The sequence below is a fragment of the Pseudomonas sp. yb_5 genome, from assembly GCF_043103865.1.
Classification (GTDB): Bacteria; Pseudomonadota; Gammaproteobacteria; order Pseudomonadales; family Pseudomonadaceae; genus Aquipseudomonas; species Aquipseudomonas putida_Y.
Genome location: NZ_JBICKE010000100.1, coordinates 1 through 53,999, shown reverse-complemented (window position 1 = coordinate 53,999; position 53,999 = coordinate 1). Strand labels below are relative to the sequence as shown.

Here is a 53,999-nt window from a genome sequence, read left to right as displayed (position 1 = left end):
GATCACCCTGGCAGTGTGCTCGGGGCCGACCTGGCTGATGCCCCAGCTCAAGGTGGCCACGCCGATCAGCCCTTGGGCGACGCCCAGCAGCAAACGTCCACCGAGCAGCAGTGCCAGGCTCAGCAGCGGTAAGGTGAGGGTCCAGGCTGACAGCAACGTCAACACCCCACAACCGGCAATCCCAAGCAGGCCAAAGCGGATGGCCTGTTTCCCTCCCAAGGTGTCCGCCACCCTCCCTGCAAACGGGCGGCTCAGCAGCGTGGCCAGGTACTGCAGGCCAATCGTTACACCGGCGATTACTGCGCCAAAGCCGAGTTGGTCGTGCACATAGCCGGGCAGTACCGCAATCGGCAGGCCGATGCAGAGGAAGGCAATGAAGGTATAGAAAACGATCGACAGGATCTGCAGGGTGATGTGCAGCGTGTTGCTGGCGGGGGCAGGTTGTTGCGCGGTCATGGGCTCTTTCGCGGGCGGGCGGTTGGGCGTGAACCCATCATGGCCGTTGCGCGAAGGAAAAGAAAGCAGGCTAACGAATTATTCGTCGGGTCGTGGCAGTCGGTGGGAGGGGGCTTCGCGGGCGAGCCCGCGAAGAAGCCTGGCCACACAAGGTGGCCAAACCTTGGCCTTCAATCAGACCAGCACACCCTGGCTACGCAGGTAGTCATCGTAGGTACCGCTGAAGTCCACCACACCATCGGCCGACAGCTCGATGATGCGCGTGGCCAGCGACGACACGAACTCGCGGTCGTGGCTGACGAACAGCAGGGTACCCGGGTAGTTTTCCAGCGCCAGGTTCAGCGCTTCGATCGATTCCATGTCCAGGTGGTTGGTCGGCTCGTCCATCACCAGCACGTTCGGCTTCTGCAGGATCAGCTTGCCGAACAGCATGCGACCTTGCTCACCACCGGAAATTACCTTCACCGACTTGAGGATCTCGTCGTTGGAGAACAGCATGCGCCCCAGGGTGCCGCGGATCACCTGCTCGCCAGAGGTCCACTGGCCCATCCAGTCGAACAGGCTCATGTCGTCTTCGAAGTCGTGGGCGTGGTCCTGGGCGTAGTAGCCCACTTCGGCGCTGTCGGTCCACTTTACCGAGCCGGCATCCGGGGTCATCTCGCCGACCAGGGTGCGCAGCAGGGTGGTCTTGCCAATACCGTTGGGGCCGATGATCGCAACGCGCTCGCCCGCTTCGACGGTGATGTCGAAGTTCTTGAACAGCACCTTGTCGTCGAAGGCTTTGGCCATTTTCTCGACGACTACGGCCTGGCGGTGCAGTTTTTTCGTCTGTTCGAAGCGAATGAACGGGCTGACGCGGCTGGACGGCTTGACCTCGGCCAGCTGGATCTTGTCGATCTGCTTGGCACGTGAAGTGGCCTGCTTGGCTTTGGAGGCGTTGGCCGAGAAGCGGCTGACGAAGGTTTGCAGCTCGGCGATCTGGGCTTTCTTCTTGGCGTTGTCCGACAGCAGCTGCTCACGCGACTGGGTGGCTGCGGTCATGTACTCGTCATAGTTGCCCGGGAACAGGCGCAGCTCACCGTAATCCAGGTCAGCCATGTGGGTGCAGACGCTGTTGAGGAAGTGCCGGTCGTGGGAAATGATGATCATGGTGCTGTTACGCGCCGTGAGGATCGTTTCCAGCCAGCGGATGGTGTTGATGTCCAGGTGGTTGGTCGGTTCGTCGAGCAGCAGCACGTCCGGGTCCGAGAACAGCGCCTGGGCCAGCAGGACACGCAGCTTCCAGCCCGGTGCCACTTCGCTCATCGGGCCGAAGTGCTGGTCCAGCGGAATACCCAGGCCCAGCAGCAGTTCACCGGCACGGGACTCGGCGGTGTAGCCGTCCATTTCGGCGAATTCGGTTTCCAGCTCGGCGACGGCCATGCCGTCTTCTTCGGTCATTTCCGGCAGCGAGTAGATACGGTCACGCTCGGCTTTGACTTTCCACAGCTGCCCGTGGCCCATGATCACCGTGTCGATCACGGTGAATTCCTCGTAGGCGAACTGGTCCTGGCGCAGCTTGCCCAGGCGGGTATTCGGCTCGAGCATGACCTGGCCCGCGGACGGCTCCAGATCGCCGCCGAGGATTTTCATGAAGGTCGACTTGCCGCAACCATTGGCGCCGATCAGGCCGTAGCGGTTGCCATTGTTGAATTTGACGGAAACGTTTTCGAACAGCGGCTTGGAGCCGAACTGCATGGTGATGTTAGCGGTGGAGATCAAGGAGCTTACCTATCAATAACTTACGTGGCTTCTTCGCAGCTACGGACCAATTTCGGACCAATTTGAAGCTTTTCCAGCTCCTGCCAGTCGTTGGACGAGTTAATCCAGCGCGCATAAGTCGATAAGAGCATCTGCACGCTATGCCCGAGCTGTTGGGCGATAAATGCGGGGTTGAGACCAGACATTGAGCATATTGTCGCATAGGTGTGGCGGCAGTTATACGGGGGCGGTACCTGATGCCCAAACCTTTCAGGATTGGCCGCCACTGGTGGTGCAGGTCCGACGTCTGCTTGACGTGCTCCCCATTCTTACCGGGCGGCAAGACGAACGGCGATTCCCGTGCAGCGCGGTAGTGCGCCTCTGCGTGAACGTGCGGATCGCCGATCCCGTAGAACTGGACACCCAGCGCCAAACGACCGCGCGTGTGATTTCGTTTACCGACCGCCCCTTTAACAGGGGTGGAGGCAGCTCGCGCACAGCACAGTACGGTGCTTTAGTCGTCGTAGTGGTAGCGGCATTGCAGAACGGTGAGCATACCGGCCTCGAAGAAGTAGACCAGACGGTGCTCACGGGTGATGCGGCGGGACCACAAGCCAGATAAATCGCCTTTCAGCGGCTCAGGCTTGCCAATACCTGTGAAGGGGGTGCGCAGACACACGTCAATCAGGCGGTTGACGTTGCCAAGTATGGTGAGGTCAGCACTCTGCCAGTGACAGTAATCCTCCCAGCCCTCTTTGGTGAACTTCACGCTTACCTTGTCGCGGGCTTCATCCTTGTTCCGCTGCTTCTGGTTCTTGCTCATTGAGGTCCAGTTCCTTCGTCAAGGCCTGGCCGTCCCGGAGCTGAGCGATGGATGAGCGCAAGCGCGAAGCGTTTTTTGACGATCCCAACAGGTGAATGGTCTCGTTCATCCCGTTGTAGTCCTCCAGGGACATCATCACTACGGGTTCGCCACGCTGTCGCGTGATTACGGCGGGCTCATGGTCCCGGCAAACATCATCCATTGTCTGCTTCAGTTCGGCGCGAGCCTGGCTAAACGTCAGTACGTGCATTTGTCCATCCTCCGGGCTCTGCCCGGGTAAGGGTTGCTCTTTGGACCGCCACAGGCGACGCCCAAAGTTCTAAGAAAGTGAAGCCAGTCGGCCCGCACAGCGGCTCCGTAGTGACTCACAGTGTTCTCTCATCTGGATCAGAATCGTCATTCCAGTAGCCACGGGCCACAGGTGTCCAGATGGATCCAGCCGTCGCTGGCAACCGCAGCCATTGTACCTAACGTTGTACAAGGCAGTAAACCGGTAGAAGCAACAGGAGCTTTTAAGATGATCTGCAATGGGTGGGGAAAGGAACACGCCAGCGATGACATTGAGCTTGTTTTCCTACGCCCAGACCCGGTAGCAGCCCTTCCTACTGACATCAGGGCTGCTGAAGTTCAAGAGAGTCCTCTGAATCACCGTTTGCCGTAACCCTTGCCAACGCCATACCGACTTTTGGTTACACCAACGGCCTTCATGCTCAATAGCGGCTGACAGGGCCGACTACTCAGGCCCCAGGTAGCCCTGACCCTAGGCGATCATGCACTGGTGGTTGAGCAGGCCTTCGGAATCTCGATTCACAGAGCACATGAGTACAGCGCCCTAGCAAGCCACGGCGTTTACAGCAGTCCTCACTGAGCGACCACAATGGGTCGGTTAGCGACAGTTGTATGGGGGCGACGCCTGATCCCCAAACCAATCAGCACAGGCACCCACTGTTTATGGAGATCGGAGGTCTGTTTCAGGTACTCCGCATTCCTCGACGGCGGGGGCGGGAACGGTGTTTCGATCACTGCTCCCTTTCCCTCTCTGCGGCGATTCGCGTGCAGGACGAGGAGTGGGGCCTACACAGGCGCTACATGAAATTGGAGGCTTTCGAGGCGGTCAGGGATAATCCTCAAGCCAAGCTTTCGGCCGTAATCCCCCAAACGGCGAACTCAGTGGCCAGCGCCATGATGAGTTACACCACTTGAGGAGTGATCCACTGCCGACTTGTGGCGGACGCCCAGAGCATGAGTGCGCTTGCAGTTGACTGCGTCGCCCATTGCCGTAGAATCGCGCGCCCAAAATTCAGCAGGCATGGCGAGAGGGAGCTTGAATGCAGCGGGTGATGATCATTGGTCAGCCAGGGGCTGGGAAAAGTACCCTGGCGCGCAAGCTCGGTGAACGTACAGGCTTGCCGGTCGTGCATATCGACACGATTCATTGGCAGCCAGGGTGGGTCGAGCGGAGCCGGGACGAGAAGACGCGTCTTTGTCATGAGGTCGAGGCCCGTGAGCGCTGGATCTTCGAAGGCGGGCATTCGACCACATGGAACAACCGGCTGGCCCGCGCTGACATGTTGATATGGATTGATCGCTCGGCTCCGCTTCGATTCTGGCGCGTGCTCCTCAGAACGGTGTTGAACCGCGGTCGATCCCGGCCTGACTTGCCGGACAACTGTCCGGAGTTGCTGGCCAACCTGCCGGAGTTTTTCAGGTTCATGTGGCGGACGAAAACCTCGTCTCGGGAGGCGATAAAGCGATTCGTGGCGACGGCCCCGTCGGGCTGTCGCGTGGTCTGCCTACGAACCAATCGGGATACCGATGTTTTTCTCGCGAGTATGGGCACGCAGCCTGATCAGGTTGTGCAAGGTCATTAGATGCCAGATCGCGCTTGAGTGGCGGCAGGCGCCTGCCGTGTAGGCGCATCAGGACATTTTCACTTGCCCAAGGAGGCCCCCATGGCGCTGACCAGCAAGATCACGGCTTACGATTCCGCATGGCCGCAACGGTATGAGGCGGTCAAAGTGCTGCTCGCCTCGGTATTCGGCGATGAGCTTCTCGCCATTCACCATGTAGGCAGCACGGCTGTACCGCAACTTGCAGCCAAGCCTGAGATCGATGTGCTGGTCGAGGTTTCAGAGCATCGCAATGAGGCAGCGCGAGACGAGGTGTTGCTGACGCTGGGTTATGTGCGCGGCAGTGACCTGTCGGAAGGGCACCACTTTTACCGCCGCAATGTTGGCGGGCTGCGGACCCACAAGATTCACATTTGCAGCCGTGGTCACCACTCAGTCATCCAGATGCTGACGTTCAGAGATCTGCTCAGGAACGACGCCTCCCTTCGGAAGCGATATCAAGACCTCAAGATTGAACTGGAAGCCACCAATATCGGCGGTATGGCTGAGTATCTGGAGAAAAAGGGGCCGTTCATTGTTGCGGCGTTGCTTGAGGTCGCTAATAGACGAGGGTGATGGTGCGCTCTGGGTCGGTAGCGGCCCAAATCCGCACTAGAGATCGTCAATGTCGGTGAGTTTTAATCTGAAGCCCTTCATCCTTATGTGGCGCTCGAAAGTAGCTAGTGATCAGATCGAACTCCGCGTCAGTCGCCGCGAACTCATGCTCACCACGGTGGTTGCGAAGATGCAACCTGTCTCGACAGGTGTCATCGTCCACCTCGATGTAGTGGACGCAATGTGAAACCTCGGCTGCGTCAGCCAGGTTGCGCAGCCATAGTCGATCTTGAGGAGTATTTGCAGGAAAATCCAAAACGACAGTCACTCCAGCCCGAAGGATATCGATGACGAGCGGGCCCAGCACCTGCCGAACCTGGTGCGCAAGACGCACATAGTCGTTTACTGACTTGATCTGTTCAGGGTATAGCCGTGAGAGCCAATGATCCTCACTCAGCAGAACCGTCGATCCTTCAACTGCCAAGCTTTTGGCTAGCGTTGACTTACCGGATGCAATTTTTCCTGAGATGAGATGCAGCACTGGTTTGGGCATAGAGACGTCTCCTTGTCGAACCCCGATGATGCTCATTGAAAAGCACCGAAGCAATCACCGAGCATTCAAAGGTTCGCTATGGGTCGGTTAGCGCCTCTGGATTGGGTTGACCATCCTTGTCCTACCTCACATGGAGGACAAGCCATGAACGCCATTACGACCAGCAGCCATCAGCCTTGGAACAAAGGAAAATTGGTCGGGCAGAAAGCTCCTCTACGACTGAAAGATATCTGGGCCATTCGGGTAAGCCTCCAAATCGCGGAGGAAACTCGTGATTTAGCCAAGCTACGAGCCAGCGATCTGACCAAGCTTCGCGTACGCGACGTTGCTCATGGGGAGCACGTGTCATCGCGGGCGATAGTGATGCAGTAGAAAACCCAACGTCCCGTGCAGTTAGAAATTACAGAGCAAACGCGGCTGGCCCTACAGGCCTGGATACATCAAGCCCAACTCCACAGCGAGGATTGTCTTTTCCCAAGCCGGCTACACGCCTCAGTGCATCTCTCCACCCGGCAGTACGCCCGAATCGTCAAAGCGTGGATAAAGTCTATTGGGCTAGATCCTGCTATGTACGGCACCCACACGATGAGACGTACAAAGGCATCGCTGATCTATCGCAGGACAAAGAACCTGAGAGCAGTTCAGCTCCTGCTCGGCCATACAAAGCTTGAAAGCACGGTGCGATACCTGGACATTGAAGTCGATGACGCATTGGAGATGGCAGAGCAGACGGAGGTCTGACAGCGTCCAGCGACGGTCGAGGTATGACCGTCGCGATTCGACCCATAGCTGCCGGTGGCACCAGACGTAGAATGGCTGAAAAGATCAATCAGGGACTGATGGAATGACGCTACGACTAAGACAAGCATGCGTGACCGATCTCCCGGCCATTTACCGAGGCGAGGAGAGCTATATCCGTACTTGGGAGCCTGTGCATGAAGCTTCGTGGCGCCGTGACCTGGAGAGGCATCTCACGCGATGGGTCGATAACTTCGACCATCTGACAGTCGCTGTCATCGACGATGCTTTCGCAGGCAATTCATTGTGGATTCCAGAGGGCGTCTACGCAGAACTCTGTACCCTCCACGTAACGCCAAGCTGTCGTCGCAGTGGCGTTGGAGCGACGCTGCTAGATGCGTATATGTTCGATGCCGCATTTCAGGGGTTTACTCAGTTACGGTTGAGTGTGCGACCTGACAATCCCGCAAGCGTGATGTACCAGAAAGCAGGTTTTTCATGCACTGGTACCGGTGCGAATGGCTATTTAACATTCGAGCGTCGAATTTAAGAGCTTTCTGGCGTGCGGTGGCTTCTGGCCGTTTGCTGCTCTGCAACCAAGGCCGCTTTGAGGCGAAATCCGCCTCTTGTGACTGTCTGGTTCGAAAGCAACCGGTGACCGTGCGTCAAAACGGATCGAGCCACACGTCGATATCGGCTTGCTTGGCCAGCGCAATCAGGTATTCGACACAATCGCGCATCAATGATGCAGCCCACATAATTGGGGCCGCCCGTGCCTGCATGCGTAAAGCTTTTCCGAACCCAGCCAGTCATTGATTGAAATCGGCCAGCGCCTGCATCACTTTGGGCTTGCCGTCCGGCGTGTAGACATACATCAGTTCACTGCCGCTGGCTTCAGCCATTTTCGGTGCCAAGTACTCGAAATCATGGAGGCTGCCGTGATTTAATGAGACTGATTAGCATTAATACCGAAATGGAAGCTTCGGCATGCCCGCTACGCCCCCTATCGAACAGCTCTACGTTGAGCACCACAGCTGGTTGCAAGGCTGGCTGCGCACCCGCCTGAACAACGTGACGGATGCCGCAGATCTTGCCCATGACACGTTCCTGCGCATCTTGCAGCGTCGACAAGCGCCCATCATGCTGGAGCCACGTGCGTACCTGCGCACTATCGCTCGCGGCCTGGTAATCGATCTTTGGCGGCATCGCGACATTGAACAAGCATGGCTGGAAACCATGGCTGGGCTGCCTGAAGCACAGATGCCTTCACCGGAGGTCAGTGCTTTGGCCATCGAGGCGCTGATTAGTATTGACCGTATGTTGGATACGCTCCCTGAACGGATGCGCACCATCTTCCTGATGGCCCAACTCGATGGGCTGCCATGTCCGCGTATCGCCGAACAACTGGGCGTGTCGCTGTCGACCATCGAGCGCGATCTGGCTAAGGCATTGCGCCATTGCTACCAGCTAGCCTTCGAGCCCCAACAATGAATAACTCTGGGTTGCAAAGTCTGCCGGATGAGACGCTCGAACAGGCCATCCAGTGGTCCATCCGGATGGTCTACAATCGGCCCGACCCGGCTACGTGCGAGGCTTTCGAGGTTTGGCTGAGCCGTGACGAATCTCACCAGCTGGCCTGGACCCGTTTGCAGAGCTTAGGTAGCAGCCTCGATGGCATGCCCGCCGGAATGGGGCGCCGGGCGCTTGAAAAACTACCGGAGACCCGGCTTCGACGCAGGCAGATGCTCAACTTGCTGGCGCTGTGCGGCGTATCCGCGACGACAGCGTGGAGTGCCCGCGACGCCGCACCTTGGCAACGACTGGTTGCCGACTACAGTACCCGTGTTGGCGAGCATCGGCGCTGGACTCTGAGCGATGGCAGCGTGCTGGAACTCAACACCGACACGGCGGTACGCCTGCATTTCAACGCAGATGCACGTGTGATCGAGCTGTTGCGTGGAGAGCTTTACCTGACCAGTGGTGCCGATGGCGCCAGCCCCCGTCACCGCCCCCTGCGAGTTATCAACGCCTTCGGTAGCGTCGAAGCGCTCGGCACCCGGTTCGGTGTGCGCCAGTACCCGCACAGTTGCAACCTGGGGGTGAATGAGGGCGCCGTGCAGCTGATACCCCGGAGCGGCAAGGGCGGCATTGCCCAAGCGGGCGAAAGCTGGGCAATGGTGGACAACGGCGTGCAGCGCCTACCCGCCAGAGCACAGGAACCAGCCTGGTGCGATGGGTTGTTGATCGCTCGCTCGATGCCGCTGGGGACTCTGGTTGGTGAGCTTGGCCGCTACCGTAACGGTTATCTGGGGTGCGATCAACGCATAGCGCAACGCAAAATCAGTGGCAATTTTAACCTCGATGATACGGACGCAACGCTGGCCTTCATCGCTCAGACGCACAATCTTCGCTTGCAGACCCTGACTCGCTATTGGATGCGTTTCAGCGTTTGACACGCTCTGGAAGGACGGTTTTTACATCTACAGAAAAAAATTGCGTGATGTGAAGGGATTTCCTTTCTCGCCCGGCATACCCCTCAGAACAACTCTATTGCCAACGAGACTTTCACGTGACCCAACTGTCCCCCATTCGCATCGCCATCCGCCATGCCGTACTCTGTGCCAGCCTCGGACTCGGAGCAATTCCCTGCCTGACTCAGGCGGCCGAAGCTGGCCAGACCGATATGATCCATGATCTGACTTTGCCAGCCGGATCGCTGGATACCGCGCTGACCGCCCTCAGCCGTGCCACTGGCCTGAACATCACGTTCGCCCAAGGTGACTTGACTGGCAAGTACACGCCGGGGCTGCAAGGCCGCTTCAGCAACGACCAGGCACTGCGACAGCTGCTGGCCAGCAACGGCCTACATGCCGTACCGCAGCACAATGGCGGCTATCACCTGGTACCGATCCCGGATGCACCTGACAACGCCGCCGTGGCACTGGACCCGACAGATGTGGTGGGCGCTCGACTCGGCACCACCACTGAAGGCACAGGCTCTTACACCACCGGCACCACCAGCATCGGCGGCAAAACTCAGAAGACCCTGCGTGAGACACCACAGTCGGTCTCGGTCATGACCAAGCAGCGCATGGAAGACCAGAATCTCACCAGCCTGACCCAAGTGCTGGACCAGACCACCGGCATCACCGTAGTGGGCGGCAATGATTCGAAAAACGAGTTCTACTCGCGCGGCTTCGTCATTCGCAGCATCCAGACCGACGGGGGTGCGCCGATGTTCCGCAACGAGACCTACGACTCCCTGCCGGACATGACGGCTTACGACCATGTCGAAGTCCTGCGTGGTTCCGACGGCCTGTACGGCGGCACTGGCGATCCGGGCGGCAGCATCAACCTGGTGCGCAAGCGTGCACTGCCATACAACCAGTTGAAGGTCAGCCAATCCGCCGGCAGTTGGGACAATTACCGCACCGAGGTGGACGTCACCGGTCCGTTGGGCTTCGACGGCGCGCTACGCGGTCGCGTGGCCATGTCCTACGAGGACAAGGACTACTTCTATGATCGCGCCGACAGCGAAAAACACGTCATCTTCGGCACCCTTGAAGCCGACCTGACGCCCGACACGCTACTGGCCGTGGGTGGCAGCTATGAGTGGCGTGACATGGACGGCTACTGGGATCGCGGCCTGGTGCGCTACAAGGATGGGCGCGAGATCAGCACGTCGCGCAGCAAATCGCTCGCAGCAGATTGGTCGTCGAACAACTACAAACGTACCGAGTACTTCGCCAAGGTCGAACACGCCCTGGATGAGAACTGGAGGGTCAACAGCAGCTACACCAAGACCAAGTTCGACTCCACCCAGGATATTGGCGAAGTGGCCTGGGCCGCCGATCCTGAGAACCCGCGCTCGGCCGACGGCTCGGTTTTCGGCCGCCTGATACGCGGCTACACCAACGAACAGAACTTGTTTGATGTGAACCTCGCCGGGAAGTTCGAAGCCTTCGGCCTGACCCACGAACTGCTGGTCGGCGCCGACTATTCCGAAGTAATGCGCACCTACTCCGACCACAGCGATGCCACGGTGCCCTTCGATGTCATCAATGATGATGCGGGCTCCATTGCCAAGCCTGCCAAGCCGGACATCTACTACTACAACCCCGACTGGAACCAGCGCAAAAGCGGTGCTTACGCCACGTTCAAGGCCCAACTGGCCGAACCACTGCACCTGACCCTTGGCGCCCGTTACTCGGACTACCGCGACTACGTACGAACCGTCGTGCCGCGCTTCAACATGGATACGCCGGTCAAGGAAAGCAATCGCGGCGAAGTCACGCCGTTTGGCGCATTGGTGCTGGATGTAACAGACGAGTGGTCGCTATACACCAGCTACGCCGAGATTTTCAACCCGCAGACCGCTTACAAGTCGATCGACGCTCACCCGCTGGACCCGATCGAGGGTGAGACCTACGAGTTCGGCACCAAGGGCGAGCTGTTCGGAGGCCGCCTTAACATTTCCTCGGCGCTCTACTACACCAAGCGCGAGAACGAAGCGGTGAGCGTTGGCGGTGGTTACTACGCGGCCACCGGCGAAGTGGTGAGCAAAGGTATAGACACCGAGATCTCTGGTGAGCTGGCCCCTGGCTGGCAGGCTATCGTTGGCTATACCCTAAACATCAACAAGCAGCGCACCGCCGGTAACCCAAACAACACCGGCAAACCGATGAGTTCGCAGACGCCCAAGCATCTGTTCAAGTTCTTTACGACCTATCAACTGCCAGGTGAGTTTGAACGCTGGAAAGTTGGCCTGGGCGCGACTATCCAAAGCGACACCTACAAAAGCGGCACCGTCCAACGACGTTTGGGTGATGGCAGCCTGAGCGAAGGAGAAGCCTACTCCTTCGACCAAGCCGGCTATGCCGTGTGGAATAGCATGGTTGAGTACAAGATCGACGAGCACTGGACCGCACAGGTCAACGCCAACAATCTTTTCGACAAGACCTACTACCAGACAGTCGACGCCAGCGACGGCGGCAACTGGTACGGGGCTCCACGCAATTACATGCTGACCCTACGTGCAACGTTCTGAGAACAAAGGAACGGGGCACTACTTCGGAGTACGAATCACCCATTCGGGGCCGTTCAGGTCGCAAGCACCCCTTGTGCGGGAGGCTATCGGCCCTGGAGCGGTTCCCGACATGGGATAGTCAGTTTACTCGTGGCTCTCGCGAACGGCAGCTATGGGTCCAGGCTGTGTGAAAACGCAAATGGATCTCTGAAGAGCGCGAGCGTACGTGAAATCTGTAATGGCTTGGTTATTTAGCTAACCTAGATTTCGCGCAGAAGCGCGAAATTCTGGTCGTTTTCTAACCAGCCGGATCGCGCAGAAGGTTTTCACACAGCCTGGGTCGCAAGCGGTCATTCGAGGCTGACCCATTTCAACCCAAAGCTGCCGTTGGCGAAGGGCAGTTCACGGCCAGAAGCTGCCAGTCACTGGGCAGTTTTCGACCCTAAGCAGTCAATCAGATCTATCCGCCCCAGGTTGTCTCCCTTCAGCGGCGTGCTTGGGATCAGAATCTCAGGCGTGCTTATCTGGCGACGCCCCCGATTTAATCTGCCGCCGCATCCAGTCGACGAACGCCCGTACATGCGGTTGCCCCAGCTTCTCCTTGCGGGCAACCAGGTAGTAAGCAAAACGCGAAGGCCATGGTCGGTCCACAGCCACCACCAGCCTGCCATGACGCAGGTCTTCTTCGGCATGCTGTGACTGTACAAGCGCAATGCCCTGGCCACTGACCGCAGCGCGCAACAACAGTAGATCCTCGTCAAAACTGGGGCCTCGGCGACTGCGGTGGTCGGGCTCGACGCCGTGGGCTTGCAACCACAACGTCCAATCGGCGCGATCGGCGTCCTGCAACAGAGGGTAATGCAGGCAGTCCTGCGGCTCATCCAACGCTGAGCCGCAGGCAAGCAAGCCAGGGCTGGCGACCGGCAGCAATACGGGGGCGAACAGCGGTATCGACTCCACTCCAGGGTAATCACCCAAGCCATGGCGCAGAGCAATGTCGACCGGGTCACGCTGCAGGTCGGCAAGTTCGGCTGTGGACTGCACGCGGACGTCGATCTCAGGGTGCAGCGCACTGAAATCAGCCAGGCGTGGTACCAGCCAGTTGGAAGCGAACGAAGGTTGGGTGCTGATAGTAAGAGAATTGCCACGGGTCAGCACTTCAAGATCGAGCAGCGCGCTTTCGATCTGGCCAAACCCGCGTGATAGCCCGGGGTAAAGACTTTCACCTGCCTCGGTGAGCTGCACACCATAACGGCTTCGAGTCAGGAGAGTGACACCGAGACGGTCCTCCAGCAGGCGAATTTGCTGGCTGATAGCACCCGGCGTAACGCCCATGCGCTCAGCGGCGGCCTTGAGGCTACCTAGCCGTGTGGTTTCGGTGAAAGCGCGCAGCGCGAGCAAAGGCAACACGGAACCCATTAAAATCCAACCTTAGAAAAACTGATGTTATGGATAGCAATTATCGTTAGTAGGCCCTTAAAAGAGTATTTAGCATGGCCACCAGCAAACCTACCACGGATCAGTTTTACTAAGGTGAACACATGCAAGAACCTGCGCTTGTACTTTATACCGATAGTTCCCCTAACGGTTTCAAGATCACCATTGCGCTTGAAGAGTTGGAGCTGCCTTATCGCCTCGTCCACGTGAACATCGACCTGGGCGAGCATCGGCAGGCTGACTTCCTGGCACTCAACCCAGCGGGGCGGATTCCGGTCTTGGCGGACCACGAAGCGGGCATCGTGCTGTTCGAGTCGGCAGCAATTCTGTTGTATCTGGCGCAACACAGCGGCCAACTGCTCGAACAGGCCACGCAGCCGCGCTGGGAGGCGATTACGTGGTTGATGTACCACAGCGCGAGCATGGGCCCTTTGCTGGGGCAGCGTGTGCACTTTGAATGCTTCGAGGCCCAACCAGATCTTGTCGCGCAGAAGCGCTATCGCACCCTCACTGAAGATGCCTTCGCCCTTCTCGATGTGCAGCTCGCCACACGTCAATGGCTGGCCGGCGAAGCCTATTCGATTGCCGACATCGCCAGCTTCGCCTGGCTACACATTGCCGCGATCGTGGGTTTCGACTTCAGCGCCTACAGCAACCTCTGTCGCTGGTACCGCCAAGTCGAGCAGCGCCCGGCAGTACAGCGCGGCATTCGTCTTCCCGCTCCGGCCACGGGCCCCTGACAAAGGACTGTCTATGACGCTCAACAACATCAAAGGCGCTAACGCCGATGCCTTCGCTCTGCATCCCGGTTACCGCCGCATGTTTGCCCAGGGTCAGTTGACCCTCGGCATTTTCCTGCCACTTCGCTTCTATGACGGTGACATGGGTGTGCTTACCGGGCAGGCGCGAGTGGTCAGCGAAATCGACGAGCTGGGTTTTGCCGCAGTATGGGTACGTGATGTGCCCTTGTACGACCCGACTTTCGGCGACGCGGGCCAGGTTTTCGATCCTTTCACCTACTTGGCCTACCTGACAGCCCATACCCGAACTATCGCACTGGCAACCGGAAGCGCGATCTTCGCTCTGCGCCATCCCATCGATCTGGCCAAAGCTGCGGCCACTCTGGACTGCCTGTCAGGTGGCCGTCTGGTATTGGGCATTGCCTCAGGCGACCGCCCTGTAGAGTTTCCCGCCTATGGCCTGGACCATAACGAACGCGGGGAGCGTTTCGTGCAAAGCGTGGACTATTTCCGTCAGTTGTTGGCAGATAGTTCCTTGCCAATCGATATGCCGCTGGGGCAGCTTGATCGGGCCTACCTGCTCCCCAGGCCTGTCACTGGACGTATCCCATTATTGGTGACCGGCTCATCACGTCAATCCATGCCGTGGCTCGGCGAGCAAGCCGATGGCTGGATTACGTACCCGGACACCACCCACAGCGTCCTCGGTCCTAGGCGTCTGGCCGAAAAAATCCGGGCCTGGCGAGCGGCCATTCCTGGGGGAGGATTCCGACCGCATGTCACCAATGAATGGATCGATCTCGATGAAAACCCAGACTTCCCGCGAACACCGCTACAGGGTGGCTATGTATTGCGCACAGGCCGCAACGGGTTGATCGAACTGCTGCATGAGTGGCGCGAGGCTGGGGTCAATCACGCAGCTCTTGGCATTCAGATGGCACAGCGCCCAGCGCAAGAGGTCATCCGGGAGCTGGCGGAAGAAGTGCTGCCACTCTTTCCATCGTTAGCTGGGCCAGAGCCCCATGGGCAAAACTGGTAGCCACTACGGTGGCTGCCAGTTTAAACGGAACGCGAAGCAGCCAAGGCTAGTGTCCGCTTTGGGTCGAAAGCTGCCAGTCGCAAGTTACCGATTTCGACCCAGAGCGGCCGCTCGCCAGGGGCCCATTCGACCAAGAGCTGCCACTCAGCTCGCCGTCAGTCCGTATTCACTAGCCCGAGCATTATCAAATTTTCAGCAGAGTTAATGGGGGATCTCAAGGCGGTTCCATGTGCTGCTTGATTGTTCACACAGCCTGGGAAGGGTCTACTACCGCGTCACTGAAGCGGCTTCACCAGCTCGGCGCCTTGGTTGCGCACATTGCCAATGGCGGTGCTCACTCGATACCACTCGAAGGCCTCGGCTGGCTCGCCCAGGTTGAGCGCCATCTGCTCGGCCTGTTCGCCCGGCGTCGCGGTTTCCATCCACTCACGCGCAAGGTCCGGGGCCAAAACCACTGGCCTGCGGTCGTGCACATCAACCATTCCGCCTTGGGCATCGGCCGTAATGATGACGAACCCATCATGCTCGCCGCCAGCGAACTGGCCGATGCTGGCGCAAAGGGAAGGGCGCCCGTCCCGGCGTCGGATGTAGTACGGCTGTTTCTTCGGTCCGCCTTCATCGACCCATTCATACCAGCCGTCGATCGGCGTTATGCCTCGGTGCGGCCAGATCGCCCGGAAGAAGGGGCCGTGTGCCACCTTTTCGACCCTGGCGTTGATCGGCGCAGCACGGTCGGTCGCCCAATGTGGCCGCCAGCCCCATCTCACCAGGTCCGCCCGCGTGCCCGCCTCATCCATTCGCAGCACTGCCACCAGCGTGGTCGGCGCGACGTTGTACCGGCCAAGTGGCTGGTCGCCGACGTTGTTCCGCCAGGCCTCTGGCAGGCTCAGGGTTTCGACAAAATCGTGTATGCCTCGGTACTGACTCAACCTTCCACACATGCGCGGCCCTCCTGCCTGAGCAAGCATAGTGTTTGGGTGTATCGCCGGTGTGGAGGAGGGCGACGGCATGCTGTACGCGCAGTCCTGGTGGTGAAGGGTTGAATGACCGCCCCATCTCCATTCAGCACGGCGCCAAGTCTGATTTTCCAGATGTTATAGGGTCGTTCGCGGGAACCCGAACAAAAATGCAGTACTTGCCACCCTCCATCGATTCAAAGGCCACCAGTTTTTCCACCATCGCGGCGCTCAAAACCTTTCCAGCGTTAAGCAGCAACATGCCGTTGTCGGCGTTGAGGTTGCGCGCAAGCACCATTCCCGGCGCCAGGTCACGCGTGGTACACACCTGGACTTCAGGGTCCACCAAGGTGAGATCGCTGTGGAACGACGCGCAAACCTGGACGAAATCCTCCAGTAGTGCCGGGTCATACAACCGGCCGGCGTACTTGCGCAGGTAGAGCAAGGCCTCGTCACTGTTCATCTGCCGTTCAAGAATCAAACCCCGTTGCAGCTCAACGAAGTCCACGGCCAGCTTGAGCAAGCGGGCGCCGAGCGGGATGGCTTCACCCTTGAGCCGGTCGGGGAAACCGCTGCCGTCCCAGTGCTCCTGGTGATGCAGGATCAGGCGCGCGGCATCTTTCATGGGCTCAAGGGTCATCAGCAGCGCTTCACTTTGGCGTGGATAGTCGCGATATCGGTCGCGGTCGCTGTGCATCAGCTGGTCCGAAGGGGCAACGATCATGCTATCCGGCCAACTCAATTTGCCTATGTTGTATAGCGCCGCAGCCATGGCCAGATCGCGGCTTATCGCCTCGTCCAAGGCGTGGGCCCTACAGTAGCAACGCACCAGTTCGATGATCTGCCGATTGGTCTGCTTGGCTGGAGGCAGCCGCAGATTAGCCAACATCGAGAACACCTCAGTCCCGGTAACATAGCTGTGTTTAAGCTCTTCGTAGGCCAGATCGAGCATGTCAGCGGTCTGCTGCAGCTCCGCGGTACGGGCTGCAACGCGTTTCTCCAGGTCGTTATTGAGCAGTCTCAACTGGGCGTTCTGCCGACGTGCCAGCAGCTCCAGGCGTTGGCGCTCGCGTTCGGAATGCTGGTGCTCCAGGGCCTGGCGCAAGGTCAGCAACATCTCGTCGTCGTTCCAGGGCTTGCTGATGTAACGGTGGATATGACCGTCATTGACGGCCTTGATGATTGCGCTCGGATCGGCATAGCCGGTCAGCAAGATCCTGACGGTCGAGGGGTGATGCTGATTGATCTGCGCCAACAAGGTGGCGCCGTCCATACCTGGCATGCGCGCATCGCTCATCACCAGGTCTACCGGGCCCTCGGCCATTTGCGCCAGTGCCTGTTCGCCGCTGGTCGCCAGCTTCACGTCATAGGGTTGGCCACGCAATAGCCGACGCAGACTGCTAAGGATCGACTCCTCGTCGTCTACTAGCAACACGGTCGGCCGATAGGGTGAATTCGGGGGCTGTTGCACGTCCATGGCAGGCCTCACCTGGTCGATCGATGGAGGCACTCGAGCTCAACGAGCGCTTAGGTCAAAGGCTAGTTCATTTTTCCGCGACAGGTGTCGGGGCATGGTGTGGCGTGTGGCAGGCGAATTGTCTGGAAGGCATCTAACCTGACAGCAGGGCACCACCCATCTGCATATCCGTCAGCCCAGGGAAAAAGGATTCTCCCGGATGTCCGTGCACATAATCTGTCGTTATCGTTCCGTTCTTTACCTGCAGCGCTTGCGACGTTGTCTGAGCCTGTGGGTGCTACTGGTTCTGAGTGCGGGCAGCGGGGCCGAGCCGCTGGACGAGCCGCTCAAGCCGCTGCCTCCGATACCCACGCTGGCACCCGAGCGTGTGGAACTGGGGCGCCAGTTGTTCAACGATCCACGGTTGTCGCTCAACAGCACACTGTCCTGTGCCAGCTGTCACCGTCTGGACAAGTACGGGGCCGATGACCGGGCGTTTTCCATCGGTGCTGATGGCCAGCCGCTTGCGCTCAATACGCCAACGGTACTCAATGCCAGCCTTAATTTCCGACAGTTCTGGAATGGCCGGGTCGAGTCGCTCGAGGAGCAGGGGGATGCGGTGATCACCAGCGCTCACGAGATGGGCGGAGACTGGCGGGTGATCAAGCAGCGCATCGCCGCAGACGTGCGTTACCGTCAGGCGTTCAAGGATGCCTACCCGGACGCGGTGACAAAGGACAACATCCTCAGCGCGTTGGCCGATTACGAAAGGACGCTTCTTACCCCAGGTGCACGCTTCGATCGTTACCTGCAGGGCGATACCGAGGCGCTCACCCTGGAGGAAAAATACGGCTACCAGCGCTTCAAGGACTATGGCTGCATCGCCTGCCACCAAGGGGTGAATATTGGGGGCAACATGTTCCAGAAGTTTGGCGTGTTCGGCGACTACATCGCGGACCGCGGCAACCCCACCGAGGCGGATCAGGGCCGCTTCAACGTGACCGGAGAGGAGGCCGACCGGGGTGTGTTCAAAGTGCCGAGCCTGCGCAATGTGGCGATGACCGCGCCCTATTTCCACGATGGCTCGGCGCCTACGCTGGAGCGTGCGATCGACGTGATGTTCCAGTATCAGCTTGGACGAATCCCAAGCGATGAGGACCGCAGGCTCATCATGCTGTTCCTCAAGACCCTCACTGCTGAAAAGGCGGGTCAGCCATGAGGGTGATTTCTCGGCGCACAAGCCTGATTCTATTCAGTGGGTTGGTCCTTGTACTGGCGTCGATGCTGCTGTACTTGTACCTGAATTCCGGGTCAGAGCAGACCCAGACCTACAACGAATCCCGAGATCTCATCCGTCAGCTCAAGCAACAGGATGCTGTATGGGAAAACGAGGTGCTCAAGGCCCGGGTAGCCGTTTCCCATAACTACGATCCACTTGTGATCCCTCTCAAGGAGATGAAGCGGCTGTGGGCACGGTTCGACCGTCGGGAAGCCGAGCAAGGGCGCGATGACTCAGACCAGTGGCGCGATGCCCATGACGGTTTTCTTTCTGCGTTCGGGGAAAAGGCTCGGCTCGTGGAGCAATTCAAGTCGCACAATGCCTTGTTGCGAAATTCGTTGGCATTTCTACCCACAGCCGAGGACGGTATTCAGGCCCAGCTCAATACCATGCTGGCACCGAATCGGCAGGAGGTACAGGTATTCGTCACTGACACCTATGACCTCCTGCTAAGCGCCCTGGAGTTCGCACAGGTTACCTCTGTGGAAAGGGCTGCCGAGATAGAGGTGGGGTTAGGCAACTTGGCTGTTAACGCGGAGAACCTGCCCAAAGAATTCCAGACGCCCCTCAATCTGTTGAGCAATCACGTGGCGTTGATCCTGCGCGAGCAACCTGTCGTCAACCGCCTGCTCGAGCAGATCGAGGCGATTCCGGTTGCCGAGCGCCTGGATACGATCACCGGCCTCCTGGACAGGGATCAACAGCAGGTTGAAAGGATCAACCGTAAAAACCATCTCTACACGTTATGGCTATCAGGCTTGCTGATGTTCTCGGTCATTTGCCTGGCTGCGTTGCTGGTGCGCAGCTTCGCCGAGGTGAGACGGGTCAACAACGCATTGCAAAGCGCCAATGACGTTCTGGAACAGCGGGTCGAGGAACGCACCCTGGAGCTCCGGAACGCTCAGAGCGAGCTGTTCAACGCCGCGCGCCAGGCAGGTATGGCGGAGATCGCCACCAATGTGTTGCACAACGTGGGCAACGTGCTCAACAGCGTGAACACATCCTCTGATCTCATCGCTCGAACGTTGCGCAGCAGCAAAACCCAGGGTTTGGGCAAGGCCATGCAACTGTTCCGCGAGCATGCCACTGACATCGGTCGGTTTCTCGACGAGGATCCCAGAGGCCGGTTGCTTCCCGGCTACCTCAACCAGTTGACCGAGGCGATCGCCGATGAGCAGAAGGAGATGACGATCGAGCTGGAACGAATGAACAAGAGCATCGACCACATCAAGGAAGTGGTGGCCACCCAGCAATCCTATGCCGGCGCTAAAAATGTGCCTGAGCCGCTGTCGGTGAACGACCTGGTCGAGGACGCGCTGCGCATGAACGCAGGCGCGTTGACCCGGCATCAGGTGAGGGTAGTGCGCGACTTCGCAGATCTGCCTCTGGTGATGGGCGACCGGCATCGGCTGTTGCTGATTCTGATCAACCTGATCAGCAACGCCAAATACGCCATGTCCGGCCCCGGCAGCGACCCGCGGACGATGATCCTCAGGACGCGCATCGTTGAGGGGGGCTTCCTGGAAATGAGCGTGCTGGACGAAGGCGAAGGCATTGCCCCTGAAAACCTGCAGAAAATCTTTGCCCATGGCTTCACCACGCGCAAGGACGGGCATGGCTTCGGCTTGCACAGTTGCGCCTTGGCCGCCATCGAGATGAATGGTCACCTGACCGGACACAGCGACGGCCCTGGCCTGGGTGCTGTCTTTACCCTGAGGATCCCGCTGATCGCGGTGACGGAGCCTGCATGAGTGACATGATCAATCGCCGGATCCTGCTGATCGATGACATGCCGACTATCCACGAGGACTTTCGCAAGATCCTTGCCCCGGCCAGATCGCAGAACTCTGAGCTGGACGAGATGGAAGGGTTGTTGTTCGGCGAGCAGGTCAAGAACGAACGACCGGTATTCGAACTCGATTCAGCCTATGGCGGTGAGGAAGGTCTCGGCCTGCTGAAGCGTGCGCTGCAGGCCAGCAAGCCCTACGCGTTGGCCTTCGTCGACATGCGAATGCCAGGTGGATGGGATGGCGCTCAGACCATTGAGCACCTGTGGGAAGAGGACCCGCTGTTGCAGGTAGTCGTCTGCACCGCCTACTCGGACTATTCCTGGGATGAGTTGCTCGACCGGCTGCAGGCCCACGACCGCCTGCTGATCCTGAAAAAGCCGTTCGACAACATCGAGGTCCAGCAAATGGCCAGCACCTTGCTGACCAAGTGGGAAATGACCCAACGAGCCTCGCTGAAAATGCACCAGCTTGAACAGCGGGTAGAGCGGCGTACCCAGCAACTGACCCAGGCCAGCGAGGCGCTGCAGCAGGAGATCGAGGAGCGCAAGCAGCTGGAAAGCCAACTGGTGCAATCGGAGAAACTCGCCTCGTTGGGGCAGATGGCTGCCGGCGTGGCGCACGAGATCAACAATCCGATCGGTTTCGTGTCCTCCAACCTGGGCACTCTGGGAGGGTACTTCCAGCAACTGGTAGCGATGCTCGACGCCTATCGCGAGGCCGAACTGATGCTTGGCGCAAACGAAACCACTGGGCGCTTGCAAAGGCTTCGTGAGCAGACGGAGCTGGAATTCCTCATGGAAGACATCCCGATCCTCATCAAGGAGTCCAAGGACGGAATCGGTCGAGTGGCGCATATCGTCAAGGATCTCAAAGACTTCTCGCGGGTTGACAGCGCTCAGCAGTGGCAATTAGCCGATTTGCAGCAGGGCATTGACTCCACGCTTAACATCGTCGCGAGCGAGCTGAAACATAAAGCCGACCTGGTAAAACGGTACCAGCCGTTACCCCCTGTCGAATGCCTGCCGTCGCAGATCAACCAAGTGATAATGAACCTTGTGCTCAATGCCGCCCAAGCCATGGGCCCTGAGCGGGGGACCATCACATTGGGCACTGTTCATCAAGGCACCTGGGTGTGCATCGAAGTTGCGGATACAGGCGCAGGGATAGCACCGGAGAACATCAGGAAAATCTTCGACCCTTTCTTCACCACCAAGCCCGTCGGCCAAGGAACCGGGCTAGGCCTGTCCCTTTCCTACGGCATTGTGAAGAAACACAGTGGCGAGATAACCGTATCAAGCCAGGTCGGAGTCGGCACAACGTTTCGTGTACAACTGCCGGTAAAGCAGAGCGCAACGCTGTGATAGCGCCCGTGTCATGCTGCTGACGGGTGGGTATACCGCAATCCAAAAAGGGCAGGGTGCGTGCCCCGGCGATCCAGCCAACACGTCAATGTTTTGCAGTGGCGAGTAGCCGATAGCGCGAGAAGGGCGTGCCGTCGATATCCACCTCTCCGTCAAGGCGAAACCCCAGGCGAAGAATACCCTTGATTCGTGTTCTGGTTGGTGGAAGCAGTAGGGTGATCGACTCAAGCCCCATCTCCTGGAACGCGCGCCGTACGATCTCATCGAAAATCACCTTGCCAAGCCCCCAGTAGTCTGGATGAAGCACCAAGGCAAGATCAGCGTCACCGCCTTCCTGCTGCAGGCCGCCCCAGCCGGCGAATTCATCTTCAACGAAAAATGCCCAGGGGCCATAGCCATTCAGTGCCCATTGGGCCTCTTTTTGGGCAACCCATACCTTGCATTTGCTTTCGTCAAAATCGGGACGACCCAAGGGCATTTGGCGTAAGACATCGGGATTGTTGTTGAGCGCGATGATGTCAGCGATGGAGGCGTCGCTGAGAGGTCGGAAATGCAGCTGCATGATGTGCCTTGTCGAACTGCTGTAAACCTGATTTATAGCGCCTGCTATTCCCCGTTTCAATGAATCCTTGCACAACGTGGATTGGTCTGGCGACTAAGCACTCAGAGCCCGTTTCAACACGTCGTAAATTCTGGCATCAGCCGATTGGGCAACGTTGAAACGGATGAAATCACCCGCAGTCATGGACTGGCTAAACGCATTTCCGGGCGCCAGCACTACACCTTCATTCAAGCAGGCCCGGGCCAGCGTGGCTGCATCCGTGCCTTGAGGGAGTTGGCACCAGACATACATGCCTGACTGGGGCGTTATCCAGGGTTTGATACCAACGGCCCTTAGTTTCGCTACCGTTCTCTCCATGGCCTCGGCCAGCCTGAGGCGAACGCTTTCCATGTGTTTGCGGTACCCGCTATCGGTAATCGCCAGATGGATGATGTCCGCGGCCAGGCGGCCACCCCCGAATGTGGTCGCAATCTTGAGATCGACCAGGCTCTGGATCCAGTCAGTGCGAGCCGCGATGTAGCCGCATCGAATCGACGCGGAGATGGTCTTGGAAAAGCTGCCGATCTGGATGACACGAGAAAGGCCATCGAAGGCAGACAGCCGTGGTGCTGGAGCATTCTCGAAATCCCCGAATATGTCGTCCTCTACAATCACCAGGCTGGAGTTGTCGGCCAGCTTCAGCAGCCTGTGCGCCGTGACCGGAGACAGGGTGGCGCCGGTTGGGTTATGGATGCCTGCATTTGTTATGTACAACCGGGGAGCATGCGCTAGCAGGGCAGCGCCAAAAGCATCGATGTCCGGGCCCGTTGCCGTATAGGGTACGCCTACGATGTTCACCCTGTGCGCTTTGAGCAGTGCGTGAAAATTGAAATAGCAGGGGTCGTCGACCAGCACGGTGTCCCCCGGTTCCAGCAGAAAACGGCAGATCAGGTCGATGGCGTGGGTGCCGGACTCCGTGAGCATGATCTGCTCGAGAGGGGCTTCGATCCCGATGCCTGTCAGCCTTCGTGACAAGAATTGCCTGAGCGGCAGATGCCCAAGCGGTGAGGCGTACTCAGTCAGTTTCAGCGTGTCAGAACGGGCAACGGTTCGAAGCGCTTTCCGCAAGCCCGCTTCGAACATCCAGGAGGGAGGTAGCCACCCGCATCCCGGTTTCAACGCATCGCTAGCGGTTTCAAGCGACTGGCGGGAGATCCACAGCGGGTCCACTTCACGATCAAGCCTGGGGCCTAGTTCGGTGAGTACCAAGGGCGCCACTGGTCCGGCTACGTAGAAGCCAGAGCCAGGGCGAGAGTTGAGTACACCCTCTGCCATCAACCTTTCATAGGCCTCAAGAACCGTGGAAACCGACACTTGCATGGTCTGCGCCATAGCGCGGACCGAGGGAATTCTCGCGCCCGGTGTGTAGGTTCGAGAGGCGATCCGCGACTGGATTTCACCCATGACAGCTCGAATTCGCGTTCCGTCCCGTTTCATCGCGCCCTCAACTGTGCTGGAGTCATATGCATAACAGTTTGGTTTAAGTGTATTGGATTGTACATGGCCTGGGTGAGCCTGTCGGTGATGTACTGAGCCTTGGCTTATCGAGGACTTACCGATGGAAAAATCAGCAAGCGGGTGGATCAACGGCTTCATAGGCGTCGCCATCTTTGCGGGTTCGTTGCCGGCAACCCGAGTGGCAGTGGCCGACTTCGAACCGACGTTCCTCACCTGTGCCCGGGCAACAATTGCTGCCATGCTGGGCGCGCTTTTTCTGATCGTGCTACGCCAGCCTCGACCCAGACGGGAGGACTTGTCGCCCTTGGCCATAACAGCGCTCGGCGTTGTTATCGGTTTCCCGCTACTGACAGCATTTGCCCTTCAGCACATCAGCTCTGCTCACTCCATTGTCTTTGTCGGGCTCCTGCCATTGTGTACCGCAGGCTTTGCCGTTTTGCGGGGCGGTGAGCGACCTCGGCCTTTGTTCTGGCTGTTCTCGTTGACAGGTGCCGGGTTGGTCGCTGGCTATGCCTTGATGAACGGAGGCGAGGCGTCGGCGGTGGGCGATCTGCTGATGTTGGCTGCGGTTGCGGTCTGTGGGTTGGGCTATGCCGAAGGCGCGCGTCTGTCGCGGACATTGGGGGGATGGCAGGTGATCAGCTGGGCATTGCTGGTAGCGTTGCCGTTCATGCTGCTGCTGACGGTGGTCAATCTTCCTGCCCCTGATGACTTTGCCAGGGTAAGTACCCCTGCGTGGTTCAGCTTTGGCTACGTTTCACTGTTCAGTATGCTGATCGGGTTTGTGTTCTGGTACCGAGGGCTCGTCCAGGGTGGGATTGCGGCTGTGGGCCAACTGCAACTCTTTCAGCCGTTCATGGGGCTTGGGCTGGCAGCGGTGCTTCTGCACGAGCATGTCAGCTGGGCCATGCTTTTCGTGACGCTGGGTGCTGTGATCTGCGTTTACGGGGCTAAGAAATATGCGTAAGCACATGGCAGTGCCCAGTCAAAAAGGCTGGGTGTGGCCCGGCGTCGTCCGCCCTCGGTCTGAGTTGCATCAGCCGACATTCACGATCTATCTGGTGGGGCCGCTGATCGAGGCCTTCCCCTTACTGAGCGAGCAAGTGCGGATGGAGGTCAATGCCCTTGGCGCAGTGATTGAAATCGTTCGCCGGACGAACCTGTCGACTTTACTGCCTGCCAAAACTGCATTGGCCCATGACGATCTGCTGGCCATCCCGCTGGAGCCAGAACGCTGCAGCGAACGGCCGTACTCATGCGGCGAAAGAAGCCTTTCTGAGTGCAGCCGTGCGAGTGTTCATTGAGCTGGCTAAAGAAGAATCCAGCGATCTTGAGGCGTGAGGCTGCGTACTTGCAACGCGATGCCCGCCAGTGCAATTAACCCGGTGAAAAAAACCTGATCCTTTATGTAAAAGGATCAGGTTTAGCAGTACTTACAGGCCCAGTTCAGTCAGGCCTGGGTGATCATCCGGCCGGCGACCCAGTGGCCAGTGGAACTTGCGCTCGCTTTCCTTGATGGGCATGTCGTTGATGCAGGCGAAACGGCGGTGCATCAAGCCATCGGCTTCAAACTCCCAGTTTTCGTTACCGTAGGAGCGGAACCAGTTGCCCGAATCGTCGTGCCACTCATAGGCGTAACGGACGGCGATGCGGTTGTCTGTGAAGGCCCAGAGCTCTTTGATCAAGCGGTAGTCCAACTCTTTCTTCCACTTGCGAGTGAGGAAGTCGCGAGCTTCTTCACGATTGTTTGCAAACTCGGTACGGTTACGCCATTGGGTGTTTGGCGTATAGGCCAGTGCAATCTTTTCCGGCTCACGGGTATTCCAGCCATCCTCGGCGAGTCGGACTTTTTCAATCGCCGATTCGCGCGTGAAAGGAGGAAGTGGCGGACGCGTGTGTTCGTTGGACATGGTGGTGCCTCCAATCTTCTGGATGGTCAAGTTGAGTGGGTGTTGCTTTAACGTCAAGCGCTTGCGTGCTGTACGTCCTTGAGTAATATCTTTGCGATTTCTCTTGCACTATCGAGAACGGTGTAGTCACCCATGATGTGGGCCACGGTTATCGTGCCCTCTATCATCAAAAAAAGTTGCTTGGCCAAGCCAGCCGGATCTTTGACACCTAATTCGCTGGTCAGCTCTAGCGTGTAGTCCAGTAGCTTTTGTTTATGCAGTTTTGCGATCTGTCGAACAGGATCGTCTGCGTCACCAACTTCTCCGGCTGTGTTGATGAACGCACATCCGCGAAAACCGTCAGACTCGAACCAACTTTTGAGTACATCAAAAATTCCAAGGATGCGCGCTTCTGGCGTTTGCGCTTTTTCGCATTCACTTCTAAACCATTTCATCCAGCGTATATCGCGTGCATTGAGTGCCGCTGCGGCTACGTCGTCTTTATTCGCAAAATAGCGATAAATACTTTTGCGTGCTACGCCCGAGGTCTTTACCAGGAGGTCCATGCCCGTGGCATGAATCCCGTTTTCGTAAATCAGCTTCTCGGCAGTCGCCAGGATTTTTTCGCGTGTGTCGGTCATTGGCTTATCCATGTGGCCAGAGTAGAACGACCGTTCTCCCTGGTCAAGCATCTCTCGAAATTATTCGATTGCGCGCAAGCGGGGCGCCGGCATGCTTTCGATCAGGGTGGCTGGCTTCCCGCTGATCAGTCGCGCTCCAGTTCGGCGAAGCGGCTGGACAGCCAGGCGTGCAGCGTTTATTCCCGGCGCTACGCCCGATGAAACTCATGCACACATTCAAGCAGGCAGTACCGCGCCTGCTCCTTGCCACTGACCAGAAGCTTGATATGAACCGACAAGATTACCCCCTCGTTTCCCTCGCCATCCTCAAGGCCAAGCCAGACCAAGATTGTTCAACGTCGATTTCGTCAGGGGTAATGCCCTTGCTCGACAGCAGTCGCTTGGCGTTCACGCAGTAAGGGCAGTGCTGGGTGGTGTAGATAGTCACGTGGCTCATGGTGGTTACCCTCCTAGCTTGCCGATGGCGGAAAGTCGATATCGGTAGCGACGATGTTGTTCAGGTAGTTGGTCAGGGTCAACAGCGTGACCTGCGCCACTACCTCCACGATCTTGCTATCCGTAAGGCCCGCCTCACGCGCAGCAGCGATCTGCTCGTCACTCAACTGGCCGCGACTTGCGGTGATCTGTTGCGCCAGTGCGGCAACCGCGCTGAGTGTGCCGGCTCGGGCTTGCCTGACGGCCTCATCGCTCAGCCCAGCCTTGCCACCAAAGAAGGTGTGTGCCGCCAGGCAGTAGTCGCAACCGTTGATTTGCGAGGTGGCGAGGGCAACGACTTCACGCCCGGCGGCGCTCAGTGAGCCTTTACCCAAGGCTTGGGCGAGGCCCAGGTGTACCGTTGAGTGCGACCGGAGAGTGAGCCAGGGTCTTGAATGCATTGGGAATGAAGCCGAGACCTTTTTGAATGCCTTCGAGGGCTGCGCGCGAGCCAGTAGGGGCCTGGTCCAGCGAGAGAGTAGCGATGCGAGTCATGGTAGTTCTCCACTAGGTTGATTAAACGGCTTGTCTATCAAGCCTGGAGTCCATACTAGGGAGGCAGACTTTCCTTTCGGCTTCAGATCGTCGAAGGTATGCAACAGATCGTCTAAACCTGAGCGGGCTATGGACCGACTATCGACTTTGCTCAAGCACTTCAACCTGCACGCGTCCACGTTTCACCAGGGTGGCTTCTGTGGAACAACCCACCTGTATGGGCAGCACAGTGTCGGCCACGCCCACCTGCTGCGCTCGGGGCGTCTGGCCTTCAGGGGCAAGCGTGGCCAACTGATCGAGTTGACCGAACCCAGCCTGATTCTGGCGGTGCGCCCGCAGGAGCACCACTTGCTGGCGACCGAAGCCGATGAAGCGGAATTGGTGTGCGCCACCCTGCATTTCGATGGCGGCGCCAACAACCCGCTGACCCTGGCTTTGCCGGACTTCATCATCAAGCCCCTCGGCGAACTGGCGCATCAGCCTGACGCAGAAACGCCTTCGCGAAGGGCGCCCCATTGCCCTGATCGCCGATGAGGTCGGCTACGAAAGCCCTTCTGCGCTGGCCCGAACCTTTCGCCGCAAGGTGGGCGCAAGCCCGACGCAATGGCTGCAGCAGGATGCGGTATAACGCCTGCTCGACAGATTTGCGCGCGAGGCAATGAGCGAGGTGGCCGAGGCGCAGGAAGGGCAGACCGGGCGTCACTTGGACGCAGTGAAAAGTTCGCGACCGAGGGCTCGTGCAGTGTCCATATGATCAGTCGGATCTTGCGTTTCCGATTCGAGCAGGAGCTCGGACGTGACGACAGATGCGCCGCAATAATCGAAGATCCCATGATCAATCTGCGTCTTCATGGCATCGGCATAGCCGTGCCGCTCATAGGTTCCCCCGTCCGCGCCGCCGACGCCGACAAGATGAACCCGCAGGTGGCGAAGCTTCTTCACCAGCTTGGCATCCGAACTGAAATCGAAGGCCCAGCCATTGGCGAACACGCGATCGATCCAACCCTTGAGAAGCGCTGGCATCGACCACCAGTAGACGGGATAGACCAGCACAAGGGCATCGGCACGATCGATCCGCGCCTGCTCGGCGGCAACATCGGCGGGGGGCGGTGCTTCCCTGTGATGGACAGCGAGATCAGCCGCAGTGAACCGCGGATCGAACGCTTGCGCTGATAGGTCTGCGATTTCGAAGGAGTTGCCGGGATCGGCCAGGGATAAGCCTTCGGCGACTTGCGCAGCAAGGCTATGGGTGAGGGACTGGGGATCGTGATGAGCGACAACGATGAGTGCGTGCATGTCGAAAACACCTGCTACTGATTGAGGGCGAGAGGGCGAACCTTATATACTCTTGGTAAGTTACGCTTAGTAAGTTACTTTTGGTATATAGCCATGTCAAGCATCGAGACAAGAGAGCAGGGTTCCAGTCCGCAGCCGCGTCGGCGCATGTCAAGGGAAGAGAGATACCGCCAGTTGCTGGACGTCGCCTGGCGGCTAGTCAGGGAAGAAGGCACGGAAGCCTTGACGCTTGGACGGCTGGCCGAGCAAGCGGGTGTGACAAAACCCGTGGTTTATGACCATTTCAGCACGCGGCCCGGGTTGCTGGCAGCGCTCTATCAGGAGTTCGATGCACGCCAGACCGCACTCATGGATGCCGCGCTTCAGACGAGCGAAGCCACCTTGCCGGGTACGGCGACGGTCATCGCATCGTCTTACGTCGACTGCGTGCTTCTCCAGGGCAACGAGATACCCGGCGTGATCGCGGCATTGGCCAGTTCACCGGAGCTCGAAAAGATCAAGCGCGAATACGAAGCGATCTTCATGAACAAGTGCCGGTCGGCTCTCTCTCCCTTCACCAGAGGGGGGGCTATCGCCCCCGCGAGTCTTCGGGCGATGCTTGGTGCGGCCGAGGCCCTGTCCCATGCCGCCGCCGCCGGAGAAATCACACCCGAGCAGGCGCGGGAGGAACTGTTCGAAACGATCATCGCAATGGTCGACAGAAGCGCGCGGTAGTACGCAGAGTGTCGAGGAGGGCGGTGAGCTGAACGGCAAATGAGTCGGAACGCCAGATAGCCGCTATCCAATGTTGCACCGACCGCCTGAAAAGGGGCGAAAGCCACCGCTGCAATTGGCCGTAGCCGACCCCGATTCGCCGCGAGGCCAGCTCCCACCAGCCCAGCCCGGGCTGGGCGAGGGGTGATAGGCAGTATCTACAACCCCCGAAGCATCTCCCAGAACGATGCCGCCACCCCCATGATGCTCTCACCGGCAATCAACCCCGCCGCCGCGGTAATCGCAAACCGCTCCGTCACCCTCGGCCACCGGCAACTGACCAGCCAGGTCACCACGGCACCAAACCCCATCATCAGGCTGATCGATGCAGGCAGGATGAACGCCAGCCCCAGCGCCGCCGTACTCGGCAGCCAGCGGGCTGCCCGTTGCGGCAACAGGCTGTCCAGTGCCCCCAGCAGTACGCCAACAGCACTCCCTGTCGCAATCGCCCAGCGCGACTCCAGCGACAGCGCCCCCAGCCCCTGGGTCAGCGTCTGCGCGACCGCTTTCCAGGTCGCCGCGGCCGGTGCCGGCCACTGCTCGGTGAGCAACAAGGCCTGCGGATCGGGAATCAGCACTCGATACACCAGCACGCCGACCACACTACCGATGAAAATACCCACGCACTGAGCAATCAGCTGTTTGTGCGGCGTAGCGCCGATCGCCAGGCCAACCTTGAAGTCGTTCATCAGGTCGGTGGATTGCCCGGCCGCGCCACCCGCTGTGTTGGCGCTCATCAGGTTGATCGCCACCTGGCCGGGGGCGATCAGGCCGAAGCTGAGCTGCGACAGTTTGCCGATGGCGCCAATAGGTGCGATGCCAGTGGCACCGACCACGCGCGCCGCGACCACCGCAAGGCACACAGCCAACGGAATGCTCAGCAGCGCCATCCACCAGTCGATGCCGAACAACAACACCTGCAGGGTAATGATCAGCGCCATGGATAGCAGCAGCCCCGACGCTGGCCATGGGCTAAAACGCATCCTGGCGCGCGGCGTTCGCTGTTCAGCGGGCGATCGCCGGGGCACTTGGAACAGGCGAACCAACAATGAAGTCAGCGTCGCGCAGACCATCAGGCTCACGCCCGGCCACAACAGCCATTCCACCAGCGCGGCGAACTGTGGGCCGCTGGCGTTCGGAGCAAGCACCACCAGGGCCTGTTCGATCAACCAGGGCGCCAGTCCGCCCCAGGCCAGTGCGGCGCCGACCAGCAACGTCACGCCCACGCGAATGCCGATGATGCTGCCGAAGCCAATAAGCATCAGCGAAGGGTCGACCGTGAAGGTCAGGCGCTCGAGCGCCGGCGTGGGCGCCCAGCGCGGTATCGCCCAGACGAACCCGTCTACCCATTTGACCAGCCCTGAAAGCAGCGCGGCGCTGCATAGCACCTTGATCCGCGCCATGGCTTCGCGCCCATGGTTGTAGATCTGCTGCAGCGTTTCCAAGGTCGCCATGCCTTCGGGAAACTTCAGGCCATGGTCGTTGAGCAGGGCGGGGCGCAGGTACCAGGCGATCCAGATGCCCAGGAAGCTCACCGAGAACACCCAGGCCATCATCGGCAGCGGGTCCAGTTGGTGTCCGGTGAGCAGGGTATAGGCGGGGATCGGCGCGACCAGCCCGCCGGAGATGATGGAGGCGGCGGCTGACGCCACGGTCTGGTTGATGTTGCTTTCGTGCAACGTCCACGCGGAGCGGTTGTCGCGGCGCCCTGCCAGGCCCTGCCACAGTGCGAAACCGATCAGTAAGGCGATGATCGACATGTTGAATGACCAGCCGATCTTCAGCCCTGCGTACACATTCGAGGGCGTGAGCAAGATGCCCAGCACCGTGCCGGTGAGCACCGCCCGCAGGCTCAATTCACGTTCGATGCGAACCTGGGGGAGGGCGGTGGAGGAGGCATGTCCCATGGCAATCCTTTGTCGATGTCGCAAACGTGCTCTGGACAACTGAGCCCAGACAGCCACGAAGGTTCACTGCTGGCGCCAAAGACGAGCCTGAAGGCTGCAGCAGCCTTACGCGTGTGCGGCTTTATCTGATGTCTTAACTAAACGTCGCTTGTGATTTAGCCTGTTGGAGAATTCTGGTCTTATCTGGGCAATTATTTCCGAAGTGTCTGGAATGCTATTCAATAATGGAGACTGCGATGTACTCGTCTGAGCGACTGAAAGGTATTGATGTCTTTGTCGCTGTAGCTGATTTCGGTAGCTTCACCGCTGCTGCCGAACGACTGAGTCTCACAAGCTCGGCCGTAAGCAAAAGCGTGGCACGTTTGGAGAATCGCCTCGGGACTCGTCTGTTCAACCGCACGACCCGGACGCTGGCTCTTACCGAGGCCGGTATCGTCTTCTACAGGACGTGCACATCAGTTTTGACAGATCTCGAAGAAGTCGAGCATGTGATTACAGCCGAGGGTAATGAGCCGCATGGCAGGGTGCGGATCGACCTTCCTGCCTCCTATGGGCGGCTACACGTTCTCCCCTTGATCATGGACTTTGTCCGTCTTCACCCCATGCTGCAACCCCACATTTCTTTCACTGATCGGTTCATTGACCCTGTGTACGAGGGCATCGATATCGTCGTGCGGATTGGAGGCTCTGATGCCTGGCCAGCGAATCTTGGCCATCAGTATTTCGGGGCCCAGCGGCTGATCTTCTGCGCGTCCCCGGAGTACCTGGAGCGACATGGCACACCGCAATACGAGCGTGATCTCGACCACCATCATTGTGTTGGATACGGGCAAAGCGATGGATTCGTCAGCCCTTGGTTTTTTAAAGGGCGTCAGCCGGGCGAAATGGAGCGTCGAACGGTCTACACCCGCATTGCGGTTGGGGATGGCGAAGGCGAAGTAGCAGCGGTGCTTGCCGGACACGGTATAGGTCAATTACCGACGTGGCTAACTCAGCGTCACATTGACCAAGGAAAGCTCGTAGAGGTGCTGCCAGATCTAGCCACCGATGGCTTACCGATGAATCTGGTCTGGTTGAAAAGCCGGGAAGGGCAACCAAAAGTTCGCGTGCTACTGGACTATCTGCTTCCCAGGCTAACACCGCACGGCGCACAACCGCCTGAGCCGCTTTTAGGCTGAACGCCTGACGGAGCAGTAATCATGCACGATTCTGCTCCGTTCAGACGCCCACGCTCTGTACGAAAAGCCTTGATACTTGTTCATGCTGCGTTGAAAACAGCCTAGGCGGTGCAGAAGACCGCTGTGTGCTGATTATTTTGGGGCAAGCTTGCGAACGATAGGTATCAGCGCCAAGGCAATCACTGCCACACCAGATGCCATGTAGCCTAGGTATTCAACGCCGAGGCTTGCAATCGTCATCCCTCCAACAATGGCGCCGATGCCGATACCTGCGTTTGCTGCCGATACGTTGGTTGTGCCCGCCAGTGCTTGAGAGTGGGAAACCGAATTCATGACTCGCACCTGGCTTACCGGATAAAGCGCGGTATTGGCAATACCCCAGAGGCCGAGAGCAACGCAGAAAATCATGCCTGCATGTGCGAGTGGAACAATCGCGGCCATGCCAATCGCCAGCACTATCAGGAAGCGCGCAGTTGCTTTGATTGGAGATTTGTCGACGGCCTTTCCACCGACCCAGTTTCCGATCAGGCCGATTGCGCCAAATGCCATCAGCCACCATCCGACATGCTCCGGAGCCACGCCTGCGACTCTTTCAAGGACATCGGCTAGGTAGGTATAAGCGGTGAACATAGCCGTAAACACCACAATCGAGAGGAGCACATTCGAAAGGAAATAGGTTTCTTTAAAGATGCGTGCTTGCTTCAAAAAATCCACTTTCTCGGTACGCGCGACAGTGGGCATGCACGCCCACATCGCTAGTGCCATGATCAGCGACAAACCTGCCAATAACCAAAACGCGCCTCTCCAGCCAATCGCATTCGACACAATGGTGCCCAACGGAATACCGAGCAGCATTGCCGCCGAAATACCCAGGTAGACCTTCGAGATAGCTTGGCCAGATTGCTGTGGGCTTACAAGCTGCCCAGCAGTTTCACTGGCAGTTCCCCAGAAAACTGGTAGTGCTAACGCAGGCACTACGCGGGCCACAGAGAGGAGCCAGAAGCTGTCGGACACTGCCGCCAGGGCGTTCGCTATGGCGAAGATCAGCAAGATCGAGATGAACAATTTCTTTCGATCAAGGTGAGAAAGCGCAGCCGTCAGGGGCGGGCCGAAGATCATGACGGTGAAGGCAAAAAGGGTAACCAATTGCCCTGCTACAGAAATTGAAATATCAAGATCTCGGGCAAGCGCAGGCAGCAAGCCCACGATCAGAAACTCGGTCGTTACGATGAGAAAGGCCGAGAGGGCCAGGATTGAGATGCTCAGCCCAGCGCCCTTCGTGGGAGAAGCAGCTTGAGAAAAGGATTCATATGCAGACATATGCGGATGCCCCGGTGGAAATGCCCGCCAGTCTATTGATTATTAATTTGCCTATCTTTGGCGGTTTTTCCTCTCTCTGAGGACAATTTTTCATCAATGAAGGGGCCTGATGTCAATTGAGCGGAGTACATATGTGCGTCCCCACTGGCTCTCCAGGTTGCAGCCTTCCAAGTCGATACTGGATCATGCTTGGCTTGCTTGCTGAAACAATCCGCGCACGACGTCCCTCAACCATCGATTTCCATTGTCCTGATGATATCGGGCATGCCAATGCTGTTTGACCGTGAACCCCTCCACTTCGAACGGGCAGTCATGGACCTGTAGCCCATGCATATCGGCCAGTGTCTGCCCGATATGCCGGGGCAAGGTGCCTAGCAGATCGGTAGTCCCGATTATCATCCCTAACCCGAGAAACGCTGGCAGCTCCAGCATGATCCGCCGTTCTATCCCGGCCCGCGCCAATCCCGCTTCCAGCAGCTTCTGCCCGGTGCCGAAACTGATCTGCACATGCCCCTCGGCCCGATACCGCTCCAGGCTCATGCCATTGCCCAGGCGCGGATGCTGCGGATTGCTCAGGCACACCCAGTCCTGCTCGAACAGCACCTGCTGGTACATCCCCCCTCCCAGCCAGGGCACGAAGCCGATGGCCAGGTCCGCTTCGCCCGATTCCAGCGCGCTCTCGGTATTGCCGTCGATCCGCGCTGCCTCCAGGCGGATGCCCGGCGCATGGCTGCGCAGATGGTTGAGGATGCTTGGCAGCAAGGTGATGTGGCTGGCATCGCTGACACACAGGCGAAAGCGCCGCTGCGCAGTGGCGGCGATGAACTGCGGCTCCCAGGCGGTCAGCCGGCGCAGCGATTCCAGTACCTCGCGGCACGGCCCTATCAGCTGATCGGCGCGCGGGGTAGGGGCCATGCCGCCCGGCGTGCGCACGAACAGCGGGTCGTTCAATTGCTCGCGCAGGCGCGCCAGCCAGATGCTGATGGTCGGCTGGCTCTGCCCTAGCTGTTCGGCGGCGCGGGTCACGCTGCGGCAGTGGTACAGCACGTCGAACAGCTGCAGCAACTTGGGTTCGGGCAGGGCCTCCAGGGTAGCCATCATTGCGATTCTCAATAATCGTATTGAGGTCATTGTATAGCGCAAATAACCCCTGCTGCATAAGGTGATCGCAAATCACAGGAGGTCTGCGACGTGAAAATCTGCATTCTGGGTGCCGGAGCACTGGGGTGCGCCATTGGCGCGGCCCTGAGCGAGGCAGGGCATGAAACCTGGCTGCTGAACCGCGGCCGCGCGCATGTCGAGGCGATGAACCAGCACGGGCTGCGGGTGCAGGACGAACGGGGCGAGCGCTATGTACCGGTCAACGCGGCCATCGAAGCCGAAGACGTTGGCGTGACCGATTTGGTGGTGGTGCTGGTGAAGTCGTTTCACACCGCCGAGGCCATAGCCGGCGCTGTCGCGCTGATCGGGCCGCAGACGCTGGTGCTGTCGCTGCAGAACGGCCTCGGCCACGAGGACATCCTGGCCGAGGCGGTGGGGCGTGAGCGGGTGCTGGCTGGCAAGACCTATGTCGGCGGCGTGCTGCTCGCGCCGGGCTCGGTCCGCGCCGGTGTCGTCGGCAAACAGACTTTCATCGGCGAGCTCGACGGCCAACTGACGCCGCGCGTGCAGGCCATCGCCGAAGCGTTCAGCAACGCCGGGCTGGCCACCACGGTCAGCGACAACATCCTCGGCACCATGTGGGACAAGCTGCTGGTCAACGTCGCCACCGGTGCATTGAGCGGCATCACCATGCTCAGCTACGGCCAGCTATACAGCGAGCCGCTACTGGAAAGTACCGCCAAGGCCGCTGTGGCCGAGGCCATCGCCGTGGCCGAGCGCGCCGGCATCCGCTTGAGCCTGACCAGCCCCGAAGCTGCCTGGACACTGGCCGCCGAAGGCCTGCCGGCGAGCTTCCGCACCTCGATGCTGCAGAGCCTGGAAAAAAACTCGATCACCGAAATCGACTTCATCAACGGCTCCGTCGTGCGCTGGGGCCAGCGCCATGGCGTGGCCACGCCGGTCAACGCGACCCTGGTGGCCTGCATCAAGGGTATCGAGCGCGCCATGGCCGATCAGCAGAAGAGGGAAACCCCATGAGCCAGCCAAAAGCCTACCTCGAACACGTGGCGTTCTGGGTGCAGGACATTCAGTGGCATATCCGCTTTTTCAGCGAGGTGTGCGGCATGACCATGCGTGAAGTACAGGGTGACGTCGAGCAACCGGCGCAGTACTGGACACTCGGCGGCCTGCAGTTCATTCATCAGCCGGACTTCGTTGGCCCGGAAGGGCGCCTGGCGCACCTGGGCATCATGTGCGAAGACCTGGAAGCGGCGCTGGCCGCCGCCCAACGCTTTGGCGTCAGTGAGATGCCCCAGGGCCGCAACTGGCTGCGCCTGCCTGATGGCCTGGCGGTGGAGTTCATCCAGGCGCTGCCGGCCAAGTGCGTAGCCCAGGCACTGGCCATCGACCCGCGCGCGGAGGTGCAGGCATGAGCGTGATTGAAAAGTACTGGGACGACGCCCGCGAAGGCGATGAGTGCATCAGCCCGACCTACACCGTGACCCGCGAACGCATCCTGGCCTACGCCGACCTCACCGGCGACCACACCCCGGTACATGTCGATGAGGCCTACGCCAACGCCAGCCACTTTGGCTGCCTGGTCGCCCACGGCCTGTTCGGGCTGTCGATTGCCGACGGCCTGAAGACCCAGTGCGAGTACCGCTTCCTACCGGGTATGTCGCTGGGCTGGACCTGGGACTTCGTGCTGCCGATCAAGGTCAACGACGTGCTCCACGTACGTATGCGGGTGGGTGCGATGCGCCCGAGCAACAGCCGACCTGGCTGGGGCATCGTGGTGCTGCCTTCGGAGCTGATCAACCAGCACGGTGAAGTCGTGCAACGTGGCGAGCACCGGTTGATGGTGCCGCGGAGGGCAGCAGCATGAGCCAGGCATTGCCATTGGCGGGTATCCGCGTCATTGACTACAGCCACTTCCTCGCCGGCCCCTATGTCGGCCGTTGCCTGGCGGCGCTCGGCGCAGAGGTGATCAAGGTCGAGCGGCCGGGTAGCGGCGACGCTGGCCGCCAGCATGCATTCACCCTGGACGACCAGCAGAGCGGCTATTTCCTGCAGCTGAACATGGGCAAGCAGGGCGTCAGCGTCAACATGAAGGATCCGCGCGGCAAGGCGTTCATGCAGCGCCTGGCCGATTCGGCCGACGTGTTCATCGAGAACTACCGCCCCGGCGCCCTGGACAAGCTGGGCCTGGGCTACGCCGAGCTGTCGGCGCGCAACCCGCGGCTGGTGTACTGCTCGATTTCCGCGTATGGCCACACCGGCCCGGACGCCCACCGCGCCGGCTTCGGCCTGATCGCCGAGGCCAAGAGCGGGATCATGCAGATGGTTGGCGTGCCGGGCGAGGCACCGCCGCTGCTGCGTATTTCCCTGGGCGACATGTACACCGGCATCCACGCGGTGGCGGCGATCAATGCCGCGTTGCTCGGCCGGGTGAGCAGTGGCCGTGGCCAGCATATCGACATGGCGCTGTACGACACCCTGGTGTCGATGCACGAATACGCGGTGCAGTGTTACACGCTGTCCGGTGGCACTGTGTTGCCCCAGCAGACCGGCCACGACATGCCCACCTCGACCCTTTACGGCGTGTTCCGCGCTGCCGACGGCGACCTGGTGATCGCTGCCCAGGTCGACGATGCCTGGCAACGCTTCGCGGCCATGCTCGAAGCCAACGGCGGCCCGCCCGGGTTCGGCAGCGACCGCCGCTACCACAACCTCAACGGCCGCAACGCCCACCGTGAGGCGATCCTGGCGGTGGTCCGCGACTGGGTCGGCGCCCGTCGGGTGGCCGAGATCTTGGCGTTGCTCGATGCCATCGACATCCCCAGTGCCAAGGTCCAACGCATCGACGAAGTGCTGGCCGATCCGCAGATCCAGGCACGCAACATGGTCATCGAGCAGCAGCACCCACGCTACGGCACGCTGCGCCTGCCCAACCTGCCGTTCCGCTTTTCCGACTGCGACACCACGATTCACCAAGTAGCCCCGGACCTTGGCCAGCACAACGCCGAAGTGGCCGCCGGGCTTGGCTTCAGCCCTGAAGAAATCACTGCCTTGCAGGCGGATGGCGTGTTGTATACCTACGGAGATGCACGATGAGCGACCGCTACGCAGTGATCGGCCGACCGATCAATCACACCAAGTCCCCGCTGATTCATGGCCTGTTCGCCCAGGCCAGCAACCAGCAGCTGGAATACGGGGCTATCGAAGGCTCGCTGGACGACTTCGAAGCCCAGGTGCTGCAGTTTGGTAGCGAAGGCGGGAAGGGCATGAACATCACCGCCCCGTTCAAGTTGCGTGCCTTCGAGCTGGCCGACCGGCGCAGTGAGCGGGCGCAACTGGCACGAGCGGCGAATGCGCTGAAGTTCGAGGATGGCCGCATCGTCGCCGAGAACTTCGATGGCATCGGTTTGCTGCGGGACATCGAGCAGAACCTTGGCGAGCCGCTGCGCAACCGCCGTGTGCTGCTGTTGGGCGCTGGCGGCGCGGTGCGCGGGGCGTTGCTGCCGTTCCTGCAGGCGGGGCCACGTGAGCTGGTGATCGCCAACCGGGACATGGCCAAGGCGCTGGCGCTGCGTAACGAGCTCGATCACCCGCTTCTGCGCATCAGCCGCTACGAAGCGCTGGAAGGGCAATCGTTCGACATCGTGGTCAACGCCACCTCGGCGAGCCTGACCGCTGACTTGCCGCCACTGCCGGCTGATGTGCTGGGCGAGGCGGCCTTGGCCTACGAGCTGGCCTATGGCAAAGGCCTCACGCCTTTCCTGCGCCTGGCCCGCGAGCAGGGTCAGGCGCGCCTGGCCGATGGCGTCGGCATGCTGGTGGAGCAGGCCGCCGAGGCGTTTGCCTGGTGGCGCGGGGTGCGGCCCGACACATGTGCGGTGATCGATCAGCTGACGATTCCCTTGGAGTAGGTCGATGGTCGCCAATGTACTGATGCTGCATGGCATCAACCACAACATGTTCGGCAAGCGCGACCCGCGCCAGTACGGCACCGCGACCCTGGCCGACATCGACCAGGCGTTGCAGGCCCTGGGCGAAGAGCTGGGGGCGCAGGTCGAGAGCTTCCAGAGCAACTTCGAAGGCGCCATGTGCGAACGCATCCATCAGGCCTATGAGGACCGGGTAGATGCCGTGCTGATCAATGCCGGTGCCTGGACCCATTACAGCTACGGCATTCGTGATGCGTTGGCCATTATCGAAGTGCCGGTGGTTGAAGTGCACATGTCCAACATTCATGCCAGGGAGCCATTCCGCCATCACTCGGTATTTGCCGAGGTGGTGCGCGGACAGATCTGCGGGTTTGGTGTCGAAACCTACCTGCTGGCGCTGCGTGCAGTGATGAGCATGGTCTGAGCAGGGTGCAGGTGACGCGGGGCATGCGGCGACGGTTCCTGAAGTGACCGTAGGTGTGGCGGGTGTCGTGCTGCCTACCCATCCAGCATGGATGGAAAGCCAGTAGCGACTTCCGTGACTGCATAGTACGGTCCGCCTTCAACAAGCCACCCGGTTCGTTGCCTCCAACCCCACGGACCGGGGCTCTCATGACCTGGGAGGTCGAATGGACGTCGCTACAACGATCAGTCAACAAGAACTGGATAACGCCTTGGTCGCGTTTGCACGCTACAAAATCGGAGAAATCAAGATCTTCGACCTGGAGCAGGCAATGAGCTTCGAAGCAGGCCAAGCCTTGTCCCAAAGCGGGCTGGTCCGGTTCTCAATTACCAAAATGGTGTCAGGACGTTATCGCATCAGCGATGAAGGAGAGAACGCCATCACAGAGGCTGGGCGGGATCGCCTTGAGGTGATCCGCGCCTGACCATAGGTCCAGCCTTGCGAAGGCCGCAGTCGCGTTCTGCGGCCCTGTCGTGTCATATCACTTTCACCGCGCGACCAATGAACTTCACCGGCCCTGTCGGCAGACCGGTCGGCGAGCCACCGGCTTTCTCCAGCGTCAGCTCGAACAGTTGATTGGCCTCCAGGGGTGGCAAACTTTCCAGCGGAACTCGATAGGGTTCGCCCGGTTTGACCAGGCCAAGCGAAACCGGGGCACGCCATTGCTCGCCCTTGGTCCAGAACTGCAGGGCCATGCCGTCGGGGACCGTGTCCTTACCCAGCGGCAGCAGTTCGATCATGTGGCTGTCGCTGGCCTGCACCACCCAGCCGGGGGCCTGGCTGTTCGGCGCCACCAGCACCACCAGGTATTCCGTGGTAGAGGGGGGCGTGGTCAGCAGGGTAAACGCCAGCAGCAGGCTTGCAGCCAGCCCCGCGGCGCTTAGCCCTTGCCACAGGCCGAGGCGTTGCCACCAGCGAGCCTGCGTGCGCGGTGCGGGTAGCTCGTCGAGGCTGCGCTGGATACGGCGCCACAGGCGAGGGCTAGGGGGCTGCGGGGTAGACAGCGCGGTCAGCTCCAGCAGCCGGGCCTCCCAGGCATCCACGGCGGCGCGAAGCGCGGGGTCGGTACGCAGGCGTTCGGCCGTTGCGGCATATTGCTCCGGCGACAAGGTCCCCAGCACGTATTCCCCGGCGAGGCTGTCCAGTTCTTCGGCAGAATCGGGCTTCATTCCAGACACTCCCGTAGCGCTTTGAGGCTGCGTTTGATCCAGGCCTTGACGGTGCCCAGTGGCGCGCCCAATAAACCGGCTATCTCGGCGTGGCTGCAGCCGTCCACGTAGGCGTGCAGGATGCAGCGCTGCGGTGCGGGCTGCAGTTGTTCAAGGCAGCGGTAGATCTTTGCTGAGCCGGACCAGAGGTCAAGGTCATCAACCCTCCCGTGCAATGTTGACGCAGTTTCGGTGTCGGCATCGGTCAGTACAGTTTCACGGCGGGTATCGCGTATCGAATTCAGTGCCAGGTGGCGGGTAATGCTGTAGATCCAGCCTCGAGCCGAGCCGCGCGCCGGGTCGTAGCTGGCTGCGCGGGTCCAGATGCGGATGATCGCATCGTGGACGATGTCTTCTGCGGTGGCGTCGTCACGTGCGATACGCCGGGCAACGCCAAGCAGGCGCGCGCCTTCGTGATCGTAGAGCGCCTGCAGGGCCCGCCGATCACCCTGTGCACAGGCTAACAGGCAGCGGTGGAAGTCGAAGGGGGTGGCCGGCGAGTTCAACGTGTGTGGCTTCCTTGTGTAAGGCAAGGTACCCCGGCCATCCAGCCGGGGGCTTGCCATCGAGCGTAGATCATCACTCGCAGGGCGTAGGCTCAAGTGCGCTTCACTTGGCTGTCCAGAACACATAGTCAGCCTGGTACTGGACGATCTGCCTGGCACCTTTGTTCTGCGCCGTGCAGTCGATTGACGGCGCCACACCGCCGCGGGTGGCCAGGCGCTGGATATAGCTGACCCCCTGCATGGCGCCTTTGCCCTCGGCCGGGTTGGCCTTGACCAGTTGATAAGGAATGGCGCCTTTGTCCGCTGGTGCCACTGCCAGCTGGGTGCCGGTGACTTTCGAGCCATCCTTGGCCTGCCAGGTAGCGGGTGGGCCAAAGTAGTCGCCCACCTGTTTACCGGCACGGTCATTGAGCACTGCCTTGGGGCCGACGAAAGTCCATTCGGTCTGACCGGGGGTGTTGGCCTTGTCGCGGCACTCGTAGGTGATCTCGCCGACGCCGACGGTTTCGAGCAGGACCCGATGACCATCAGGGACTTTGACCGATTCTGGCAGCGCGGACTGGGCGTGGGCGGGTGGCAGCGCAAGGGCGAGGCTGCAGGCAAGCACACAGGCGGAGTATTTGAAGTTCATGGACAGTGCTCCTGAAAGTCATTGGGCTGGGCAGTCAGAGGCCGCCCATTAGCAATACCCGCCAATGGCCGGGCTGGATGCACTGAATGAAAAAAATATGCGTAGCGCGATGAGCCTGCCTGTGCTCGCCTACAATCTCGAACGAATCATGAGCATCTTCGCCATTGCAGGACGGCGTTAATGCTCGCACCCCGCCAACCCCATGAGGACACTGCAGATGAAGCGTTTGTTACTAGGTCTGTTGTTCACCGCGTCGGGCGTTGCCCATGCCGGTATTCCGCTGTTGAATGCAACATGCCCCGGAAATATCGAGGTCCATGCCGATAAAGGCGGGCCCGTCTACATCAATGGCAAGGAGGCCAAGCTGAAGAAATTCAATGACAACTATTTCGAGGCCAAAGGCGGCGGGGTAACGGTATCGTTGTCGATCAACCCGGACGGCTCGCCTGACGTCTCGTATACCGGTAAGAACAAAGCCAATGGCGTATGCCAGATCAAGGACTGACTGCGCGATTGCGCGGTTGGGCTGGCGCAGTGTCAGCGGGCTGCATCAGGGCGCTGGAACGGGAATTGCTGTGACCTTGAGACATTGATCATGCGGGGTACGCAGACATGACTCAGGATGACCGCTATTACATGATTTTCAGCGTGGTTGCTGTGCTGGTACTGGATTTGGCGGCGACTTATGTGTTTCTCAATGCCATCCCCTGACCCCGGTTATGGGGTAGGCCTTACTCGTAATCGGGGGCAAGGCAGGGCGTGAGGGAAACGCCGCGAAACCTATATAGCTAACAAACCTGATGCACGGTCGTCATGGCGCAGTAACATGGGCCCACCAAAACCAAAAAAAGGGCAGGCTGCTTGGCAACATTTCCCAGTTTTCGATGGGGCTGCAGGAGCGTGTCGCATGAGAAACTCAAGATCGCTAGCAGGCGCACTACTTGTGTCCGGGGTAGCCACGTTGTTCACGGCAGGCTGCGCACAAAACCCTGATGTGCGTGACAGCCACGATTATACGGCTGGCACTACCATGAAAAGCCCACCCGCCTATCTGGGCTGCGTCAAAGGCGAGCTACAAGGGAATGTGAAAACCTATGAAGTCGAGGGTGATAACACGGTCAGGCTTTTCGTCGAAAGCACTGACCCCGACAAGGCAGAGGGTCTTGTAGAGTTGCGGGGCACGGGAAGCGAGCGCCACTTCACGGCCTATCAACGTGATGCCTGGTACGACCATGGCAGGTTGCTGGATGCTGCACTGATGTGTTCAAAAGCGTAAATCTCAGACCCAAGTCAAAAAGCCCGCCGTCGAGAGCGGGCTTCTTGTCTGAGGGGCGAATAACCTTGCGTGCCCAAGAAACGGCCTATGGCTTGAGCAGCGTTGTTTTTTGCATTTGCCGGCCCCGCCCGTAATAATCGATGCATTTGGATGGAGAGTCGCAGGTGGAAGCAAGAAGCGTAGTCGCTGAAATGTTCATTGGGATTCCGACGCATTTCTGGGTTTTGCCTGTTGCCGGCCTGGTGGCCTACTACGGGCTGAAGTGGTCCGCCAGATCCAGTAAGCGTGCCACCCTGCTACAAGCCTCGACTTACCTGTTATTGCTGGCGCTGGCAGTTCTGCCCAACGGCTTTTATGCACTGTTTCCTCCTGCGCCCGAGCCTGATGTGCTATTGAATCAAACGCCGTTGACCAACTATGCAGGGCGCTTCTACCTGGATGCGTTCTATGTCTTCAGTGGCTGGGCGCTGAGCAAAGTGGTCAAGTTGAAGTTCAGCTGAGTCGCAGTTCGTTACCTGATGCGCTGACGGGATCAGTAATTGCATACCCCTTTGAAACCGGCGCATCTGGGGGATACGGCAATGCTCTCTGAAGATCAGTACATCATGTTTGTGATTGTCGGCAGTGTGCTGGTCCTGGATATAGCAGCCATCGTGTTGTACAGGGGAGCCAAGCCCTGAGCCCGCGTTTGGTTCGCAATGGGGCCGGAGCATCATGACGACTTCAGCTTTTCTGCTGTACCTGCAGCACCGAACCCTTGTCGTCAGTTGCCAGCAATCCGCCGGCGTCGGTGTCGTCTGATTGTCGCTCGGCAAGTGGTACGTCCGGCGAGCGAAAGAGGCTACGGCCTTGTTCACCGGTTTTAAGGGTGACGAGTTTGCCATTCTGATAGAAGAACTGAGTGTGGTTGGCGTTGGTTTGCATGGTCTGAAGCCCCTGCCGAGTCGTGGTGTGATGTCCCTCGGGAGTTTCACTGTTGCGGCGTGCCCCCGGCTACTGGCAGAAATATCAGGTGCGCTACACTGTCCCCGCTTGGGCGCCGTCCTGCAGCAAGACTTTGGTTGATTAGTAACGCGGCGTCACCGCCGTTAGAATGCAGCCTATCCATAACGGTCGATTGCAAATGCCTGACTTTCGTATTTTTATCGCCACGGTGTTGGTTGCCAGCCTCGCCGGTTGCGCAACCCCTGGCAAACCCACAGCCAGCAAACTTACCCAAAAGTCGCCGCAGCAGTACGCCGCCTGTGTCCTGCCCAAATGGCAGGCGCTGGCACCCCAGGCCACGCAGAAGTCGATAGCCCACGGCTACCGGCTGACGGCGCCAAGCGCCGTGGCAAGCGACGATGTGCTTGACGTAGTCGAAGCTCGTGAGGGCAGCCGCGCGACCTTCTACAAGGGCAGCTTTCTGTCTGGCGACAAGTTACGCCAGGCTGCCAAGGAATGTCTGGACTGAGTCAGTAACCCGAGCTTGCTGAGCCGCGCAGATCTCCTGCGGTTACCCCGCCTCATCCCGCTTGTTCAAATGCTCGCACTTCACCTGCGCCTCCTTCCGGCTCGGGTAGCTTGGCTTGAGCCGCTCCTTTGCCTGATTGTCATAAATGTCGAACCCTCCACAAACGGTAGCGGCGTAGTAGCGGCTGCCTACGCGGAACGACTCCTTTTCGATCGGCACAGCGGGAACGATAACGAATCTTGGTTGCATTTTTCGTGCCTCCCCAGGCAGATGTTTAAGTATTAGTCTCGCCAGTGGTAAGCATCAAGCAGGCTCATGACGAAAGGCGCTTAGTACCCGTCCGTCACCATCGGTGATGGTTATCGCTATTCCTGATCCACAGTAGGGGAACACTTTTTCACCGGGGGGCTGTCATGGCTCTTGGATAAGCCGCTATTCGCTAGGCTGAAACCCCGCCAAGCAAGGGATTGGCGGTTGACTGAAGTTCAGCTAGGTAAAGTTAGGTAAAAGCGGCGGCGGCATATAAACTGATCAGTCTTGTGGTTTGTACTGTCCGGTTAAAGATGCCATTGATGAACACACATCCGTTGCAGCCAAGTGCTGAACGCGGGGCGTTCGCCCATTTCGAGGCGTGTCGCAATACCCAGCAAGGCCCCGTGGTGATCCTTGCCTCCGGCGCTTCTGCCAAACAGTTTCCACTGGGCGAGTTTGCGCATTTGCCCATCATCGCCATGAATGGCTCGGTCGCCATGACTGCCGAACACGGCATCAAACCCTTCTTCTACGTGTGCACCGACAAAAGCTTTTGCCAGCAACAGCCGGCCTTGTTCGCCACTGCCGTGCGCGACAGCGAACGCCTGGCCCTGTGGCCAGAGCAGTATGCGCGTGCCGATGTGCCAGCCCACACCCAGTGTTATGCCTTGCAGAAAGCCGTCACGCCGGGGCTGCTGGACGGTTTGCGCGGACATGGTGACAGTTGTGTGTGCAACCGTGCTCTGTGGAGCAAACGCAGCCGCTCCATCGCCTTCAGCAAAAACCTGGCCCACGGTTTCTTCGATGCTCGCACAGTAGCTTATGTGGCCTTGCAACTGGCTTATCACCTGGGCTTTGAAGAAGTGTTGCTGGTAGGGGTAGACCTCGATCAGAGTGCCGGGCGCTTTTACGAAAACGGCCAAGGGCAGTGTTCGCCGTGCGGGCTCGACCAGCATTGGGACAGCCGCATCCTGCCGTCGTTGAAGCTGATGGCCAGGGAAGTGGTCAGCGAGCATTTCCACGTCTACAACCTGTCGGCAATATCACGCATTCCCGCTGAGCTGATACCCAAGGTCACGCTCAGCCAGGCGCGGCACATTGCCGGCTGCGCAATGAACTAAGCAAGAAAGCGGGTGCATGAAAGACTGTGGATGCGTACAGTTGGGCGGTCGCAACTTGCAGGAGCCTGCTATGTCCAGCGCATTCACGATCATGCCATCGCCCGTCGGCATGCTGACCCTTGTGGCCCGTGGCAATTGCCTGGCAGCCGTATTGTGGGAAGAGGAGCGGGAAAACCGCGTACGCCTGGGCGCACTGCACCGGGACGACCAGTGCCCGGTACTGCGGGAAACCGCTCGCCAGCTGGGCGAGTACTTTGACGGCAAGCGTCAGCGTTTCGAGCTGGCGCTGGACTTTGCCGGTACTGAGTTCCAGCGCCAGGTGTGGGCCGCGTTGCTGGCGATACCGTTCGGCGAAACCCGCAGCTACAGCGACATTGCCCGGCAGCTCGGCAACCCCCGGGCGGTACGCGCGGTTGGCGCTGCCAATGGCCGCAACCCGATTTCGATCATCGCTCCCTGTCACCGGGTAATCGGTGCGTCGGGCCGCCTGACCGGCTTTGCCGGTGGCCTGGCGGCCAAGCAGTACCTGCTGGCGCTGGAAGGGCGGCAAAGCCTGGCGCTGGACCTGTAAGGCGTCAACCGAACCCGCTGGCGATCAGGCAGGCCAGCACGGCCAGCACCGAACCGGCGATCAGGGTGTATTGCCGCCGCGCCTGACGTGCGCGGGGCTCGACCTCACGCAGGTACTCGCCGGGCGTAGGCGCATCGGGCCGATGGCGCAATCCCTCGGCCACATCGGCGAGTTGACCCTGAATCAGCAAACCGACCAGGTAGTAGGTGCAGGCGTAGCTCAGCAACGCTAGAAACAGATAGATCATGCAAGGTACGGGTCCAAGGGCAGGGTGATCGCACTGGCACTGCGGGTGTCGAGTACGATCAGGCCTTCACTGTGGTCATCCAGGCTGGCCAGCAACTGCCCCTGGCTGTCCCATGCGGCAGAACCGCCGGCACCGATGAAGGTGTCGGCCGGCCCCACGCAGTTGGCCATCAATACCGGCATGCCCAGCTCGCGTGCCACCTCTGGGTAGTGCGCATATCCCTCGCGGATACCCTTGGCGTTTTTCGCAACGCTGACCAGGTACAGATCGGCACCGCGCTCGCGGGCCACGGCGGCATGCGCCAGGAACATCGACTCGTAGCAGATCGCCGGCGCCACCCGGTGTTCACCTACCTCCAGCAGCAATGCCTGATCACCTGAGGTGAAATAAGGCAGCTCATCATCATGCAAGCGCTGCTTGGCATAGGCCTGGCGCGGCGCCCCAGGGCAGAAGATGGGCATGCCGATGCGTATGCCGTCGGGTGTCGGCAATGGCAGGCCCACGGCAACCGTAATGCCCAAGCGGTCGCACGCCGCCTGCAGCGGGTCCAGGCGCGTGGAGGTGACGGGTAGGGCGGCCTGACGCGCCACACTCGGCTCATAGCCGGTCAGTGACAGCTCGGGAAACACGACCAGTTCGGCACCCAGGGCAGCAGCCTGCTCGATGCAAACCAGATGGCGCTGGAGGTTGGCTGGCAAATCGCCCTTGAGCGACGCCAGTTGTACGGCGCACAGTTTCATCAAGACCCTTCCTTGGTAGAGGTTCAAGTACCGAGCATACTATTGGCACCAACGCCTGTACCAGTGAAGGGTTTTCAGGAAGCCTCGAGTGCGCAACGCAACGCACCAAGATCCGCGCAGCCGCGGTGCCTTGTGCCATGCTGTCCAGTGACAGCGCCATGAGCAGGGCACGCGCGAGGCGGGCATGGTGCCACCAGCAGAGGAAGACGGTAATGGCACGGTTTCGGCGGCTGATCGCCAATATCCGGGGACGGGACCTGGCGGTGGGCGATATCCATGGTCACTTCCAGCGCCTGCAACAATGCCTGGATGCGGTAGGGTTCGATCCGGCGGTGGACCGCCTGTTCAGCGTAGGTGACCTGGTCGACCGTGGGCCGCACAGCGAGGCAGCGCTGGAATGGCTGGCCCAGCCTTGGTTCCATGCCGTCCAGGGCAATCATGAGGCCTTGGCAATCACCCGCGTGCGCGGGGGGCGGCTCGACCTGGGCATGTACCGCGCCGCCGGCGGTGGCTGGTTTCTCGACTTGCCGCGGCGCGAGCAACTGCGTTTCGTGGAGCGTTTCGAGCAGCTGCCGATTGCCATGGAAGTGGAGAGTGCAGACGGGCTGGTAGGCCTGCTGCATGCAGACAGCCCGTTTGCCGACTGGGCAGTCTTACGCTCCTGGCTGGAACTGGATGACGACCCTGACGTGCGCCAAGTGTGCCAGTGGTCGCGTCGGCGCCTGAAAGAGGGAGACACCCAACCGGTGCAGGGCCTGCGAGCCCTGCTGGTCGGCCACACCCCGGTGCTGGAGGCCAAGCTGCTGGGCAATGTGTGGCACCTGGACACGGGGGGCTGGTCCAGCGGGCATTTCACCTTGGTCGACATGCGCACCTTGCAGCGGGTCAGCCCTGGGCCAGATGCAGCAACAACGCCCCTGCCAACAACACCAGCATGACCCCCGAGGCCCGCTCCAGCCACGCCAGGCTGCGGGCGAATCGCCGCAGTACCCGCTGGTTGCCGATGGCCACGGCGACCAGCAAGTCCCAGAGCAGGACGATGCTGAACATCCATACGGCGTAGGCCGTTTTCCAGCCGGGGCTGACGCTGGCGACCATGCTGGCCAGGCTGGCATAGAACAGCGCGTTCTTGGGGTTGAGGATGCCGGACAAGAAGCCCATGCCCAAACTGCGCCACCAGCCATGCACCCGCTGGCTGCCGGTGACTGTGCCCAGGCTGGTTTGCCCGGCATGGCGCAGGAACAGCACGCCGATGTACAGCAGGTAGCTGGCGCCGGCCAGTTGCAGGGCGGTAAATAGCAGGCTGCCCTGCTGCAGAACCGAGAGCCCGGTGAAGGCGATGACGATGAACGCACCGTTGGCCAGTGCTATGCCCAGGCAGGCGCCGCTGGCGATGCGCCAGCCGCTGCTGATCGCGTTGCGTGCGACCAGGAAAAAGTCCGGGCCAGGTGAGAGCAGGGCAAGGAAGTGGGCCAGGGCGATGATCATGAATTGTTGCATTGGGGGCTGCTCTACGGAAAAAACCGCAGTCTGCTGCCGGGCCCGTTCTGGCGTATTGAACAATATTGCACCTGCAGCAGCCTTCAGTTTCCGCGGTACTGCCCCGGCGTAACCCCCACATGGGCCTTGAACACCCGCTGGAAATGGCTCTGGTCAGCAAAGCCAAGCTGGTAGGCCACTTCCGCCAGGGCCAGCCCTTCACTCAACAGTTGCCGCCCACGATTGACCCGGGCATTGAGCAGGTAGGCATGCGGCGTGAACCCGGTAGCCGCACGAAACGCGCGGATCAGCTGATAGCGCCCAAGCCCCGCCTCCCGCGCCAACACCTCCAGGCTCAATTGGGCAGGGTCCTGGTGTTCGATGCGTGCAAGCAACCCGCTCAAGGTGGCGGCTTCCAGGGCGGGGGCCGCTGCCAGCGGTGGGTGTGCGGAAACGTCCAGGTCCCCCAGAAAGGCAATCAGCGCCGCATCTTTCTCGCCGTTGCAGGCACTGGAAAACAGTAACCTGTTCAGCGCGCAGAACTGCCGATATACCTCAGCCTCCCTGCAGATACGCACCGGTTCGCCAGCTTCGATACCGCCAAGGCCCGACTCCAGGCGTAACTGCGTCAGCCAGTCGGCATCCACATGCAGCATCTGATAGCTCCACGCCAGGCCGGGGGCCGGGTTGCAGGCATGCACGCGGTGGGCCGGGACCAGTACCAGCGTGCCGGGTGCCAAGTGATGCTGCCCGTCGGCAGCCCCGGTGAAATGGCTGCGGCCAGCATCCACCGCACCGATGGAAAACGTCGGGTGGCTGTGGGCCTTGTAGCAGGCCCGGCTGTGGCAGGCGCGCCGGCTTTCGACATGTGGCAGGGCCGGATCGCGCCACAGGTCGGCGTGGGAACGGGGCATTACAGGCTCCTCGGTATTGCCGGCAGGTTAACAGGTACCGTGAACCCGTACAGTTTTTATCGCTGGCTGTTACTTGACCGCAGGGCCCGGAACGCGCCGAAATAGAGGGCTGTTGTCAGAGGAAAACGAGAATGGACCTTTCAAGCCTGCTGCTTTTCATCCCTGCCTGCTTCGCCTTGAACATGGCGCCAGGGCCAAACAACCTGTTGTCACTGCACAACGCCAGCCGTTACGGCCTGCGCACCGCCTGCGTGGCCGGCGGCGGCCGTATCCTTGCCTTCTGCGGCATGATCGCCCTGGCAGCGATGGGCCTGGCAGTGGTGTTGCATACCAGCGAATACCTGTTCCTGGCCATCAAGGTGGTGGGCGCGGCCTACCTGTTCTACATCGCCTGGCAACTGTGGCGCGCACCCGTGAGCGAGACCGTGGTGGCAAGCGATCACCCTGGCGGCACTTGGCGCCTGGCGCGCCAGGAGTTCTGGGTGGCGGCCGGTAACCCTAATGATGTCCAATATAGACACTGGTGACACCTGTCGACCAGAGCCGCCGATGACAACTGGCGGCAATCTGCCAGACGCAGCCGCTTAGGGCAATCTAAGAAAGTTGGGCCGGTTCCCCCCAGCGCTTGGCAGCCTCTTAAGTAAACCCGGCACGAAAGTCGTAACACTGTCTAGCTCTCTACTTAAAAGCTGATGTACACTCGTATCAGGTATCGGAAATAGTGCTTGTCAGGTTGGTGCACAGCTCGTCTTTATTGCACGTCATGTTGTTTAGCGCCGTCGCATCAATAAATAAGATAGCACTATATGGCCGTTGATGTTTGTTTATAGAAGAGCGTCATGATCAGAGACTATTTATATGGAATGGATATCAACGAATAAAGAATGGCTCTTTAGCGGAGTCGCCATAGCCATGCCGCTAGCATTAATTGGCTGGTTAGTTTCTAGTCGAGGAAGTAAGCAGGCCCAGAAAGGCGGCAAAAACTCAACAAATATTCAAATTGGTGGTGACTTCAAAATAGGCGGCAGCAAGGATGATAAATAGCCAAACCCAAAAAGGTGGAGAGAGCTCTACTAACATCCAAGCTCAACAAATGGTGGTGCATGTTGGTATTGATGAAAAGCGTGCGAGGGAAATTTATCAAGAAATGAATCTGCAGTTGAGGAGTGACTATAGCGAAGAAGCCCTCAAGCTGGCAAATCTTAGAGTGTCAGAGTTCGAACAAAAACTAATGCCTAAAATAACTCAGGTTGAAGGTGCATTGGAGGCGTTTGCAGATCCTAGCTTCCAGCTCCTTCTAGTTGAAGCCCAGAAAACCGCAGCTTCAACTGAGCGGCCAGCAGACTATGATCTTTTGTCCGAGCTATTAATACATAGATTTCAAAAAGGTGAAAATAGAATCGCACGAGCTGGCATTAGCCTTGCGGTAGAAATTGTTGATAAAGTTGCTGATGACGCCCTGCTAGGTTTGACTGTAAGGCATGCACTAGACAGCTTCATTCCCTATACAGGAGACATCCAGGAAGGGCTTGATGTTTTGGATGGTCTATTTGGGAAGCTATTATATAGAGATCTTCCGGTCGGGCAGGAATGGCTTGATCATTTGGATGTATTGGATGCAGTGCGCATAAATGGCTACGGCTCCTTAAAAAAGGTAGAGCAGTATTACCCTATAGCGTTGTCAGGTTATATTGACGTCGGCATTGAGAAAGACTCAGCAAATCATCAAATGGCCATTGACATATTAAAAGGCCAGCGATTGCCAGTCAATATATTGGTTGAACATGCTCTTAATAGTTCCTACCTTAGACTTCGTGTTTGTCATAGAGACAGCATTGACAGGCTGTCATTAGCCACTCAAGTTATTCAAAATGGAATCGTGAGCCCCGTCCAGCAAGAACTTTCTAAAGAGCAAAAGCAAGCCATTCATTCTGTGTATGAGCTCTACTCCAGAGATGAGGGAGCTAGGCAGGCTAATGTGAGAGAATTCTTGGAGCAGTGGGATAAACGTTCAAGCCTAAAGATTCTTAGAGCATGGTGGGATAATATACCCGTCGCCTTCAGTGTTACATCGGTGGGTAAAATTCTGGCACACTCGAACGCTCAAAGGTGTGATAAAAACTTACCGCCTCTTGATTGACATATTAACGAAGGTCGTATATTGACTGATTCGGATCGCGCTCTCATACGAGTCAGAATCTGCCCATTAGTCAAGCTCTAGGTGTCACATGCCGGAAGTCGCGCTCGTACCGAAGTTTTTGAAGTCGTTCGCCGCAGAGCATGGGTTTCAAATTCACGACTGCTTGTACGGGGCTATTGAGATTGGCGGCGAGCTCCCGATTCAACAGTCCGCTGCCGCCGTATACGGGATCTGGGCTCACATGCCCGCAGCGCCCAAAATCGGACTAGCAGAAGTGCCAGGTTTTTCCGACTGGTACCCCGTATACTGGGGCAAGGACATCTCCCCCGTGAGCCGTATTAAGGCCCACGTTCAAGGGCACAGGAACGGTAACATCGGCCTGCCGAACATTGCTGAATTGAAGGGCGCACGCATTGTGTTCGGTGCCGTTTTGGTGTCGGAGTACCAACGCTTTGAGGCCCTCCTGCATCAGCGTTGCCCTCCATTTAAGGGAACGCCATCGGTTGGCCGTCAGAGCACGGTAGTGAGAGTGCGGTGAGGCTTCGCGGCAATCATGACGGACGGGCCATCGACGCACTGCCGCCCGCTCACTGCCCGCTGTTCACCTTAACCTTTGTGGTGTTGGCGATTGGCTGGTACCGTTCATGTCAGGAATAACTATCTTTCTGAAGAGCTCTGCAGCCCGATTTCAGTTTGTCGCCAACGGCAGCTTCGGGTCGATAGCTGCCTTCTCATTAGGCACTGCTTAGAAGGGTCCAGGAAAAATAAGCTAGGCTACCGTAACCCTAATGATGTTCAATATAAACACTGGTGGCTGGCACCTATCGACCCAAAGCGGTCTGTCATAACGCCCAGCTTCCAACCTACAATTGTCGCAAGTTATTGGCTGGTATCAGGATTCACTTTAGGCTTTTTTCAGACTCGGCTGCCTGAGTGCTTGGTTCGCCGTACATTGCGGCCACTTTTTCTGGGTCATCAGTGTACACCTGCGCCTTTAACCAACTCACTACGCGCACAACCGGATCTCTGGCTTGCCCACGCCCTTGGTTGATATTATCAAATCCACGAACAACCAAATAAATTCCCGCCGTTAATAAAATCACATAAAAATTCAGATCGTTACCCGGCCACCAGTCCGTCTGGCCATGTGCTCGATACGATGCGATTGCAATTCCTGCAAGAGCTTCAGACACGCCGTACGTCACTCGCCATATTGTTCGCACCCAAAAAAATAAAGATCCGACTAATAAAGTACAAAAGCCAACAAGCAGTGAAGATCGGTCGCTCAGGGTCATGTTATTCCATGCAAACTCATACGCATCAAATATTAACCCCCCAACACCAAACGCAAGAATCAAAAAAACAGCACTAGCAATCCAAGCCAGCATGCCAGCTTTAAAGCAAGACCAAGCTTTGCGGAGTCCCTTACTTTCCGTGGAAGAAATCAATGATAGAAAAAATGTGATGGCTGCGAGGGCCGATGAAATCATAAGTGGTAAGCGAAAAAAATCAGCTGCGCTCCGTGTGTAGATTACATAAGCAACACATCCAAGAGAGACTAAAAAAATAGCTATCAATAGAGGGCCTTCGACACTTACCGTCCAAGTGCCGCCTGGCTTCTCTGCGTATAAATCTTCTTTCATCATCCATATCTCAATCTATGATAAGTGTATTTAATACATGCGTGAAATGCGAAAAAGCAAATCATGGGCATGGCACAAGTATGCTACCACAATGTTAACCATTGTTTGCATTCAGATCCCAAAACAGAACTGGCCAACAAAGTGGAGAAATATATCACCTGAGGTCTCCATGACGCACCTGAATGACCAGCGCGGACTCCGCGTTATTGGTGCCCAAGAAACGCATGACGTTGGAGTTGTGGTCAGTCAGCCTCATTTGCTAGTGTCCGCTTTTGGCCGATAGCTGGTAAGGGATCCATCATCCCCACATTCCAACCGTCCACCTGATTCCCGATGCTGTGCTCCCGATTTCTTTCTGGAGCCAGCCCGCCATGATGCGCCCCGACAGCAAAGTCGAAAAAGTCTACCTCACCCCAAGCCCGTGGACTTTCGAAAGTCCATCGACGGCCTCACTGCC

At 59.0% G+C, this 53,999-nt stretch carries 59 protein-coding genes and 6 pseudogenes (1 of these 65 running past the window's edge); 35 read left to right on the top strand and 30 right to left on the bottom strand.

What is annotated here, in order from left to right; translation table 11 throughout:
- From ACF8GF_RS17455 to ACF8GF_RS17430, 6 genes and pseudogenes are all read right to left on the bottom strand, one after another.
- On the bottom strand, positions 1-456 hold the beginning of the coding sequence (locus ACF8GF_RS17455) for an MFS transporter (protein ID WP_176684599.1). 738 nt of this gene lie to the left of the window's left edge; the window shows 456 of its 1,194 coding nt (coding positions 1-456); it begins with the start codon at positions 454-456; its stop codon lies off the left edge, out of view.
- A 174-nt stretch (positions 457-630) separates the two neighbouring features.
- The gene (locus tag ACF8GF_RS17450; protein ID WP_003248141.1) at positions 631-2,217 is read right to left on the bottom strand and encodes an ABC-F family ATPase; all 1,587 of its coding nucleotides are present in this window, start codon (positions 2,215-2,217) and stop codon (positions 631-633) included.
- 20 nt (positions 2,218-2,237) lie between these two features.
- Positions 2,238-2,554 (bottom strand): annotated as a pseudogene (locus ACF8GF_RS17445) (site-specific integrase); the annotation flags it as partial.
- 156 nt (positions 2,555-2,710) lie between these two features.
- A complete protein-coding gene (locus ACF8GF_RS17440) occupies positions 2,711-3,019 on the bottom strand; it encodes a Txe/YoeB family addiction module toxin (RefSeq protein WP_209966368.1) in 309 nt (102 codons plus the stop codon).
- Complete coding sequence (locus ACF8GF_RS17435; RefSeq protein ID WP_070096705.1) at positions 2,985-3,269, bottom strand: type II toxin-antitoxin system Phd/YefM family antitoxin; 285 nt, start codon at positions 3,267-3,269, stop codon at positions 2,985-2,987. Before ACF8GF_RS17435 ends, ACF8GF_RS17440 begins: the two co-directional genes overlap by 35 nt.
- Positions 3,270-3,908: 639 nt before the next feature.
- Positions 3,909-4,075 (bottom strand): annotated as a pseudogene (locus ACF8GF_RS17430) (site-specific integrase); the annotation flags it as partial.
- A gap of 272 nt (positions 4,076-4,347) precedes the next feature.
- On the opposite strand from ACF8GF_RS17430, the gene ACF8GF_RS17425 reads away from it, so the two are divergent.
- Both ACF8GF_RS17425 and ACF8GF_RS17420 read left to right on the top strand, forming a co-directional pair.
- Complete coding sequence (locus ACF8GF_RS17425) at positions 4,348-4,890, top strand: AAA family ATPase (protein WP_028697204.1); 543 nt, start codon at positions 4,348-4,350, stop codon at positions 4,888-4,890.
- An 81-nt stretch (positions 4,891-4,971) separates the two neighbouring features.
- Entirely contained in the window at positions 4,972-5,484 is a 513-nt protein-coding gene (locus tag ACF8GF_RS17420) for a GrpB family protein (protein WP_392488257.1), read from the top strand.
- Positions 5,485-5,530: 46 nt separating this feature from the next.
- Here ACF8GF_RS17420 and ACF8GF_RS17415 read toward each other — a convergent pair whose 3' ends face one another.
- On the bottom strand, positions 5,531-6,016 hold the full coding sequence (locus ACF8GF_RS17415) for an AAA family ATPase (protein WP_392488256.1): 486 nt from the start codon (positions 6,014-6,016) through the stop codon (positions 5,531-5,533).
- 144 nt (positions 6,017-6,160) lie between these two features.
- On the opposite strand from ACF8GF_RS17415, the pseudogene ACF8GF_RS17410 reads away from it, so the two are divergent.
- The 5 genes and pseudogenes from ACF8GF_RS17410 (at position 6,161) to ACF8GF_RS17390 (ending at position 11,801) form a co-directional block, all read left to right on the top strand.
- Positions 6,161-6,757: pseudogene (locus tag ACF8GF_RS17410) on the top strand (tyrosine-type recombinase/integrase).
- A gap of 103 nt (positions 6,758-6,860) precedes the next feature.
- Positions 6,861-7,304 (top strand): GNAT family N-acetyltransferase, encoded by a 444-nt coding sequence (locus ACF8GF_RS17405; protein ID WP_392488255.1) that lies wholly within the window; start codon positions 6,861-6,863, stop codon positions 7,302-7,304.
- A 437-nt stretch (positions 7,305-7,741) separates the two neighbouring features.
- On the top strand, positions 7,742-8,245 hold the full coding sequence (locus ACF8GF_RS17400; protein ID WP_392488254.1) for a sigma-70 family RNA polymerase sigma factor: 504 nt from the start codon (positions 7,742-7,744) through the stop codon (positions 8,243-8,245).
- Entirely contained in the window at positions 8,242-9,207 is a 966-nt protein-coding gene (locus ACF8GF_RS17395; RefSeq protein WP_392488253.1) for a FecR domain-containing protein, read from the top strand. The genes ACF8GF_RS17400 and ACF8GF_RS17395 overlap by 4 nt, the downstream gene beginning before the upstream one ends.
- A gap of 116 nt (positions 9,208-9,323) precedes the next feature.
- Complete coding sequence (locus ACF8GF_RS17390) at positions 9,324-11,801, top strand: TonB-dependent siderophore receptor (RefSeq protein ID WP_392488252.1); 2,478 nt, start codon at positions 9,324-9,326, stop codon at positions 11,799-11,801.
- Positions 11,802-12,290: 489 nt separating this feature from the next.
- On the opposite strand, the gene ACF8GF_RS17385 is transcribed toward ACF8GF_RS17390, so the two are convergent.
- Positions 12,291-13,199, bottom strand: coding sequence for a LysR substrate-binding domain-containing protein (locus ACF8GF_RS17385; RefSeq protein WP_392488251.1), 909 nt, complete (start codon positions 13,197-13,199; stop codon positions 12,291-12,293).
- 122 nt (positions 13,200-13,321) lie between these two features.
- Between ACF8GF_RS17385 and ACF8GF_RS17380 the strand changes: the two genes are divergently transcribed.
- Positions 13,322-13,957, top strand: a complete 636-nt coding sequence (locus ACF8GF_RS17380; RefSeq protein WP_392488250.1) for a glutathione S-transferase family protein — start codon at positions 13,322-13,324, stop codon at positions 13,955-13,957.
- 13 nt (positions 13,958-13,970) lie between these two features.
- Positions 13,971-14,996: an LLM class oxidoreductase gene (locus ACF8GF_RS17375; RefSeq protein WP_392488249.1), complete on the top strand. Its 1,026-nt coding sequence runs from the start codon at positions 13,971-13,973 to the stop codon at positions 14,994-14,996.
- A 275-nt stretch (positions 14,997-15,271) separates the two neighbouring features.
- On the opposite strand, the gene ACF8GF_RS17370 is transcribed toward ACF8GF_RS17375, so the two are convergent.
- Together ACF8GF_RS17370 and ACF8GF_RS17365 are read right to left on the bottom strand one after the other, a co-directional pair.
- Positions 15,272-15,937: an SOS response-associated peptidase gene (locus ACF8GF_RS17370; RefSeq protein ID WP_392488248.1), complete on the bottom strand. Its 666-nt coding sequence runs from the start codon at positions 15,935-15,937 to the stop codon at positions 15,272-15,274.
- 121 nt (positions 15,938-16,058) lie between these two features.
- Positions 16,059-17,429: an HD domain-containing phosphohydrolase gene (locus ACF8GF_RS17365; RefSeq protein ID WP_392488247.1), complete on the bottom strand. Its 1,371-nt coding sequence runs from the start codon at positions 17,427-17,429 to the stop codon at positions 16,059-16,061.
- Positions 17,430-17,628: 199 nt separating this feature from the next.
- Between ACF8GF_RS17365 and ACF8GF_RS17360 the strand changes: the two genes are divergently transcribed.
- From ACF8GF_RS17360 to ACF8GF_RS17350, 3 genes are read left to right on the top strand one after another with little or no spacing between them, the layout of a single operon-like run.
- Entirely contained in the window at positions 17,629-18,627 is a 999-nt protein-coding gene (locus tag ACF8GF_RS17360; protein ID WP_392488246.1) for a cytochrome-c peroxidase, read from the top strand.
- Positions 18,624-20,438, top strand: a complete 1,815-nt coding sequence (locus tag ACF8GF_RS17355; RefSeq protein WP_392488245.1) for a DAHL domain-containing protein — start codon at positions 18,624-18,626, stop codon at positions 20,436-20,438. The genes ACF8GF_RS17360 and ACF8GF_RS17355 overlap by 4 nt, the downstream gene beginning before the upstream one ends.
- Positions 20,435-21,838 carry an ATP-binding protein gene (locus tag ACF8GF_RS17350; protein WP_392488244.1) on the top strand — a complete coding sequence of 468 codons (1,404 nt, stop codon included), beginning with the start codon at positions 20,435-20,437 and terminating at the stop codon, positions 21,836-21,838. The genes ACF8GF_RS17355 and ACF8GF_RS17350 overlap by 4 nt, the downstream gene beginning before the upstream one ends.
- An 85-nt stretch (positions 21,839-21,923) precedes the next feature.
- On the opposite strand, the gene ACF8GF_RS17345 is transcribed toward ACF8GF_RS17350, so the two are convergent.
- Positions 21,924-22,400 (bottom strand): GNAT family N-acetyltransferase, encoded by a 477-nt coding sequence (locus ACF8GF_RS17345; RefSeq protein WP_392461077.1) that lies wholly within the window; start codon positions 22,398-22,400, stop codon positions 21,924-21,926.
- Positions 22,401-22,493: 93 nt separating this feature from the next.
- Entirely contained in the window at positions 22,494-23,876 is a 1,383-nt protein-coding gene (locus ACF8GF_RS17340) for a PLP-dependent aminotransferase family protein (RefSeq protein WP_176684589.1), read from the bottom strand.
- 121 nt (positions 23,877-23,997) lie between these two features.
- Here ACF8GF_RS17340 and ACF8GF_RS17335 point away from each other — a divergent pair, with 121 nt between their 5' ends.
- Positions 23,998-24,864, top strand: a complete 867-nt coding sequence (locus ACF8GF_RS17335; RefSeq protein ID WP_392488243.1) for a DMT family transporter — start codon at positions 23,998-24,000, stop codon at positions 24,862-24,864.
- Entirely contained in the window at positions 24,857-25,201 is a 345-nt protein-coding gene (locus ACF8GF_RS17330) for a hypothetical protein (RefSeq protein WP_392488242.1), read from the top strand. Before ACF8GF_RS17335 ends, ACF8GF_RS17330 begins: the two co-directional genes overlap by 8 nt.
- A 129-nt stretch (positions 25,202-25,330) precedes the next feature.
- Here ACF8GF_RS17330 and ACF8GF_RS17325 read toward each other — a convergent pair whose 3' ends face one another.
- The 4 genes and pseudogenes from ACF8GF_RS17325 to ACF8GF_RS17310 all read right to left on the bottom strand — a co-directional run bounded on the left by ACF8GF_RS17325 (position 25,331) and on the right by ACF8GF_RS17310 (position 27,396).
- Positions 25,331-25,807 (bottom strand): DUF1348 family protein, encoded by a 477-nt coding sequence (locus tag ACF8GF_RS17325; protein WP_392488241.1) that lies wholly within the window; start codon positions 25,805-25,807, stop codon positions 25,331-25,333.
- Between the two features lie 53 nt (positions 25,808-25,860).
- The gene (locus ACF8GF_RS17320; protein WP_392488240.1) at positions 25,861-26,427 is read right to left on the bottom strand and encodes a TetR/AcrR family transcriptional regulator; all 567 of its coding nucleotides are present in this window, start codon (positions 26,425-26,427) and stop codon (positions 25,861-25,863) included.
- A 280-nt stretch (positions 26,428-26,707) separates the two neighbouring features.
- Positions 26,708-26,863, bottom strand: a complete 156-nt coding sequence (locus ACF8GF_RS17315; protein ID WP_176684586.1) for a glutaredoxin domain-containing protein — start codon at positions 26,861-26,863, stop codon at positions 26,708-26,710.
- Positions 26,864-26,876: 13 nt separating this feature from the next.
- Positions 26,877-27,396 (bottom strand): annotated as a pseudogene (locus tag ACF8GF_RS17310) (carboxymuconolactone decarboxylase family protein).
- A 129-nt stretch (positions 27,397-27,525) separates the two neighbouring features.
- On the opposite strand from ACF8GF_RS17310, the pseudogene ACF8GF_RS17305 reads away from it, so the two are divergent.
- Positions 27,526-28,024 (top strand): annotated as a pseudogene (locus tag ACF8GF_RS17305) (AraC family transcriptional regulator).
- A gap of 71 nt (positions 28,025-28,095) precedes the next feature.
- Here ACF8GF_RS17305 and ACF8GF_RS17300 read toward each other — a convergent pair.
- A complete protein-coding gene (locus tag ACF8GF_RS17300; RefSeq protein ID WP_176684585.1) occupies positions 28,096-28,692 on the bottom strand; it encodes an NAD(P)H-dependent oxidoreductase in 597 nt (198 codons plus the stop codon).
- A gap of 93 nt (positions 28,693-28,785) precedes the next feature.
- Here ACF8GF_RS17300 and ACF8GF_RS17295 point away from each other — a divergent pair, with 93 nt between their 5' ends.
- Positions 28,786-29,406: a TetR/AcrR family transcriptional regulator gene (locus tag ACF8GF_RS17295; protein WP_176684584.1), complete on the top strand. Its 621-nt coding sequence runs from the start codon at positions 28,786-28,788 to the stop codon at positions 29,404-29,406.
- Between the two features lie 197 nt (positions 29,407-29,603).
- Here ACF8GF_RS17295 and ACF8GF_RS17290 read toward each other — a convergent pair whose 3' ends face one another.
- Positions 29,604-31,352 carry an OPT family oligopeptide transporter gene (locus ACF8GF_RS17290; RefSeq protein ID WP_176684583.1) on the bottom strand — a complete coding sequence of 583 codons (1,749 nt, stop codon included), beginning with the start codon at positions 31,350-31,352 and terminating at the stop codon, positions 29,604-29,606.
- A 236-nt stretch (positions 31,353-31,588) separates the two neighbouring features.
- Between ACF8GF_RS17290 and ACF8GF_RS17285 the strand changes: the two genes are divergently transcribed.
- Entirely contained in the window at positions 31,589-32,530 is a 942-nt protein-coding gene (locus ACF8GF_RS17285; protein ID WP_176684582.1) for a LysR substrate-binding domain-containing protein, read from the top strand.
- Positions 32,531-32,662: 132 nt separating this feature from the next.
- Here the strand turns inward: ACF8GF_RS17285 and ACF8GF_RS17280 are convergent, their stop codons facing one another.
- Together ACF8GF_RS17280 and ACF8GF_RS17275 are read right to left on the bottom strand one after the other, a co-directional pair.
- The gene (locus ACF8GF_RS17280) at positions 32,663-33,850 is read right to left on the bottom strand and encodes an MFS transporter (protein WP_392488239.1); all 1,188 of its coding nucleotides are present in this window, start codon (positions 33,848-33,850) and stop codon (positions 32,663-32,665) included.
- Positions 33,851-34,033: 183 nt separating this feature from the next.
- Positions 34,034-34,948, bottom strand: coding sequence for a LysR family transcriptional regulator (locus ACF8GF_RS17275; RefSeq protein WP_392488268.1), 915 nt, complete (start codon positions 34,946-34,948; stop codon positions 34,034-34,036).
- A gap of 93 nt (positions 34,949-35,041) precedes the next feature.
- Between ACF8GF_RS17275 and ACF8GF_RS17270 the strand changes: the two genes are divergently transcribed.
- The 7 genes from ACF8GF_RS17270 to ACF8GF_RS17240 all read left to right on the top strand — a co-directional run bounded on the left by ACF8GF_RS17270 (position 35,042) and on the right by ACF8GF_RS17240 (position 39,785).
- On the top strand, positions 35,042-35,989 hold the full coding sequence (locus ACF8GF_RS17270; RefSeq protein ID WP_392488238.1) for a ketopantoate reductase family protein: 948 nt from the start codon (positions 35,042-35,044) through the stop codon (positions 35,987-35,989).
- A complete protein-coding gene (locus ACF8GF_RS17265) occupies positions 35,986-36,384 on the top strand; it encodes a VOC family protein (protein ID WP_392488237.1) in 399 nt (132 codons plus the stop codon). The genes ACF8GF_RS17270 and ACF8GF_RS17265 overlap by 4 nt, the downstream gene beginning before the upstream one ends.
- Entirely contained in the window at positions 36,381-36,836 is a 456-nt protein-coding gene (locus ACF8GF_RS17260) for a MaoC family dehydratase (RefSeq protein ID WP_004576665.1), read from the top strand. The genes ACF8GF_RS17265 and ACF8GF_RS17260 overlap by 4 nt, the downstream gene beginning before the upstream one ends.
- The gene (locus ACF8GF_RS17255; RefSeq protein ID WP_392488236.1) at positions 36,833-38,065 is read left to right on the top strand and encodes a CaiB/BaiF CoA transferase family protein; all 1,233 of its coding nucleotides are present in this window, start codon (positions 36,833-36,835) and stop codon (positions 38,063-38,065) included. Before ACF8GF_RS17260 ends, ACF8GF_RS17255 begins: the two co-directional genes overlap by 4 nt.
- Entirely contained in the window at positions 38,062-38,880 is an 819-nt protein-coding gene (gene aroE / locus ACF8GF_RS17250) for a shikimate dehydrogenase (RefSeq protein WP_392488235.1), read from the top strand. The genes ACF8GF_RS17255 and aroE overlap by 4 nt, the downstream gene beginning before the upstream one ends.
- A 4-nt stretch (positions 38,881-38,884) precedes the next feature.
- Complete coding sequence (gene aroQ, locus ACF8GF_RS17245) at positions 38,885-39,322, top strand: type II 3-dehydroquinate dehydratase (protein ID WP_176684575.1); 438 nt, start codon at positions 38,885-38,887, stop codon at positions 39,320-39,322.
- Between the two features lie 205 nt (positions 39,323-39,527).
- Positions 39,528-39,785: a hypothetical protein gene (locus tag ACF8GF_RS17240; RefSeq protein WP_014591103.1), complete on the top strand. Its 258-nt coding sequence runs from the start codon at positions 39,528-39,530 to the stop codon at positions 39,783-39,785.
- Between the two features lie 52 nt (positions 39,786-39,837).
- Here the strand turns inward: ACF8GF_RS17240 and ACF8GF_RS17235 are convergent, their stop codons facing one another.
- From ACF8GF_RS17235 to ACF8GF_RS17225, 3 genes are all read right to left on the bottom strand, one after another.
- Positions 39,838-40,530, bottom strand: coding sequence for an anti-sigma factor domain-containing protein (locus tag ACF8GF_RS17235; RefSeq protein ID WP_176684574.1), 693 nt, complete (start codon positions 40,528-40,530; stop codon positions 39,838-39,840).
- Positions 40,527-41,075, bottom strand: a complete 549-nt coding sequence (locus tag ACF8GF_RS17230) for a sigma-70 family RNA polymerase sigma factor (RefSeq protein WP_104961796.1) — start codon at positions 41,073-41,075, stop codon at positions 40,527-40,529. The genes ACF8GF_RS17235 and ACF8GF_RS17230 overlap by 4 nt, the downstream gene beginning before the upstream one ends.
- Positions 41,076-41,178: 103 nt before the next feature.
- Positions 41,179-41,706, bottom strand: coding sequence for a DUF3455 domain-containing protein (locus ACF8GF_RS17225; protein ID WP_209966283.1), 528 nt, complete (start codon positions 41,704-41,706; stop codon positions 41,179-41,181).
- Between the two features lie 217 nt (positions 41,707-41,923).
- On the opposite strand from ACF8GF_RS17225, the gene ACF8GF_RS17220 reads away from it, so the two are divergent.
- The 3 genes from ACF8GF_RS17220 (at position 41,924) to ACF8GF_RS17210 (ending at position 43,482) form a co-directional block, all read left to right on the top strand.
- Positions 41,924-42,211: a hypothetical protein gene (locus tag ACF8GF_RS17220; protein WP_209966281.1), complete on the top strand. Its 288-nt coding sequence runs from the start codon at positions 41,924-41,926 to the stop codon at positions 42,209-42,211.
- Between the two features lie 402 nt (positions 42,212-42,613).
- On the top strand, positions 42,614-42,982 hold the full coding sequence (locus tag ACF8GF_RS17215; RefSeq protein ID WP_392488234.1) for a hypothetical protein: 369 nt from the start codon (positions 42,614-42,616) through the stop codon (positions 42,980-42,982).
- A 191-nt stretch (positions 42,983-43,173) separates the two neighbouring features.
- Positions 43,174-43,482, top strand: a complete 309-nt coding sequence (locus ACF8GF_RS17210) for a hypothetical protein (RefSeq protein WP_209969833.1) — start codon at positions 43,174-43,176, stop codon at positions 43,480-43,482.
- Between the two features lie 223 nt (positions 43,483-43,705).
- On the opposite strand, the gene ACF8GF_RS17205 is transcribed toward ACF8GF_RS17210, so the two are convergent.
- The gene (locus ACF8GF_RS17205) at positions 43,706-43,906 is read right to left on the bottom strand and encodes a hypothetical protein (RefSeq protein WP_176684569.1); all 201 of its coding nucleotides are present in this window, start codon (positions 43,904-43,906) and stop codon (positions 43,706-43,708) included.
- A gap of 169 nt (positions 43,907-44,075) precedes the next feature.
- Here ACF8GF_RS17205 and ACF8GF_RS17200 point away from each other — a divergent pair, with 169 nt between their 5' ends.
- The gene (locus ACF8GF_RS17200; protein ID WP_176684568.1) at positions 44,076-44,435 is read left to right on the top strand and encodes a hypothetical protein; all 360 of its coding nucleotides are present in this window, start codon (positions 44,076-44,078) and stop codon (positions 44,433-44,435) included.
- 42 nt (positions 44,436-44,477) lie between these two features.
- Here ACF8GF_RS17200 and ACF8GF_RS17195 read toward each other — a convergent pair whose 3' ends face one another.
- Positions 44,478-44,684, bottom strand: a complete 207-nt coding sequence (locus ACF8GF_RS17195; RefSeq protein ID WP_392461089.1) for a hypothetical protein — start codon at positions 44,682-44,684, stop codon at positions 44,478-44,480.
- Between the two features lie 323 nt (positions 44,685-45,007).
- Here ACF8GF_RS17195 and ACF8GF_RS17190 point away from each other — a divergent pair, with 323 nt between their 5' ends.
- The gene (locus ACF8GF_RS17190; RefSeq protein ID WP_392488233.1) at positions 45,008-45,808 is read left to right on the top strand and encodes a lipopolysaccharide biosynthesis protein; all 801 of its coding nucleotides are present in this window, start codon (positions 45,008-45,010) and stop codon (positions 45,806-45,808) included.
- 70 nt (positions 45,809-45,878) lie between these two features.
- Positions 45,879-46,379, top strand: a complete 501-nt coding sequence (locus ACF8GF_RS17185; RefSeq protein ID WP_392461091.1) for a methylated-DNA--[protein]-cysteine S-methyltransferase — start codon at positions 45,879-45,881, stop codon at positions 46,377-46,379.
- A 4-nt stretch (positions 46,380-46,383) separates the two neighbouring features.
- Here the strand turns inward: ACF8GF_RS17185 and ACF8GF_RS17180 are convergent, their stop codons facing one another.
- Positions 46,384-46,626 carry a hypothetical protein gene (locus ACF8GF_RS17180; protein WP_176684565.1) on the bottom strand — a complete coding sequence of 81 codons (243 nt, stop codon included), beginning with the start codon at positions 46,624-46,626 and terminating at the stop codon, positions 46,384-46,386.
- Positions 46,623-47,366 carry a carbon-nitrogen hydrolase family protein gene (locus ACF8GF_RS17175; protein ID WP_392488232.1) on the bottom strand — a complete coding sequence of 248 codons (744 nt, stop codon included), beginning with the start codon at positions 47,364-47,366 and terminating at the stop codon, positions 46,623-46,625. Before ACF8GF_RS17175 ends, ACF8GF_RS17180 begins: the two co-directional genes overlap by 4 nt.
- Before the next feature lie 212 nt (positions 47,367-47,578).
- Between ACF8GF_RS17175 and ACF8GF_RS17170 the strand changes: the two genes are divergently transcribed.
- Positions 47,579-48,304, top strand: coding sequence for a serine/threonine protein phosphatase (locus ACF8GF_RS17170; RefSeq protein ID WP_176684563.1), 726 nt, complete (start codon positions 47,579-47,581; stop codon positions 48,302-48,304).
- On the opposite strand, the gene ACF8GF_RS17165 is transcribed toward ACF8GF_RS17170, so the two are convergent.
- The gene (locus tag ACF8GF_RS17165; RefSeq protein WP_176684562.1) at positions 48,252-48,866 is read right to left on the bottom strand and encodes a LysE family translocator; all 615 of its coding nucleotides are present in this window, start codon (positions 48,864-48,866) and stop codon (positions 48,252-48,254) included. The two genes, ACF8GF_RS17170 and ACF8GF_RS17165, sit on opposite strands and share 53 nt — an antisense overlap.
- 83 nt (positions 48,867-48,949) lie before the next feature.
- A complete protein-coding gene (locus ACF8GF_RS17160; protein WP_392488231.1) occupies positions 48,950-49,759 on the bottom strand; it encodes an AraC family transcriptional regulator in 810 nt (269 codons plus the stop codon).
- 131 nt (positions 49,760-49,890) lie between these two features.
- Here ACF8GF_RS17160 and ACF8GF_RS17155 point away from each other — a divergent pair.
- The 4 genes and pseudogenes from ACF8GF_RS17155 to ACF8GF_RS17140 all read left to right on the top strand — a co-directional run.
- Positions 49,891-50,268 (top strand): annotated as a pseudogene (locus ACF8GF_RS17155) (LysE family translocator); the annotation flags it as partial.
- A 349-nt stretch (positions 50,269-50,617) separates the two neighbouring features.
- On the top strand, positions 50,618-50,803 hold the full coding sequence (locus tag ACF8GF_RS17150) for a hypothetical protein (RefSeq protein ID WP_392488230.1): 186 nt from the start codon (positions 50,618-50,620) through the stop codon (positions 50,801-50,803).
- Positions 50,793-51,899: an LPO_1073/Vpar_1526 family protein gene (locus tag ACF8GF_RS17145; protein ID WP_392488229.1), complete on the top strand. Its 1,107-nt coding sequence runs from the start codon at positions 50,793-50,795 to the stop codon at positions 51,897-51,899. The genes ACF8GF_RS17150 and ACF8GF_RS17145 overlap by 11 nt, the downstream gene beginning before the upstream one ends.
- Before the next feature lie 88 nt (positions 51,900-51,987).
- Entirely contained in the window at positions 51,988-52,437 is a 450-nt protein-coding gene (locus ACF8GF_RS17140; protein ID WP_392488228.1) for a hypothetical protein, read from the top strand.
- Positions 52,438-52,798: 361 nt separating this feature from the next.
- Here ACF8GF_RS17140 and ACF8GF_RS17135 read toward each other — a convergent pair whose 3' ends face one another.
- On the bottom strand, positions 52,799-53,545 hold the full coding sequence (locus ACF8GF_RS17135; RefSeq protein WP_392488227.1) for a hypothetical protein: 747 nt from the start codon (positions 53,543-53,545) through the stop codon (positions 52,799-52,801).
- Between the last annotated feature and the right edge of the window lie 454 nt (positions 53,546-53,999).

Coding starts and splice junctions, on each gene's coding strand:
- ACF8GF_RS17440 (WP_209966368.1), bottom strand. CDS start 3,019: ATGAGCAAGAACCAGAAGCAGCGGAACAAGGATGAAGCCCGCGACAAG.
- ACF8GF_RS17435 (WP_070096705.1), bottom strand. CDS start 3,269: ATGCACGTACTGACGTTTAGCCAGGCTCGCGCCGAACTGAAGCAGACA.
- ACF8GF_RS17425 (WP_028697204.1), top strand. CDS start 4,348: ATGCAGCGGGTGATGATCATTGGTCAGCCAGGGGCTGGGAAAAGTACC.
- ACF8GF_RS17420 (WP_392488257.1), top strand. CDS start 4,972: ATGGCGCTGACCAGCAAGATCACGGCTTACGATTCCGCATGGCCGCAA.
- ACF8GF_RS17415 (WP_392488256.1), bottom strand. CDS start 6,016: ATGCCCAAACCAGTGCTGCATCTCATCTCAGGAAAAATTGCATCCGGT.
- ACF8GF_RS17405 (WP_392488255.1), top strand. CDS start 6,861: ATGACGCTACGACTAAGACAAGCATGCGTGACCGATCTCCCGGCCATT.
- ACF8GF_RS17400 (WP_392488254.1), top strand. CDS start 7,742: ATGCCCGCTACGCCCCCTATCGAACAGCTCTACGTTGAGCACCACAGC.
- ACF8GF_RS17395 (WP_392488253.1), top strand. CDS start 8,242: ATGAATAACTCTGGGTTGCAAAGTCTGCCGGATGAGACGCTCGAACAG.
- ACF8GF_RS17385 (WP_392488251.1), bottom strand. CDS start 13,199: ATGGGTTCCGTGTTGCCTTTGCTCGCGCTGCGCGCTTTCACCGAAACC.
- ACF8GF_RS17380 (WP_392488250.1), top strand. CDS start 13,322: ATGCAAGAACCTGCGCTTGTACTTTATACCGATAGTTCCCCTAACGGT.
- ACF8GF_RS17375 (WP_392488249.1), top strand. CDS start 13,971: ATGACGCTCAACAACATCAAAGGCGCTAACGCCGATGCCTTCGCTCTG.
- ACF8GF_RS17370 (WP_392488248.1), bottom strand. CDS start 15,937: ATGTGTGGAAGGTTGAGTCAGTACCGAGGCATACACGATTTTGTCGAA.
- ACF8GF_RS17365 (WP_392488247.1), bottom strand. CDS start 17,429: ATGGACGTGCAACAGCCCCCGAATTCACCCTATCGGCCGACCGTGTTG.
- ACF8GF_RS17360 (WP_392488246.1), top strand. CDS start 17,629: ATGTCCGTGCACATAATCTGTCGTTATCGTTCCGTTCTTTACCTGCAG.
- ACF8GF_RS17355 (WP_392488245.1), top strand. CDS start 18,624: ATGAGGGTGATTTCTCGGCGCACAAGCCTGATTCTATTCAGTGGGTTG.
- ACF8GF_RS17350 (WP_392488244.1), top strand. CDS start 20,435: ATGAGTGACATGATCAATCGCCGGATCCTGCTGATCGATGACATGCCG.
- ACF8GF_RS17345 (WP_392461077.1), bottom strand. CDS start 22,400: ATGCAGCTGCATTTCCGACCTCTCAGCGACGCCTCCATCGCTGACATC.
- ACF8GF_RS17340 (WP_176684589.1), bottom strand. CDS start 23,876: ATGAAACGGGACGGAACGCGAATTCGAGCTGTCATGGGTGAAATCCAG.
- ACF8GF_RS17335 (WP_392488243.1), top strand. CDS start 23,998: ATGGAAAAATCAGCAAGCGGGTGGATCAACGGCTTCATAGGCGTCGCC.
- ACF8GF_RS17330 (WP_392488242.1), top strand. CDS start 24,857: ATGCGTAAGCACATGGCAGTGCCCAGTCAAAAAGGCTGGGTGTGGCCC.
- ACF8GF_RS17325 (WP_392488241.1), bottom strand. CDS start 25,807: ATGTCCAACGAACACACGCGTCCGCCACTTCCTCCTTTCACGCGCGAA.
- ACF8GF_RS17320 (WP_392488240.1), bottom strand. CDS start 26,427: ATGACCGACACACGCGAAAAAATCCTGGCGACTGCCGAGAAGCTGATT.
- ACF8GF_RS17315 (WP_176684586.1), bottom strand. CDS start 26,863: ATGAGCCACGTGACTATCTACACCACCCAGCACTGCCCTTACTGCGTG.
- ACF8GF_RS17300 (WP_176684585.1), bottom strand. CDS start 28,692: ATGCACGCACTCATCGTTGTCGCTCATCACGATCCCCAGTCCCTCACC.
- ACF8GF_RS17295 (WP_176684584.1), top strand. CDS start 28,786: ATGTCAAGCATCGAGACAAGAGAGCAGGGTTCCAGTCCGCAGCCGCGT.
- ACF8GF_RS17290 (WP_176684583.1), bottom strand. CDS start 31,352: ATGGGACATGCCTCCTCCACCGCCCTCCCCCAGGTTCGCATCGAACGT.
- ACF8GF_RS17285 (WP_176684582.1), top strand. CDS start 31,589: ATGTACTCGTCTGAGCGACTGAAAGGTATTGATGTCTTTGTCGCTGTA.
- ACF8GF_RS17280 (WP_392488239.1), bottom strand. CDS start 33,850: ATGTCTGCATATGAATCCTTTTCTCAAGCTGCTTCTCCCACGAAGGGC.
- ACF8GF_RS17275 (WP_392488268.1), bottom strand. CDS start 34,948: ATGGCTACCCTGGAGGCCCTGCCCGAACCCAAGTTGCTGCAGCTGTTC.
- ACF8GF_RS17265 (WP_392488237.1), top strand. CDS start 35,986: ATGAGCCAGCCAAAAGCCTACCTCGAACACGTGGCGTTCTGGGTGCAG.
- ACF8GF_RS17260 (WP_004576665.1), top strand. CDS start 36,381: ATGAGCGTGATTGAAAAGTACTGGGACGACGCCCGCGAAGGCGATGAG.
- ACF8GF_RS17255 (WP_392488236.1), top strand. CDS start 36,833: ATGAGCCAGGCATTGCCATTGGCGGGTATCCGCGTCATTGACTACAGC.
- aroE (WP_392488235.1), top strand. CDS start 38,062: ATGAGCGACCGCTACGCAGTGATCGGCCGACCGATCAATCACACCAAG.
- aroQ (WP_176684575.1), top strand. CDS start 38,885: ATGGTCGCCAATGTACTGATGCTGCATGGCATCAACCACAACATGTTC.
- ACF8GF_RS17240 (WP_014591103.1), top strand. CDS start 39,528: ATGGACGTCGCTACAACGATCAGTCAACAAGAACTGGATAACGCCTTG.
- ACF8GF_RS17235 (WP_176684574.1), bottom strand. CDS start 40,530: ATGAAGCCCGATTCTGCCGAAGAACTGGACAGCCTCGCCGGGGAATAC.
- ACF8GF_RS17225 (WP_209966283.1), bottom strand. CDS start 41,706: ATGAACTTCAAATACTCCGCCTGTGTGCTTGCCTGCAGCCTCGCCCTT.
- ACF8GF_RS17220 (WP_209966281.1), top strand. CDS start 41,924: ATGAAGCGTTTGTTACTAGGTCTGTTGTTCACCGCGTCGGGCGTTGCC.
- ACF8GF_RS17215 (WP_392488234.1), top strand. CDS start 42,614: ATGAGAAACTCAAGATCGCTAGCAGGCGCACTACTTGTGTCCGGGGTA.
- ACF8GF_RS17210 (WP_209969833.1), top strand. CDS start 43,174: ATGTTCATTGGGATTCCGACGCATTTCTGGGTTTTGCCTGTTGCCGGC.
- ACF8GF_RS17205 (WP_176684569.1), bottom strand. CDS start 43,906: ATGCAAACCAACGCCAACCACACTCAGTTCTTCTATCAGAATGGCAAA.
- ACF8GF_RS17200 (WP_176684568.1), top strand. CDS start 44,076: ATGCAGCCTATCCATAACGGTCGATTGCAAATGCCTGACTTTCGTATT.
- ACF8GF_RS17195 (WP_392461089.1), bottom strand. CDS start 44,684: ATGCAACCAAGATTCGTTATCGTTCCCGCTGTGCCGATCGAAAAGGAG.
- ACF8GF_RS17190 (WP_392488233.1), top strand. CDS start 45,008: ATGAACACACATCCGTTGCAGCCAAGTGCTGAACGCGGGGCGTTCGCC.
- ACF8GF_RS17185 (WP_392461091.1), top strand. CDS start 45,879: ATGTCCAGCGCATTCACGATCATGCCATCGCCCGTCGGCATGCTGACC.
- ACF8GF_RS17180 (WP_176684565.1), bottom strand. CDS start 46,626: ATGATCTATCTGTTTCTAGCGTTGCTGAGCTACGCCTGCACCTACTAC.
- ACF8GF_RS17175 (WP_392488232.1), bottom strand. CDS start 47,366: ATGAAACTGTGCGCCGTACAACTGGCGTCGCTCAAGGGCGATTTGCCA.
- ACF8GF_RS17170 (WP_176684563.1), top strand. CDS start 47,579: ATGGCACGGTTTCGGCGGCTGATCGCCAATATCCGGGGACGGGACCTG.
- ACF8GF_RS17165 (WP_176684562.1), bottom strand. CDS start 48,866: ATGCAACAATTCATGATCATCGCCCTGGCCCACTTCCTTGCCCTGCTC.
- ACF8GF_RS17160 (WP_392488231.1), bottom strand. CDS start 49,759: ATGCCCCGTTCCCACGCCGACCTGTGGCGCGATCCGGCCCTGCCACAT.
- ACF8GF_RS17150 (WP_392488230.1), top strand. CDS start 50,618: ATGGAATGGATATCAACGAATAAAGAATGGCTCTTTAGCGGAGTCGCC.
- ACF8GF_RS17145 (WP_392488229.1), top strand. CDS start 50,793: ATGATAAATAGCCAAACCCAAAAAGGTGGAGAGAGCTCTACTAACATC.
- ACF8GF_RS17140 (WP_392488228.1), top strand. CDS start 51,988: ATGCCGGAAGTCGCGCTCGTACCGAAGTTTTTGAAGTCGTTCGCCGCA.
- ACF8GF_RS17135 (WP_392488227.1), bottom strand. CDS start 53,545: ATGATGAAAGAAGATTTATACGCAGAGAAGCCAGGCGGCACTTGGACG.